The organism is Frondihabitans sp. 4ASC-45 (assembly GCF_049472575.1).
Taxonomy (GTDB): domain Bacteria; phylum Actinomycetota; class Actinomycetes; order Actinomycetales; family Microbacteriaceae; genus Frondihabitans.
Window position 1 is genome coordinate 736,341 of sequence record NZ_JBCEBN010000001.1, and the last position, 41,068, is coordinate 777,408.

Annotated in this window: 37 protein-coding genes (1 of these 37 running past the window's edge); 15 read left to right on the plus strand and 22 right to left on the minus strand. The window is 69.0% G+C overall.

All coding sequences use genetic code 11. The features are described 5' to 3' along the window. Window positions 1–746, minus strand: partial view of a helix-turn-helix domain-containing protein gene (locus VH571_RS03455; RefSeq protein ID WP_423263332.1) — the 5' portion only. Its footprint begins 97 nt before the window's first position; 746 of the gene's 843 nt are visible here — the first part of the coding sequence; the start codon lies at window positions 744–746; its stop codon lies off the left edge, out of view. 105 nt (window positions 747–851) lie between these two features. On the opposite strand from VH571_RS03455, the gene VH571_RS03460 reads away from it, so the two are divergent. The 3 genes from VH571_RS03460 to VH571_RS03470 all read left to right on the plus strand — a co-directional run bounded on the left by VH571_RS03460 (window position 852) and on the right by VH571_RS03470 (window position 2,757). Further along, window positions 852–1,799: a quinone oxidoreductase family protein gene (locus VH571_RS03460; RefSeq protein WP_423263333.1), complete on the plus strand. Its 948-nt coding sequence runs from the start codon at window positions 852–854 to the stop codon at window positions 1,797–1,799. A gap of 40 nt (window positions 1,800–1,839) precedes the next feature. After that, window positions 1,840–2,178, plus strand: coding sequence for a MoaF-related domain-containing protein (locus VH571_RS03465; protein WP_423263334.1), 339 nt, complete (start codon window positions 1,840–1,842; stop codon window positions 2,176–2,178). A gap of 381 nt (window positions 2,179–2,559) precedes the next feature. After that, window positions 2,560–2,757 (plus strand): hypothetical protein, encoded by a 198-nt coding sequence (locus VH571_RS03470; protein WP_423263335.1) that lies wholly within the window; start codon window positions 2,560–2,562, stop codon window positions 2,755–2,757. 9 nt (window positions 2,758–2,766) lie between these two features. On the opposite strand, the gene VH571_RS03475 is transcribed toward VH571_RS03470, so the two are convergent. Beyond that, complete coding sequence (locus VH571_RS03475) at window positions 2,767–3,435, minus strand: GOLPH3/VPS74 family protein (RefSeq protein WP_423263336.1); 669 nt, start codon at window positions 3,433–3,435, stop codon at window positions 2,767–2,769. On the opposite strand from VH571_RS03475, the gene VH571_RS03480 reads away from it, so the two are divergent. Continuing rightward, the gene (locus VH571_RS03480; RefSeq protein ID WP_423263337.1) at window positions 3,421–4,629 is read left to right on the plus strand and encodes an FAD-dependent oxidoreductase; all 1,209 of its coding nucleotides are present in this window, start codon (window positions 3,421–3,423) and stop codon (window positions 4,627–4,629) included. The two genes, VH571_RS03475 and VH571_RS03480, sit on opposite strands and share 15 nt — an antisense overlap. Before the next feature lie 185 nt (window positions 4,630–4,814). On the opposite strand, the gene VH571_RS03485 is transcribed toward VH571_RS03480, so the two are convergent. From VH571_RS03485 to recQ, 8 genes are all read right to left on the minus strand, one after another. Then, a complete protein-coding gene (locus tag VH571_RS03485) occupies window positions 4,815–5,588 on the minus strand; it encodes a pyrimidine reductase family protein (protein ID WP_423263339.1) in 774 nt (257 codons plus the stop codon). Next, the gene (gene folP, locus VH571_RS03490) at window positions 5,585–6,478 is read right to left on the minus strand and encodes a dihydropteroate synthase (RefSeq protein WP_423263379.1); all 894 of its coding nucleotides are present in this window, start codon (window positions 6,476–6,478) and stop codon (window positions 5,585–5,587) included. Before folP ends, VH571_RS03485 begins: the two co-directional genes overlap by 4 nt. A gap of 11 nt (window positions 6,479–6,489) precedes the next feature. After that, window positions 6,490–7,074 carry a GTP cyclohydrolase I gene (folE, locus tag VH571_RS03495; protein ID WP_423263341.1) on the minus strand — a complete coding sequence of 195 codons (585 nt, stop codon included), beginning with the start codon at window positions 7,072–7,074 and terminating at the stop codon, window positions 6,490–6,492. A 149-nt stretch (window positions 7,075–7,223) separates the two neighbouring features. Further along, entirely contained in the window at window positions 7,224–8,492 is a 1,269-nt protein-coding gene (locus tag VH571_RS03500) for a D-arabinono-1,4-lactone oxidase (protein ID WP_423263342.1), read from the minus strand. A 399-nt stretch (window positions 8,493–8,891) separates the two neighbouring features. Next, complete coding sequence (locus VH571_RS03505) at window positions 8,892–9,752, minus strand: NAD(P)-dependent oxidoreductase (protein ID WP_423263343.1); 861 nt, start codon at window positions 9,750–9,752, stop codon at window positions 8,892–8,894. A gap of 60 nt (window positions 9,753–9,812) precedes the next feature. Then, on the minus strand, window positions 9,813–10,244 hold the full coding sequence (locus VH571_RS03510) for a hypothetical protein (protein ID WP_423263344.1): 432 nt from the start codon (window positions 10,242–10,244) through the stop codon (window positions 9,813–9,815). A gap of 90 nt (window positions 10,245–10,334) precedes the next feature. Continuing rightward, window positions 10,335–10,838: a GNAT family N-acetyltransferase gene (locus tag VH571_RS03515; RefSeq protein WP_423263345.1), complete on the minus strand. Its 504-nt coding sequence runs from the start codon at window positions 10,836–10,838 to the stop codon at window positions 10,335–10,337. A gap of 188 nt (window positions 10,839–11,026) precedes the next feature. After that, window positions 11,027–13,144 (minus strand): DNA helicase RecQ, encoded by a 2,118-nt coding sequence (recQ, locus tag VH571_RS03520; protein WP_423263347.1) that lies wholly within the window; start codon window positions 13,142–13,144, stop codon window positions 11,027–11,029. Window positions 13,145–13,256: 112 nt separating this feature from the next. Here recQ and VH571_RS03525 point away from each other — a divergent pair, with 112 nt between their 5' ends. Further along, entirely contained in the window at window positions 13,257–13,772 is a 516-nt protein-coding gene (locus VH571_RS03525) for a hypothetical protein (protein ID WP_423263348.1), read from the plus strand. 8 nt (window positions 13,773–13,780) lie between these two features. On the opposite strand, the gene VH571_RS03530 is transcribed toward VH571_RS03525, so the two are convergent. The 5 genes from VH571_RS03530 to VH571_RS03550 form a co-directional block, all read right to left on the minus strand. Continuing rightward, window positions 13,781–14,716 carry a lysostaphin resistance A-like protein gene (locus tag VH571_RS03530; protein WP_423263349.1) on the minus strand — a complete coding sequence of 312 codons (936 nt, stop codon included), beginning with the start codon at window positions 14,714–14,716 and terminating at the stop codon, window positions 13,781–13,783. A gap of 36 nt (window positions 14,717–14,752) precedes the next feature. After that, a complete protein-coding gene (locus VH571_RS03535) occupies window positions 14,753–15,178 on the minus strand; it encodes a GNAT family acetyltransferase (protein ID WP_055960990.1) in 426 nt (141 codons plus the stop codon). A gap of 80 nt (window positions 15,179–15,258) precedes the next feature. Then, window positions 15,259–18,306: an AAA family ATPase gene (locus tag VH571_RS03540; RefSeq protein WP_423263350.1), complete on the minus strand. Its 3,048-nt coding sequence runs from the start codon at window positions 18,304–18,306 to the stop codon at window positions 15,259–15,261. Next, window positions 18,306–19,487 (minus strand): exonuclease SbcCD subunit D, encoded by a 1,182-nt coding sequence (locus VH571_RS03545; protein ID WP_423263351.1) that lies wholly within the window; start codon window positions 19,485–19,487, stop codon window positions 18,306–18,308. Before VH571_RS03545 ends, VH571_RS03540 begins: the two co-directional genes overlap by 1 nt. A gap of 333 nt (window positions 19,488–19,820) precedes the next feature. Continuing rightward, window positions 19,821–20,291 carry a DIP1984 family protein gene (locus VH571_RS03550; protein WP_055961000.1) on the minus strand — a complete coding sequence of 157 codons (471 nt, stop codon included), beginning with the start codon at window positions 20,289–20,291 and terminating at the stop codon, window positions 19,821–19,823. Window positions 20,292–20,345: 54 nt separating this feature from the next. Here VH571_RS03550 and VH571_RS03555 point away from each other — a divergent pair, with 54 nt between their 5' ends. Continuing rightward, a complete protein-coding gene (locus tag VH571_RS03555; protein ID WP_423263352.1) occupies window positions 20,346–20,852 on the plus strand; it encodes a mycothiol transferase in 507 nt (168 codons plus the stop codon). Window positions 20,853–20,971: 119 nt separating this feature from the next. On the opposite strand, the gene VH571_RS03560 is transcribed toward VH571_RS03555, so the two are convergent. Both VH571_RS03560 and VH571_RS03565 read right to left on the minus strand, forming a co-directional pair. Beyond that, the gene (locus tag VH571_RS03560) at window positions 20,972–23,344 is read right to left on the minus strand and encodes a DEAD/DEAH box helicase (protein WP_423263353.1); all 2,373 of its coding nucleotides are present in this window, start codon (window positions 23,342–23,344) and stop codon (window positions 20,972–20,974) included. Window positions 23,345–23,604: 260 nt separating this feature from the next. Continuing rightward, on the minus strand, window positions 23,605–26,751 hold the full coding sequence (locus VH571_RS03565; RefSeq protein WP_423263354.1) for an efflux RND transporter permease subunit: 3,147 nt from the start codon (window positions 26,749–26,751) through the stop codon (window positions 23,605–23,607). Window positions 26,752–26,938: 187 nt separating this feature from the next. Here VH571_RS03565 and VH571_RS03570 point away from each other — a divergent pair, with 187 nt between their 5' ends. Next, window positions 26,939–29,146 carry an APC family permease gene (locus VH571_RS03570; RefSeq protein ID WP_370275155.1) on the plus strand — a complete coding sequence of 736 codons (2,208 nt, stop codon included), beginning with the start codon at window positions 26,939–26,941 and terminating at the stop codon, window positions 29,144–29,146. Window positions 29,147–29,256: 110 nt separating this feature from the next. Here VH571_RS03570 and VH571_RS03575 read toward each other — a convergent pair whose 3' ends face one another. Then, the gene (locus tag VH571_RS03575; RefSeq protein ID WP_423263355.1) at window positions 29,257–30,393 is read right to left on the minus strand and encodes an NAD(P)-binding domain-containing protein; all 1,137 of its coding nucleotides are present in this window, start codon (window positions 30,391–30,393) and stop codon (window positions 29,257–29,259) included. Window positions 30,394–30,577: 184 nt separating this feature from the next. Here VH571_RS03575 and VH571_RS03580 point away from each other — a divergent pair, with 184 nt between their 5' ends. Continuing rightward, window positions 30,578–30,814: a DUF3073 domain-containing protein gene (locus VH571_RS03580; protein ID WP_055961010.1), complete on the plus strand. Its 237-nt coding sequence runs from the start codon at window positions 30,578–30,580 to the stop codon at window positions 30,812–30,814. Window positions 30,815–30,894: 80 nt separating this feature from the next. On the opposite strand, the gene VH571_RS03585 is transcribed toward VH571_RS03580, so the two are convergent. Both VH571_RS03585 and purM read right to left on the minus strand, forming a co-directional pair. After that, window positions 30,895–31,089 carry a hypothetical protein gene (locus VH571_RS03585; protein ID WP_423263356.1) on the minus strand — a complete coding sequence of 65 codons (195 nt, stop codon included), beginning with the start codon at window positions 31,087–31,089 and terminating at the stop codon, window positions 30,895–30,897. A 262-nt stretch (window positions 31,090–31,351) separates the two neighbouring features. Beyond that, window positions 31,352–32,497 (minus strand): phosphoribosylformylglycinamidine cyclo-ligase, encoded by a 1,146-nt coding sequence (gene purM / locus VH571_RS03590; protein WP_423263357.1) that lies wholly within the window; start codon window positions 32,495–32,497, stop codon window positions 31,352–31,354. A gap of 71 nt (window positions 32,498–32,568) precedes the next feature. On the opposite strand from purM, the gene purF reads away from it, so the two are divergent. The 3 genes from purF (at window position 32,569) to VH571_RS03605 (ending at window position 36,505) form a co-directional block, all read left to right on the plus strand. Further along, the gene (gene purF / locus VH571_RS03595) at window positions 32,569–34,032 is read left to right on the plus strand and encodes an amidophosphoribosyltransferase (RefSeq protein ID WP_423263380.1); all 1,464 of its coding nucleotides are present in this window, start codon (window positions 32,569–32,571) and stop codon (window positions 34,030–34,032) included. A 116-nt stretch (window positions 34,033–34,148) separates the two neighbouring features. Beyond that, a complete protein-coding gene (locus tag VH571_RS03600) occupies window positions 34,149–34,952 on the plus strand; it encodes an ABC transporter ATP-binding protein (protein ID WP_423263381.1) in 804 nt (267 codons plus the stop codon). Beyond that, entirely contained in the window at window positions 34,934–36,505 is a 1,572-nt protein-coding gene (locus VH571_RS03605; RefSeq protein ID WP_423263358.1) for a transporter, read from the plus strand. Before VH571_RS03600 ends, VH571_RS03605 begins: the two co-directional genes overlap by 19 nt. 41 nt (window positions 36,506–36,546) lie before the next feature. On the opposite strand, the gene VH571_RS03610 is transcribed toward VH571_RS03605, so the two are convergent. After that, window positions 36,547–36,912: a hypothetical protein gene (locus VH571_RS03610; RefSeq protein WP_423263359.1), complete on the minus strand. Its 366-nt coding sequence runs from the start codon at window positions 36,910–36,912 to the stop codon at window positions 36,547–36,549. Between the two features lie 76 nt (window positions 36,913–36,988). Further along, window positions 36,989–37,366 (minus strand): sterol carrier family protein, encoded by a 378-nt coding sequence (locus VH571_RS03615; RefSeq protein ID WP_423263360.1) that lies wholly within the window; start codon window positions 37,364–37,366, stop codon window positions 36,989–36,991. 19 nt (window positions 37,367–37,385) lie between these two features. Between VH571_RS03615 and purD the strand changes: the two genes are divergently transcribed. From purD to VH571_RS03635, 4 genes are all read left to right on the plus strand, one after another. Beyond that, window positions 37,386–38,687: a phosphoribosylamine--glycine ligase gene (purD, locus tag VH571_RS03620; protein ID WP_423263361.1), complete on the plus strand. Its 1,302-nt coding sequence runs from the start codon at window positions 37,386–37,388 to the stop codon at window positions 38,685–38,687. Then, complete coding sequence (locus VH571_RS03625) at window positions 38,684–39,592, plus strand: phosphoribosylaminoimidazolesuccinocarboxamide synthase (RefSeq protein ID WP_423263362.1); 909 nt, start codon at window positions 38,684–38,686, stop codon at window positions 39,590–39,592. Before purD ends, VH571_RS03625 begins: the two co-directional genes overlap by 4 nt. Window positions 39,593–39,680: 88 nt before the next feature. Further along, complete coding sequence (locus VH571_RS03630; protein WP_233572966.1) at window positions 39,681–40,175, plus strand: GNAT family N-acetyltransferase; 495 nt, start codon at window positions 39,681–39,683, stop codon at window positions 40,173–40,175. Between the two features lie 153 nt (window positions 40,176–40,328). Next, a complete protein-coding gene (locus VH571_RS03635) occupies window positions 40,329–40,931 on the plus strand; it encodes a GNAT family N-acetyltransferase (RefSeq protein ID WP_423263363.1) in 603 nt (200 codons plus the stop codon). Window positions 40,932–41,068: the final 137 nt, after the last annotated feature.

Sequence of the window (41,068 nt, forward strand, 5' to 3'; positions counted from 1 at the left end):
ATGGCCGACGCCAGGATTTCCCAGTCCAAAGACAGTTCGCCGACGAGCGGGTGATGAAGGACTTTGGTGCCTGTGCCGCGGCCCGCGACCTCGTGGGCACCCCACTTCGTGGCGAACTCGGGGAACTCGTCCGACAGTTGCCGGACAAGCTGTGCGAGCTCTGGGTCATCGGGGTACCTGGCACTGTCGCGGCGAAGCTGCGCTATCGCCAGTTCGACCACCCCTGGCCAATCGGCATACAGTTTTCGCATTGCAGGGTCGGAAAAGAGCAGCCGGATGAATGATCGCTCATCCTCCGGAATGGCCGCAAAATCAGTGATGAGTGCGGCTCCGAGGCGGTTCCACCCGATGATGTCCGTCCGGCGTCCGAGCACGAACGCCGGCGTTGTCGCCAAATCGTCCAGCGCACGCTGCAGCGGGGCCTGAACCTGCTGTCGGCGAGGGTGCAGCGGCAATGCCTCGACTTTTCCCGCGAGTTCAAACACGTACGCCCGATGCTCTTCGTTCAGGCTCATCACCCGGGCCAGGTCAGCGAGCACTGGCGCGGAGACCGCCATCCGTCCCTGCTCGATGCGGGCGTAGTACTCGACGCTGATCGCCGCGGCATCGGCGACTTCCTTACGGCGAAGCCCAGGGACACGGCGGCTGCCGCCCGGCGCCGCAACGCCGAAGTCTGCCGGGTCAAGTTCCGCTCGCCGGGCCCGGAGGAAATCCCCCAGTTCCCGACTTCGCACATCAGCCACCACAACCCCATCCTTCCACCGGAAGGGGGCAGAAATTCCTGCCCTCCAGCAATCAGAGCGCCGATGGCAGAGTCGTGAGAGTCCCACCACGACGAAAGAGGAAACATCATGAAGGTCATTGGTCTCAGCGAGTTCGGAGCTGCAACCGTCCTCCGCCCCTTGAACATCCCCGAACAGCACGCGGGGCCGGGTGAAGTCCGAGTCCGGGTCCATGCGGCCGCGGTCAATCCTGTCGATGCGATCATCCGCTCCGGCGGGTTCGCCGGCAACGATCAGACCGTCACCGAGCCCGTCGTCCCCGGAACAGACATCGCCGGTGTCATCGACGAAATCGGTTCCGACCAGCCGACCGGCTTCGACCTCAGCATCGGCGATGCGGTCACCGGGTTCGTTGTCCCTGAGGGAAGCCACGGCGGCTACTCCGAACAAATCGTGCTCCCCACCTTGTCAGTGACCCGCATGCCCGCTAACGGCAGCTACCCGGAAGGTGCCGCGTTCCTTTCCAACGCTCTGACCGCAGAGATGACGCTGGAGCACCTCGATCTCGAACCCGGGCAGACCCTCGCGGTGACCGGCGCCGCAGGAGCCGTCGGCGGCTACCTGGTCGAGCTCGCCTCTCGACGCGGCATCACCGTTATCGCTGACGCTCGAGCCGACGAAGCCGACCGGGTCCGGGCTCTTGGGGCTACGACAGTCCTCGACCGAGACAGCGACTTCGTCCAGGGAGTCCTCGACGCCACGAACGGAACGGGCGCGGACGCTTTGGCCGACCCCGCCATCCTGACCGGCCGTGTCGTCGGCGCCGTCCGCGACGGCGGACAGATCGCCTTCTACCTCCCCACCGATGTCGACCCCGGACGCAATATCCGCGTCTTCGGGTCTTACGTCATGCGTTCCAACCTCCGCCACGACGCTATCGAGTCCCTAGCCCGCAAAGTCGAGGCTGACCAGCTGACTACGACCGTCGCCGGCACGTTCCCGGCCGACGATGCGGCCGCAGCGCACCAGCGCCTCGAGGACGGCGGCTTCCGCGGCCGCCTCATCCTCACTTTCTAATCGCGCCGCCCATCACCACAACTTTGTAAAGGACATACGCATGGACCTCACCGCCACCCACCCCGCCGTCGGTCAAACCTGGCTCGCTGACCTCGGACCGGACACACCCCTCGGCCACTTCACGGTGGAGATCACTTTCGATACCGAGACCCAGGTCACGTTCCACGTCACCGGCGGAGCCATCGCCGGCCGCACCGAGACGATGCCGTACACCACAACCAAGGTCCGTGACGGACTGTACGTCGTCCGCTGGACCGAACCCGACGCCGGCGACCACGTCACCCACATCGAGGATTACGACAACGGCACCTGCATGGCCAGCTCGGTCGTCGGAGGCAACTTTCTGCAACTCGCCGGTACGTGGACTCGCGTCCGCTGACCTCGAGAGACAGGTCGACCTCTTTTCCCTCGAGAGTTCATGAACGGCATCGCCTGCACCCTCGTACCGCCAGGCCGTATGAGGACCGTCTCGGAGAACTCAAGCTTTCTTCGTTGGACATCCACCCCCGGCGCGAGGCTGGGCCCCCGGGCCACGGCCGCGGCCTGCGCATCGAATGGCGTCGGCAGCGGACGCGTCCGTCACCGTCGACGAGATCGTCGCGACGATCGAGGCCCAGCTCGAAGTGATCCTCCCCCACTGAGCACAACGCGGCGTCGTGAAGGAGAAGCGGTCAGCCGCCGAGGTTCGCGGAGGTCAGGGTCAGCCATCCCGCGAATAACTGCCTGGGGCTCGCCGCCGGAGCCGGCGTAGGTTCGCGGTATGAGCAATAGCGAACAGACCGCACCGATGATGGACGGCAGCAACGAGGCCACGAACAAAGACAAGCTGTCGGGCCTCATCGAGCAGGTCGAGCACGATCACGGCTCCGAGGGGGCCGCAGCGATGTCCGATCAGCTCCGCGACCGGATGGACGAGACCAAGGTGGAGCCGGAGGGGCCAGGCGACCTCGAGGAGTAACTCCGCCCCCTAGCTGCCGCCGTCGCCGCCTGCTCCTCCGCCTCCGCCTCCGCCTCCGCCTCCGATCATGCCCGTATCCGACGACGACCGCTTCTCGGCAATCGACGCTCGGACTGCGCGGGCGACGTCGACGTCTCGAAACGGCTTGAGGCGATGGCGGTCGACCGGTCCGACGACCTGCCTCAGGAGTCCGGCGGCGTCGCAGAGGCCGACCAGGGCCGACCCGCGATCGGGAACCGGTCCCTTTGCGACGAGTGCGTTGTGGATCGACTCCACCGCTTCTCCCCGAGCTCGCGTGTTCACGACCGGGTAGCGCGTCGTCGGAAACAGGCCCAGGATCCGATGGGTGCGAGCCTCGACGTCACCGTGCGTCACCAGCGTGCCCAGGACGTCCTCGCGGACGCCCGACCTCTCCAGACGTGCCACCCACCGGCGAACGGACCGCGGCTTGGGGTCGCTCGCCATGGAGGCGAGCGCCCGATCGAGGACGAAGTCGCCGAGCGGTGAACGGTCGACGACGACGAGCTTGCCCCGCTCGTCGCGAACGATCCTTCGCTCGATCAGCAGGTCTGCCAGGAGGGCCCCTGCGAGTGCCGCGCGGGCTGCCACGGCGTCGACGCGCGACTTCCCGGTCTCCGGCTCACGGATGAGCAGTTCCAATTCTTGTGCAATCCCCACGTTCCTATCCTGCCCTGCGGCACGCTCCGCACCTACGGTAGAAGGACGTCGAAGAAGGAGCGGACCATCGAACACGTCGACACCCTCGTCATCGGTGGCGGAGCCATGGGCTCCGCAACGGCCTGGGCTCTCGCTCGAGCAGGGCGCGAGGTCGTGCTGGCCGAGCGCTTCACGCCGGGCCACGCGAACGGCGCCTCGCACGGCGAGTTCCGCAACTTCAACGTCGCCTACACCGAGCCCGACTACGTCGCGATGCTCGTCGAAGCACGACGTCTCTGGGGCGAGCTCGAAGACGAGTCGGGCGAGAAGCTGCTCGACCTCGTCGGGCTCGTCAACCACGGTGAGGGCCCCGATGCGCGCTTCGACGCCGCGCACGCGCAGCTCGAGGGCGCCGGCATCGCCTCGGAGTTTCTCGCACCCGAAGCCGCGCACGACCGCTGGCCGGGCATGCGGTTCGACACCCGCGTGCTGTTCTCCCCCGAGTCCGGTCGGGTCCGGGCCGACGATTCTGTCGTCGCCCTGCAGCGCGCCGCGCAGGGGCATGGCGCCGACATCCGTCATGAGACCCGCGCCGTCGCCATCCGACTCCTCGCCGACGATCTTGCCGAGGTGGAGCTGGAGAGGGACGGGGTCGTAGAGACGATCCGAGCACGGTCGGTCGTGGTGACCGCGGGAGCGTGGACGGAAAAGCTGCTCGGTGAGCTCATCCCGTTACCCCGGCTGATCGTGACGCAGGAGCAGCCCGCTCACTTCGCGGTCTCGGATCCTGCGCTCGTCAGCACCTGGCCGTCGTTCAACCACCTGCGCGATCGGGCGCACGACGACTACTGGTACAGCGATGTCTACGGCATGCTGACCCCGTCCGAGGGCGTCAAGGTCGGCTGGCATGGCACCGGGCTCGAAATCGACCCGGACGCGCGCACCTTCGATTCGGAGCCGGTGCAGCTCGCGGCCCTGCGCCGCTACGCCGCCGAGTGGTTGCCGGGCGTCGACCCCGACGCGTTCGTCGAGATCAGCTGCACGTACACGTCGACCGATACCACCGACTTCGTGCTCGACCGGGTCGGGCCGGTCACGATCGGCGCGGGCTTCTCGGGCCACGGGTTCAAGTTCACGCCGACGGTGGGCCGGATCCTCGCCGATATTGCGATGGGCCGTTCGCGACCCGCCGCCCGCTTTTCGCTCGGCTCGTAGCGCGCCGGAGCGGGTTCCTACACCGGTGTGCCCGCTTCAAACCCGTCGGATCGGCTCACACCCGCCCGGGCGGCCTAAACCCTCGGCCGCGGCGTGCCGTTTCTGCCGGCGATGCGGGTCTGTGCGGATCACCGGGGTCTGTGCCAATCGTGCGGGTCAGTGCCGCGCCGGAGGGTCAGCACGCCTCAGCGCGCCCGCGTGTACTGCGTCAGCAGCATCCCCGACGCGTGCAGCACGTGGTCGAGTCGCATGGCGCGCAGGTCGATCGGCGCCGCATCGCCCGGCTGCACGGCAATCCGCGGCCCGGAGCCACCCTCGAGCGACGGACTGATCGTCAGGCACAGCGCGTCGAGCACGTCGGCCTCGATCAGGGCTCCCAGCAGCGAGGGGCCACCCTCGCAGTGCATCTGCGTGAGGCCCCGCGCGACGAGCGACTCGACGATCAGCCCGGGCTCCACCGTCGCGGAGCCGCAGTCGATCACGTCGGCGACCTCCGACAGCGCTCGGCGCCGACCCGCGTCGGCCCATGCGGCCGTCAGCACGAGCGGCCGCACGGGGCTCTGGGTGAAGAATTCTGATTCAGGATCCGGCGACAGTCGCCCGGTCACCACGGCCACCGCCGGGTGCGGTGCGAGCCCGTTCGCCACCCGCCAGGCACTGGCCGCCGCGGGTACGAGAGGCCCGGCGTAGCCCTCGGCTGCGACAGTGCCGGCCGCCACGACGATGACGTCGCAGAGCTGTCGCATCAGGTCGAAGACAGTGCGGTCGGCGGGGCCGCCGAGACTGCCGCTCAGCCCCTCCGCAGTCGCCGAGCCGTCGATGCTCGCGACGAAGTTCGCGCGGAGGCGCGGCACGGCGCGATCGGCCGGTGCCAGCAGGGCAAGAAGAGCGTCGTCGTCGAGGGCGGCCACCGCCGTCGGAAAGATCTGGCCGATCGGCTCGTCGCCCGCCCCGCTCATAGGTTGTGCACCGGGTTGACGGGCTCGCGCCAGCCGAGAATCGCCTCGACCATGCGGAGGGCGTCGATCGATTCGCGCACGGCATGCATGCGCACGACTCGAGCGCCGAACAGGGCACACGCCGTCGCCGCCGCGAGCGAGCCGGCGAGGCGTTCGGGTTTGTCGCGACCGAGGCTCTCACCGATGAAGTCTTTGTTCGAGACGGCGGCGAGCACCGGCAGGGCGAGAGTCGTGAACTCGGCGAAACGACGTGTGATCTCGAGCGTCTGCGCCGTGTTTTTGTTGAGGTCGTGGCCGGGATCGACGATGAGCCGACTCTCGGGAATGCCCCGGGAGAGGGCGAGGTCGACTCGGGAGCGCAACCGGTCGAGCACCTCTCGGGTGACGTCGGCATACTGCGGCCGCGGATACGGCTGGCGAGGTGCCGCGAGCGAGTGGGTGAGCACGAGCGTCGCGTCGCTGTCGGCGACGACGTCGGCGAGGCGCGGGTCGGCGAGCCCCGTCGTGTCGTTGATAACGCCCGCACCGGCCGCGATAGCCGACTCAGCGACATCGGCGCGGAAGGTGTCGACCGAGATGACGACATCGGACTGCTCGGCGAGCGCGGCAACCACCGGCACGACCCGGTTCGCCTCCTCCGCGGCCGGCAGCTCGGGGCCGGGCGCGAACGGCACTCCCCCGATATCAACCCAGTCGGCGCCGTCGGCGGAGGCGCGAACTGCCGCGGCCACGGCACTGTCGAGCGCGAAAGTCGCCCCCTGGTCGAAGAACGAGTCGGGCGTGCGGTTGACGATGGCCATGACGGCGATCTGCCGGTCGAAGTCGAACGTGCGTCGGCCGATCCGGCGCACCGGGGTCGTGAGGGCCGGAAGCACGAAGCCGCTCGGCATCACCGTCTCGCTCACGCGGTCGGCCCACCGATCAACGCGATGGCTTCGGCCCGCCGCGCGGGGTCAGACAGGGTGCCCCGACTCGCAACCGTCACCGTAGAGCTGTGGGTCTGGCGAGCACCCCGGGTCGTCACGCAGCCATGCACGGCGTCGAGCACGACCAGCACGCCCGCCGGAGCGACCGCGTCGTCGAGGGCCCGCGCGATGTCTTCGCCCAGGCGCTCCTGCAGGAGCGGCCGCGATGCGAGAGCGTCGACGAGGCCGGGGATGCGACCGAGGCCGACGATTTGCGACCCGGGAACGTAGGCGACGTGAGCGACGCCGACAAACGGCAGGAGGTGGTGCTCGCAGACCGAGCGGAACTCGATGTCGCGGACGATGACGAGTTCGCCGAGTTCGCCCGATTCGGCCGGAACAAGGCTGGTGCCCATGAGGGCGGAGACATCCACGTCGAGCCCCGAGAAGAACTCCTCATAGGCGTCGGCGACTCGTCGGGGCGTGTCGACGAGGCCCGGCCGAGCCGGGTCGTCGCCGATGGCGGCCAGGATCTCGGCCACCGCGGCCTCGATTCTCGGGCGGTCGAAACGTGTCGTCATAGCCGTGCTGTACCCCTTGCCGTACCCCGTCGAACCGGGATCCTCGCGACGAAGATTACCCCCGACCACCGACAGATCGGCTCGAAGCCCCACCCCAGAAGCGCCGGGCGGTCTCGTCGCGAGCTCAGCCCGTACTCCTGGCTCCGCCGCTACCGCCCGAGCACGAGCCGGTCGAGGTAGCCGCCGCCGAACTTGCCCGAAGGATCCCACTGCGTCACCAGCTCACGGAACTCACCGATCCGCGGGTACCGCGCCTCGATCGCGGCTGCATCGAGCGTCGACACCTTGCCCCAGTGCGGCCGCGCGGTGAACGGTTCGAGCACGCTCTCGATCTGGGGCAGCAGTGCTGCGACCTCGTCGACGTGACGAGCCCAGGTGAAGTGGATGCAGAGCGAGTCGCGCCCCTGGGTCTCGCTCAGCCAGAGGTCGTCGGCCGCCACGGCACGGAGCTCGGTCACGAGCAGGTGCGGCTGAATCCGGTCGGCAAGGGTGCGGACCGCGGCGACGGCCGCCGCCCCGTCGGCCAGCGCGACGAAGTACTCCGACTGAATTTCTTCGCCGTTCGAGGGCGTGCGGTCGATGCGGAAGTGCGGCAGACGTTCATGCCAGGGGCCGACCGAGCCGTCCATCGGCGTGGTGTTGTCGTCGTCGCTGACCAGCCCCACCTGGCGGGGATCACGCCGGGCACCGCCGATCTCGTCGGGAACCTCAACGTCCTCCTGCCCCTCGGGAATTCGGGTCTTGACCCACATCGCCGAGATGTCGTCGCCGTACTCGGTGAACAGGCTGACGCTGTAGCCGAGGCCCATCAGTTTCGCGAGCCCGTCGCCCTCGATGGCCGACCAGGGGAGGTTGCGGTAGATGTCCTGGCGAGCACGGAACGACGGCTCGACGTCGAGCGTCACCCGCGACACGATGCCGAGTGCGCCGAGGTGGATCACGCTGCCGTCGAAGTCGGCGTCGCCGCGACGGATCGTCCGGAGAGATCCGTCGGCGGTGACGAACTCGAGGGCGCGGACAGAGGTCGCCAGCGACCCGTTGCGCGAGCCCGAGCCGTGCGTGCCCGTGGCGGTGGCTCCGCCCACCGAGATGTGCGGGAGCGACCCCATGTTGTGCAAGGCCAGGCCGGCAGCCTCGAGTTCGGTGGCGACGGCAGCGTACCGCGCACCCGCGCTGACCGTCGCTGACAGGCGGTCGTCAGCGATCACGAGCTCGGTCGGGATGTCGACGGGCGACACGAGCACACCGGGCCCGTCGGCGATCGCGTTGAAGGAGTGCCGGGTGCCGAGCGCCCGGATGCGCGGCGTCTCTCTCACCATCGACTGGAGCTCGTCGACGGACTGGGGCTGGAGGATGCGCGAGGCGCCGTACACGTGAGTGCCGGCCCAGTTCTGCTCGCGTTCGGCGGTGAACGTCATGCGTCGAGACTAATCCCCGTGAGCGCTCACTTCGAGTGCGGCCTGTCGTGATTCGCTCCGGCCGGCTTACCGAGTGCCGCCAAATGCATCCCTAGCGAGCGCACTTCCGGCATTCGGCGGCACTCGCCAGCTACCCCGGCGTTCGCGCGACGGTGAGTGCCGCCAATTGTGCGCCAGACGAGCACCGTTCTGGCATTCGGCGGCACTCGGCAACTCCTTGCCCCGGCGCTTGGTGCCCCGGCGCTCGACGGCTACCCCAACGTGCACGCGACGCCGAGTGCCGCCGAATGCACTTCCGGCATTCGGCGGCACTCGGCGGCTCGGGTCGCCCGCCAGCCAGCCAGCCGCCCGCCAGCGGCCAGCCGCCCGCCAGCCAGCCCACCAGCCACCAGCCGCCCGTCAGCGAGACGCCGCGAAGCCCTCGTAGACGGCCGCGATGTCGTCGCCACCGTGCCCCGACTCGGAGGCCTTCGCGTAGACGGCGCTCAGAGCGGTCAGCAGGCCGACGTCGACCCCCGCTCCCGAAGCGGCCTCGGTGATGAGCCCCACGTCTTTGCGGAGGCCGTCGAGTGCGAACTGCGCCGGATAATCGTGCGCCAGCATGGTCGCGCCCTTGGTGTGCGCGTACGGGGTGTCGCTCGCACCGCCGTCGATCGCCTGCAAGAAGAGGTCGCCGTCGAGCCCGAGCGCCTCCGCCAGTGCGATCGACTGAGCGGTCGCAGCGGTGATGCTGGCGATCCACGCGTTCGCCGCGAGCTTGAGTGCCGAACCGTCGCCGACGGACTGGCCAGCCACGACGGTCTTCGAGCCCATCGCCTCGAGCACGGGCGACGCCTTCTCGATGAGCCCGGCATCGCCCGCCGCGAGCATGACGAGGGCACCCTTCTCGGCGGGGACTTTGGTGCCGAGCATCATCGCCTCGATGAGCGACACGCCCTTCGCCTCGGCGGCCCGGGTGACGCGGCGTGTTCCGTCGATGCCGATCGTGCTGGCCTGCACCCACACTGCGCCGTCGCGAACCGCGGACGACGCCTCGTCGAAGACCGTGAGCACGGAATCGGCGTCGAAGAGGATCGAGAGAATCACGTCGGCGTCACTGACCGCCTCGCGGGGCGTGCCCGCAACCGAGGCTCCGGCCGCCTGAAGATCGGAGGCCTTGTCGGGCGATCTGTTCCACACCGTCACGTCGAAGCCTTCGCGGAGGAGCGTGGCCGCTACCCCCTGGCCCATGATTCCCAGACCGAGAACGGTCACCTTCATCGCTTGCCTCTCTGCGGGGCCACCTGCCCCAACACGGCGCCGTCGGCGCCGCGATCGACGCTACGCCTGAGAGCTGTCCGCCGACTTCGATCGACTCGACCGAACGAACATCCAGCCGAGTGCGACACCGACACCCGTGCACGCGACAAGAATGGCGATCGCAGCCGGACCGAAACCGTAGGCGAGGCCGTTCTCGGCCGACCAGGCGGCAAAGCCCATGCCCGGCACGTCGAGACTGTCGGCGTCGACGCCTCGCAGCAGCGTCTCGAGGAGCACGAGGAGAAGCACGTCGATGCCCGCGAGGAGCCCGGCCAGACCGGCGCCCAGCAGAGCGACGACGGTACGGCCCCGGCCCCGAGGTCGCGGCGCGAAAGCCACCGGGGAACGATCGGTCGGGTGCGACCCGCCGGAAGGCCCGTCAGACGAGCGTCGGAGCCCGATGACATCGTCGAGGAGAGAAGCGGAGAGCGTTGCCGGAGCGAGCGAATTCACAGGGCCACCTTCGGATCGGAGAGGAAGACATGCGAAATGTTACCTTTCTTCCGATCGGCTGGCCAGGGGAATACGCCCCCTGTGGAGAACTCAGTCGACGAGCGACTTCGTGAACCGGAGGTAGCTGATCGCCTCGTAGTCACCCTCGACGTCGAAGAGAGGGACGTAGCCGAGGTGCAGGTAGAGCCCGACGGCCTCGGGCTGGCGAGCTCCGGTGGTGAGATTCACACGGCGGTAGCCTCGGATCCTCGCCTCGCCCTCGAGCTCTGCCATGACCCGCCCGGCGAGACCGCGTCGCCGATGGTCGGGGTGCGTCCACACCCGCTTCATCTCGGCCGTCTCGTCGTCGAGGCGCATGAAGGCCCCACCCGCAACCGCCGTCCCCGCCTGCTCGAGGATCAGGAACGCCCCGCCGCGAGCCGTCGCGAACAGCTCGGCGGGGTACCGAGTCAGCTCGACCGACGAGGGGATGCCGTCGTTCAGCCCGTAGCGCTCGTCGTAGTCGCGGGCGAGGTCGTCGACGAGAGGCTGGGCGAGAGCTGCGTCGGGCGAAGTCCAGGTGGAGACGGGGTGGTTGACGCTGTCGAGGGCCATGTCGAGACGGTATTCGGAGCCCCCGCAAGGGTCAATTCTCATGACGCTGCGGGTCGTGCGCTGCGAGCCGGCGGCCAACGACCTGACGCGAATCGGCCGAAGCGACCCGGCGCGCCGCGTCAGAATGGCCGAATCGCGTCACTTCGAGGAACCCCGGCCAGCGACCAGCCCCAGAATCAGCCCGAGAATCAGCGCCAGTCGTCGGGCGGCACCGACTCGTCGTACGGGTCGTCGGGCGGCGCGTCAGGCCACCCGCCATCGTCGGCGCCAGGCTCATAGGCGCCCGGCTCATCGACACCCACGCCAGGCCCCGGGTCGAAGCTCGAGACGGCGCGCGAGCTCGAGACAGCGCGCGAGGGCGCGGCGGCAAATCGACTGGCCGAGGATCCGGCACGCCCGCCCCTCGACCCACCCGAAGCAGGCGCGACGGCGCTCCCCACGGGCCCACCGCCGCCCGACTCGGCGACGACGGCGAGCAGCTGTTCGCCGTAGCTCTCGAGCTTCTTCTGGCCGACGCCCGAGATGGTCGCGAGCTGATCGAGGCTCGATGGCCTCATCGAGGCGACACCGCGGAGCGTCACGTCTCCGAAGACGACGTAGGCGGGAACCCCCGCATCCTTCGCCGTTGCCGAGCGCCAGGCTCGGAGCTTCTCGAATAGGGGCTGGGCCTCGGCCGGCAGGTCGGCGACGGAGGCGCCCGGCCCGGATCGCCGCGAGCGCGCCGCTCGCGACGGACGCTCCGGCTCTTTGCGGAGAAGCACGGGCCGCTCGCCCGCGAGCACGGCTGCCGACTCGTCGGTGATGAGGAGGGTGCCGTAGCCGTCGGTCGAGGAGGCGAGCAGGCCTTTGGCGAGCAGCTGGCGAACGACGCCGCGCCATTCCGCATCAGAGAGCTCGGTGCCGATTCCGAAGGTGGCGAGCTTGTCGTGGCCCTGCTGCGCCATGCGCGGGGTGCTCTTGCCCAGCAGGATGTCGATCAGATGCCCGGCGCCGAACTGCTGGTTACGTTCGCGCTTGAGCCGGACGATGGTCGAGAGGAGCTTCTGCGCGGCGACTGTGCCGTCGAGCGACGTCGGCGGCGTGAGGCAGGTGTCGCAGTTTCCGCAGGCCGTCGACGACTGCCCGAAGTAGGCGAGAAGCTGCACGCGTCGGCACTCCACGGTCTCGCAGAGCGCGAGCATCGCGTCGAGGTGGACGGTCAGCTGCCGACGATGCGCGGCGTCGCCCTCCGACTGGTCGATCATTCGTCGCTGCTGCATGACGTCTTGCAGCCCGTACGCGAGCCACGCGGTCGCCGGCAGGCCGTCACGCCCGGCTCGACCGGTCTCCTGGTAGTAGCCCTCGACCGATTTGGGGAGGTCGAGGTGGGCGACGAATCGGACGTCGGGCTTGTCGATACCCATGCCGAAGGCGACCGTCGCGACCATGACGATTCCGTCTTCGCGGAGGAAGCGCGATTGGTTTCGCTGCCGCGTCGCGGCGTCGAGACCGGCGTGATAAGGGAGGGCGGGGATGCCATTCGCTACGAGCGACTCGGCCGTCTTCTCGACGGAGTTGCGCGACAGGCAGTAGACGATGCCGGCGTCGCCGGGGTGCTCCGTCTGGATCAGCCGGAGAATCTGCTTCAGCGGCTGGTCTTTCGCTTCGATGCGGTACTGGATGTTCGGTCGGTCGAAGTCGGCGACGAAGTGGCGCGCGGAGTCGAGGTCGAGCCGGGTCGAGATCTCGCGGTGCGTGGTCTCCGTCGCCGTCGCCGTGAGGGCGATTCGGGGCACTGCGGGCCAGCGCTCGTGGAGCACGGAGAGTTCGAGGTAGTCGGGGCGGAAGTCGTGCCCCCACTGCGCCACACAGTGCGCCTCGTCGATGGCGAAGAGCGAGATCTGACCCTCGTCGAGCAGCCGCTTGGTCGATTCGAGCCGAAGCCGCTCGGGCGCGAGATAGAGCATGTCGAGGTCGCCGCTTCGAAAGGCGTTCTCGACGCGTTGGCGCTCAGCGCCGTCTTGCGTGCTGTTCAGGAAGGCGGCGCGAACACCGACCGCCTCGAGGGCGTCGACCTGATCTTGCATGAGCGCGATGAGCGGAGACACAACAATGCCGACGCCGTCGCGGACGAGTGCGGGCACCTGGTAACACAGCGATTTACCGCCACCGGTGGGCATCAGCACCAGGGCGTCGCCGCCCCCGACCACCTGGTCGATGATCTCGGCCTGGCTGCCGCGGAACGACTCGTAGCCGAAGACCTCCTGCAACACGTCGAGTGGCAGTGGGGCACCCGGCCGCGGGGCCGCGTCTGTCGTCGTAGTCACCCGGCGAGTCTACGAGCCGGGCCCGACACCCCGGCTCCCTTATCCACAGGCTCTGGTCCGATAAAACCCAATATGTTACATTGGCAATCCCGAACTCATTTAGGAGACCCCCATGAAGCGCTTCCTCGCCGCCACCGCCCTCACCGCCGCAGCCGTGGCCGCCCTCACGGGCTGCACGTCCTCCGCCACCACCAGCGAGCCTCTCGCACTCCACGCCGACGACTGCACCTCGTTCGAATCCGCGCTCGGTTCGAGCATCGACGGCATGAAGCTCGAGTCGCACTCGAAGATCGACGGCAAGGGCGGCCAGTGCGTCTGGTCGAGCAAGAAGGGCAGCGTCATCGCGGTCGACGTCGACGACAAAGAGACCAAGTCGAGCGGTGACGCGAAGTCCGACTCGGCAGCCGACAAGGTCGCTAAAGACAAGAGCCGCGTCGTCATCGACAACGACGCCGTCGCGAAGCTCTCAGGCTCCGTCCTCACCACGTCGAAGGGCTCCGAGAAGAGCGACAACCGCGAGTTCACCGCCACGACCGACCTCGGCTCCACCGTCAACCTCATCACCGCCGAGAAGAAGATGACGAACGACGAGGCCTCGAAGATCTTCACCGGCCTCTTCGCCGGCTGACATCCTCATCAGACAGCAGCATCCCCCACCGGAACGGACTCGGGCGCCACGCGCTCGGGTCCGTTTCGGCGTGCGACGAGAGTGACCAGGCCCACATAGGCGGCGGAGGCGACGAGCGTCACGGCGAAGGCACCCGGCGACCCGTCAGCCTGCTGCGTGCTCACGACCGGAGCCGCCAGGAGAAAGACCACCACGTTGTTGACCACATGGGCGACAATGCCCGCCTCGAGCCCGCCCGTCCGCCAGGTGAGGTAGGCGAAGGCCACCCCGAGGGTCGCGACGTCGAGCTTGCCCCAGACGTTGTAGCTGTGCGCGAAGGCGAAGGCCACCGTCGGCACGACGATGGCGACGACGGGCCAGCGCACCCACGATCCGAGCGCCTGCATCCCGAAGCCGCGAAAGGCGAACTCCTCGCCGGCCGCCTGGAACGGGACCAGGAGCAGGATCAGCACGATCGACACGAACAGCGCCAGCGGCGGGGTGGTCGTCTGGGTCGCGGCCGTGTCGGATCCTTGGCCCTGCCATGACGCGGGCACCACGAAACCGAGACCGACCTGCAGGGCCATGTAGACGACCGCCGGAACGATGCAGCGCGCCATCCAGCGCCAGCGAAGGCGCGCGACCACGCTCGACAGCTGGCCGATGGGGCCGAGGCCGAGGATCCGCACGCCCACGATCATCGAGGGCAGAAGCAGCGCGAGCGAGCCGAGTGTGAACAGCATCACGAGCGGATTCGAGGCGTCTTGCTGGTTGCGCCGAATGTCGCCGACGAGATCGAGCCGGGCCTGAGCGCCGCCTATCGCGTCGACTGTCAGCAGGAGGAGCTCCTGCCAGACGATGCTCAGCGCGTAGTAGATGCCGACGCCGACGACGAGAGCCACGAGCGGCTTCCACCAGCGGTAGCGGGGACGGGCGCGGAACAGCCGGTGATACGCGTAGGGCACCTGGCGAGGGTAGCGCGACGACCCCGGGCGAACGTGTCAGTCGGCGACGTCGGAGATCAGGCGCTTGCCGAAGCCGAGCGCGCCGTCGGGCGAGTAGCCGTGGTGCTCGTAGAAGCCGATCACGGCGTCGTTGCCCTGGCGCACCTGCACGTTGATCTTGGGGCAGCCCAGGTCGGTCAGCAGGCGCTCGACGTCGGCCATGATCTGTGCCCCGAGCCCGGTTCCGCGCGCCGAGTCGGCCACGGCGACGTAGTAGACCCAGCCGCGATGTCCGTCGTATCCGGCCATGGCCGTCGCGACGATCGCGTCGCCCTCGACGCCCACGCGGAACAGCTCGGGCTGCACGCGCTGCTTGCGCTCGATGTCTTTGCGGGGGTCGTTCCACGGGCGGGTCAGCCCGGCCTCCTCCCAGAGGGCGACGACGGGCTCGGTGTCAGCGGGGCGGAACGCACGAATCTGCATCGCTCCATTCTGGAGGCGAACCGAAGGATCCGGCACGCGTCGCTCTGGCCCCCGCCCCTCGGCCACCACTCCCCGCTCGCTCACCCCACCATCGAGGTCAGCGTCGACGAGCCGTCGGGCCGGCGCCGCACCTCGATCCGGTCGGCGATGCGCTGCTTGAGCTCGTCGACATGGCTGACGATGCCGACGACGCGACCGCCGGCCGACAGCGCCCCGAGTTCGGCCATGACTGCGTCGAGGGTCTCGGGGTCGAGCGTGCCGAAGCCCTCGTCGACGAAGAGCGTGCCGAGTTCGATACCGCCCGCCTCGGCCTGCACCACGTCGGCGAGCCCGAGCGCCAGGCTGAGCGAGGCGTAGAAGGTCTCGCCGCCGCTGAAGCTCTTCGGGTCGCGCGTCGTGCCGGTGGCGTTGTCGCGGATCGTCAGCGCGAGCCCGGCGCGGCGTGCCCTTGACGAGGCCTCGCGTTCGGCGGCCTCGAGCTGGTACCGGCCGCTCGACATGAGCCCCAGCCGGCTGTTCGCTGCGGCGACCACGTCGTCGAAGCGCCGGAGGAGCACGTAGGTGCCGAGGGTGACGCCGTGGAGGTTCTCTGCACCGCTGGCGCTGGCGACATCGGCCATACGCACGATGGCGCGCGACTCCTCGGCGACCGCGTCGGCCGCGCGGAGGGCCTGTTGGAGGCGGCCGAGGGCCCTCTCGGAGCTCGCGGCACGGTCTTCGAGGCGGGAAGCACGATCGGCGGCGGCGGCGTGGGCGGCCGATGCCACCGCCAGCGCCCCCTCTGCCGCCTCGATGTCGGCGACCTCGTCTCCGTCGAGGGCCGCGACGCGGGGTGACGCGAGTCCGTCTGCGACGACGGCCGACTCGTTATCGAAGTCTCGGATCTCGGCCAGAAGCACAGCCCGATCGCCCGGCGCGAGGAGCGCCGCCGACGCCTCTGCGACGCTCGCGAAGGTCGATGACGCGAGGGCGAGCTCGACATCTGCACGGCGGCCTTCGACCTCGACGGCAGCGGCAGCCTCCGCCTCTCGCGCACGCACGATCGTCACCAGCACCCGCTCGTCGGCGTGCAGCTCGTCGCTGAGGGCGACGCACGATGCCGCACGGCCCGCCAGAATCTCGGCGACGCGCGAGCGGTCGGCGACGAGCCGCTCCGCCTCGGTCTCAAGTCGGGCTTCCTCTGCCGCCAGGTCGAGCCGCTCGGCTGCTAGTGCGGCCTCCTGCGCCGCCGTCTCGGCGTCGAATCGGAGCAGGCGCTCGTCTGCCCGAGACCGCTCCGAGACCGCAGCCCGGGCCGCGCCGATCTTCGCCTCGACCTCGGTCAGGTGCACTCGCAGTTCGTCGCCGTCGTGCTCACCCACGGCCCGGGCGGCGTCGCCGAGTCGCGCATCGAGGGCGGACGCCGCATCTCGAGCCGTCTGCAGGGCGGCTTCCGCAACCTCACGAGCCCGGGTCGCGTCGTCGAGCTCTCGATCGGTGGGATGGCCGTCGAGAAGCACGGCGGGGGCCGGGTGCTCGGTTGCCCCACAGACGCTGCAGGGTTCGCCGTCGATCAGTTCGAGAGCCAACTCGCCGGCCACACCGCTGATGCGCCGTCGGCGGAGGTCGGCCTCGGTATCGACCGCCTCGCGGGCCCGAGCGGCGGCGGCTGACACGCTCTCCCGTGCGATCTGCGACACATCGGCCAGTTCGGCATGGTGCCGCACCGCCTCCAGGGCGGCGTGGAGATCGTCGAGTCGTCGGGTCTCGAGGTCGAGGGTGCCCGCGAGCTCGGCCGCAACGGCGATCTCGGCCGTCAGCCCCTCCCGTTCTGCGGCCCGGGCGGTGACCCCGGTCTCGCCGGCTGCGATCGCCGATCGACGATCCGCCAGCCGGCCCCGGGTGCGCAGTTGCGCGTCGTCGCGCGCGGGCAGACCCACCTCGAGGTCGACGATGGCGGCCAGTGTCGCTCGCTCGTGGGCGAGTCGCTCGCGGCGATCTCGAAGATCGTCGAGCTCCGCCTCGAACAGGCTGTCGTCGATACTGCCCCGCAGTACGGCGAGCTCGTCGCGCGCGCGTTCCCGTTTCGCCTCGGAGAGGCTGAGCGCTCGTGCGGGCCCCTCGACCAGAGCAGCACGGTCGGCCAGCTCGGTTCGGTTGCGAGCCTCGGCCACGACAGCGACCCGCCCGGCGAGGGCTTCGCGGCGGGCCATCAGACCACGCCTCGCCTCGATCGCCTCGGCCAGCCTCATGACCTCCGCCGACTTCGCGCTGGCATCGTCGAGTGCCGCGCGGGCGACGTCGCGGCGCTCACCCGCTGAGCCCGACTCAGCGCTCAGCCTGGCGACCACCTCGGCCGCGTTCTCCACCTCGATCGACATCGTCTCGACGGGGCTTCCCGTGCCGTCGTCACCACCGAGACCGGCGTCCTCCTCGACACGAGGGCTATCGCCTGGAGCCTGCTCGTCGGCGACGTCGACCGTGCTGCGGAGACCCGCCAGCGCCTCGTCGACGGCGCGCTGCGACGACTCGACGGCGGCGTTGGCCGCGCGCCGGGCATCGACGAGGGTCGCGGTCGTGCGGTCGTAGATCTCGGTGCCGAACAACGACTGCAGCACGAGCCGACGCTCTTCGCCGCTGGCGGCGAGGAAGCGAGCGAACTCGCCCTGCGGAAGCACGATCGTCTGCAGGAACTGCTCTTTCGTGACCCCCAGGATCCGAGGAATCTCCCCTCCGACCTCCTGTGCCCGCGTCGACAGCGTCTCGCCGTCGACGGCACCCGGCGTCGCGAGCCGCTGCAGGACCACCGCCATGTTGACGGGTGTCGTGCCGACGCCGCGGCTCTTCGGGCGGTTCCATTTGGGGCTGCGCCGGATGAGGTGGATGCCGGCGCCGGTCTCGAAGACGAGCTCGACGAACGGTTCGACCGACGGGCCGGCGTGGTGACTGCGGAGTCGATCGTCGCTCGACGAGGCACCCGCGAGGCCACCGTAGAGCGCGAACACGATCGCGTCGATGATCGTCGATTTGCCGGAGCCGGTCGGGCCCTCGAGCAGGAAGACCCCGGACGACCGGAGTGCGGCGAAGTCGATCGTGAATTCGTCGGCGTAGGGGCCGATGGCGCGGAGCGTTAGGCGATGCAGCTCCATCAGGCGCTCAGCTCGGCTCGACCGGCGGCCTCGTAGGCCGCACGCAGCACAGCGATCTCGGCGTCGCTCGCCTCCGCCCCGGTGGCGAACGCGACGAACTCGCGAGCGACCTCGACGGGATCGGCGTCGACCGGCACCGCCCGCCGTTCGGCCGAACGGACCGCGCCCCGCGGCACGTGCTGGATCGACAGCGCATGCGGGAACCGCTCACGCACGAGCGCATGCAGGCCCGCCGGATGCACGGGATCGGTGACGAAGACGCGCAGCCAGTCGTCGGCCAGGGAGTCGTGCCGCCCGTCGAGCAGCTCGGCGAGATCGCCGGTGATCTCGGAGAGGCGTCTCGGCACCGGCGTCGGAATGAGCTCGACGTCGACCTGGCCGTCGGCCGCCAGCCGCACCAGGGCCGACGACTTGACCTGGTGCTTCTCGCCGAACGAGAACGCGAGCGGCGAACCGCTGTAGCGGATGACCGGGCCCGCGGCAGGCGCGGTGATGCCCTGGGCGCCGTGCAGGTGACCGAGGGCCACGTAGTCGAGGCCGTGGAACAGCTCGGCCGGAACCGAGTCGACCCCGCCGACGCGGATGTCGCGCTCGCTGTCGCTCGGGGCGCCACCCACGACGAACGCGTGGGCGAGCACGACGGCGCGGGTGCCCGGCCTGGTGGCGAGGTCGGCCCGCACGCGATCGAGGGCCGCGCCCATCACGGCCGCGTGGGATCTCGCGAGTCTCGCCGTGGGATCCTCGGCCCGTTGCTCGTCTGGCACGAGAACCGCGCGCACGCTGTCGGGATCGAGGTAGGGCAGGCCGTAGAACGCGACCGGGCCGCTCGCGTCGTCGAGCACGACTGGCTCGGCGAGGTCGTCGACCGTCGCGCGGATCTGGACGTGGTCGCGAAGCAGGCCGGACGCGAACCCCAGGCGAACAGCCGAGTCGTGGTTGCCCGGCGTCACGATCACGGTGGCGAACTCGCCGAGACGCGCCAGCGCAGACGACAGCAGCTGAACTGCCGGCACCGACGGCACGGCACGGTCGTAGATGTCACCCGCCACCAGCACGACGTCGATCGACCGCTCGCGCACCAGCTCCACCAGATGGTCGACATAGACCCGCTGGTGGTCGAGGAGGTCGACGCCGTGGAGCGTGCGCCCCAGATGCCAGTCGCTGGTGTGCAAAATCAGCAAGCGCTCGCCTTTCGTCGGTGGGCCTCGCCAGCGTAGCGAGGGCCGCCGACATCGACACCGCACGCCGTCATCGGCGCAGGCCTCTCCGAACACGGCGGTGAGGCCCCGATCCCGCCCTCGGCGAACCCCCGGCCAGCACGCGGTGATGAGGTGTGACTGCTGCGAGGTCACCTGTGATGGGTGCTGGGCTGAGGTGTGAGCGCCTTGCGGCCGCCCGCGGCCCCTCGCGGATGCAGTGGGACGAATTGACCGTCATCCCGTCGGCTCCGTGCTCGCTCCGGCGGATGCCTACCGACTCACCGCTCGTGCTGTCGCTGTTCTCAGCGCTGTATCTCAGTCGGCCAGGTCGGCCTCCCAGTTCGCCTGCTGGATGATCACGTCGAGCTGGCGCAGACGGCGAGCGACGTCGTCGGCCTGCTGGCGGACGGCCGCGGTCGGAAGCGCCGAGAGCTGGCGGAGTTCGCTCCGAAGCTGCCGATAGCCCGCGAACTCTCCCATGCCGGCCGAGGCGTCGGCCGCCTGAACGAGGATCGAATGCCGACTGCGGAGGGCGTCTCGGTGGGCCAGCGCCTCGGTCATGGTGCGTCCGTCGTCGAGCATCGTCGTCGAGTTGGTCAGGTTCACCGCGACGACCAGCTGCTCGAGGGCCTCCTGAAGGGAGATGACCTCGGCGAGAAGCGCCTCGGCGTTCTCCCCCGGCTCTTCGCCCTCCTGGTAGCGGGCATTGGCGATCACGCGGGAGCGCAACTGCTCGATGCGCTTCTGCAGATCACCTCGGTTGATCAGGGCTTCGGCCAGCTTCATGTCTGAATCTTGGCACGCCGCACGCCGGCTGGCCCCTGGTCGTAGCGTGGAGTCATGACTCCGTCCGACCTTCTCACCGAATCGTTCTCCAGGATCCCCGCCCTCGTCGATCGCGCCACCGACGGTCTCGATCCCCAGCAGCTCGCTGCCCGGCCCGCGCCCGGCACGAACACGATCGCCTGGCTCGCGTGGCACACGGCCCGCGGGCAGGATGCCCAGATCGCCGCCCTCGCCGGGTCGGAGGAGGTCTGGACGGCCGACGGCTGGTACGGCCGGTTCGAGCTGCCGTTCGGCCCTGACGAGATGGGCTACGGCATGAGCGCCGGCGATGTGACGCGAGTCGTGGCCACCGCCGACCTCCTGAGCGGGTACCTCGAGGCGGTCACGGCGGCGACCGTCGCCTACCTCGGCACCGTCTCGGGCGACGATCTCGACGACGTGGTCGACGAGGCGTGGGATCCGCCGGTCACGCGCGGCGCTCGCCTTGTGAGCATCGTGAACGACTGCCTGCAGCATGCCGGGCAGGCGAACTATGCCCGTGGGATCCTCGACCGTCTCTAGCGACGCGCTTAAGGCTGCACCCGCAGGAACGGCGTAAACACCTGCCCTAGGGCTGGTGTTTACGCCGTCTGTGCGGGTTTAGGCCGGGAGGCCCCGCCGGAGGAGCCGACCCAGAGGATTCAGACCCCCGCGAGCTGGTCGATCAGGCGATCGCCGGGGCGAGCCTCGACCATTTCGGCCGTGATCTCAGCGCGGTCGAGCAGCTCCTCCATGCGGCGACGGCGGGCACGCGTGATCAGCGTCACGACGGTGCCCTCCTTGCCCGCGCGACCGGTGCGTCCGGAGCGGTGCATGTAGGTCTTGTACTCGTCGGGGGCGTCGGCCTGGATGACCAGCTCGATGTCGTCGACGTGGATGCCGCGAGCTGCGACGTCGGTGGCGACGAGCACGTTGACACGGCCCGAGGTGAGCAGCTGCAGGTTGCGGGTACGGCGCGACTGGTTCAAGTCGCCGTGGAGGCTGGTCGACGCGATTCCGGCGTCTTCGAGCTGGTCGGCGAGCTGCTCGGCGAAAGCGCGCGTGCGGGCGAAGACGAGGGTCTTGCCCTTGCCCTGCGCGAGCTGCTCGATGATCGCACCCTTGTCGCGCTGGTCGATCAGCAGCACGCGGTGGTCGATGGTGGCGGACGCCTGGTCTTCGCCGGCGACCTCGTGGACGGCCGGGTCGGTCAGGAACTCGTCGACCAGCTTGGCGACACCCTTGTCGAGGGTGGCGCTGAAGAGGAGCTTCTGCGCACGGGCACCGTGACGGGTGACCGCCGCGGTCTCGCGAAGGATGCGCTGAACCGGCTCGAGGAACCCGAGGTCGCACATGTGGTCGGCCTCGTCGAGCACCGTGACGGTGACCTCGCTGAGGTCGAGGCGACCCTGCTCGATGAGGTCTTCGATCCGCCCGGGGGTGCCGATGACGATGTCGACGCCGCGCTGCAGGGAGTGCACCTGACGCTGCTGCGGCACGCCGCCGTAGATCTGGGTGGTGAAGAGTCCGACGGAGCGCGCGATGGGCTGCACGGTGTCGTCGATCTGCATGGCGAGCTCGCGGGTCGGGGCGAGGATCAGCGCGCGGGGCTTGCGGCCCATCTTGCGATCCTTGGCTCCGCCGTGCTCGAGCAGCTTCTCGGCGAGAGGTGCACCGAAGGCGATGGTCTTGCCGGATCCGGTGCGGCCACGCCCGAGGACGTCCTTGCCCGCGATCACGTCGGGGATCGTCGCCGCCTGGATCGGGAACGGCGAGGGAGCACCCATCGCGATCAGCTGGCGGGTGAGGTTGTCGCCGAGGCCCAGGTCGCCCCAGGTCTTGCCCGCGACGTCACCGGCGGTGACGACCTCGGCCTGAAGCTTCTCGAGCTTGACGTCGTCTTCGGGAGTGAAGTGCGAGTCGCGCTTCGGGTAGTAGTCGCTCGAGCGGCTCGGGCGGTCGTCGCCGTCGAGGGAGCGAGCGGGCCGCTCGGTCCGGTCGAAGGAGCGAGCCGGACGCTCGGTGCGGTCGCTGCGGTCGAACGAGCGCGGAGCGCGGTCGTCACGAGCCGGACGGCTGTCGCGATCGAACGAACGAGCGGGACGGTCGTTCCGGTCGAACGAACGCGGGGCGCGGTCGTCACGAGCCGGACGGTCGTCACGGGCCGGACGGCTGTCACGGGCCGGACGGCTGTCACGATCGAACGAACGAGCAGGACGGCTGTCGCGATCGAACGAACGCGCAGGACGGTCGTTGCGGTCGAACGAACGCGGCGCACGGTCATCACGGGCCGGACGGTCGCCACGGTCGTTCGAGCGGGGCGCACGGTCGTCGCGAGCAGGGCGGCCCTGGCCGTAGTCGTCGCGCTTCTTGAAGGGGGCGCGATCTTCGCGGCCCGGGCGGCCACCCTCGGGGCGGTCGTAGCTACGGGCGGGGCGGTCGCCACGGTCGAACGAACGCGGGGCGCGGTCGTCACGGGCGGGGCGGTCGCTGCGGTCGTACGAGCGACCACCGCGGTCGTCGCGGGGGGCGCGGTCATCGCGAGCCGGGCGGCCGCCACCGAAGCGGTCGTCACGCGACGGACGGTCGTCACGGGCCGGTCGGTCGTCGCGCGAGGGGCGTCCGCCACCGAAGCGGTCGTTGCGGTCGAAGCGGTCGCCGCCACGCGCACCATTGCGGGCGTCGCGGTCGTCACGGGCTCCGCCGCCGAAACGGGGGTTGGAGCCGCCGGTCTTGCGGGGCTCCCAGTTGGGGCGTCCGGCCGAAGCGTCGCGACCGGCACCACGAGAGTCGCGAGCCGAGCCACCACGGGCACCGGCGTCACGAGCGGAACCGCCACGGGCACCGCCGTCACGGGCACCAGCGTCACGACCGCCGGAGCGGCCCTCGGCGCGAGCAGCGCGCTCGGGGGCATCCCAGCGCTTCTTCGCGGGCCCACCCTCGGCCTCGGCCCGGAAGCCGCGGTGCTTGGGGCTCTTCGAGCCGGGACGCTCGCCCTTGGGGCGTGACGATGCAGATTTGTCGTAAGGAGACATGGTTCTTCCTGGGTTCTACGTAATGACGCGAAGAATTCACCCGGGCAGTCATTGGCCAGGGACCGTTCACATACATGTGATTGTTCGCAACGCGATTCGCTGCGATTCCGGCCCCTGAGACATACAAACCCAACCGCCAGTGCTGTTAGAGCAGCACAGTGCGGTGTCTCGAGCCGACCCACACACACTACGCGAGTGGTGACGAAGATGCGAGGGCAGGATCCGCGACCGCCGCCCGAGTCGGATCCTCGTCTCTGTCGCTATGCCGCCGCGCGCTCCCGGCGGTCCACTCGTCGCTCCAGCCACGAATAGATCAGCGAGTAGAGCACCGGCAACACGATGAGGGTCAGAACGGTCGACGAGACGAGCCCACCGATGACGATCAGCGCGAGCGGCTGCGAGATGAACGATCCGTGCCCGGTGAGCCCGATCGCGAGCGGGGTGAGGGCGAAGATCGTGGCGAGGGCGGTCATCAGGATCGGGCGGAGACGCCGCGACGTTCCCTCCACGAGAGCCTCGTGCACCCGGAGCCCCCGACGGCGGTACTGGTTGACGAGGTCGATGAGCACGATGGCGTTCGTCACCACGATTCCGACGAGCATCAGGAATCCGATCACCGACGGAACGCCGAGGGGCACCTTCGCGATCAGCTGCAGCAGGATCGCCCCGGTGGCGGCAAAGGGGATCGACACCAGCAGGAGCACGGGCTGCAGCAGGCTCTTGAACGCGGCCACCATGACGATGTAGACGATCAGGATCGCGATGAGGATCGCGATGCCGAGGTCGGTGAAGGCGGTGCCCTGTTGAGCGGTCACGCCGCCGATCGCGGCGGTGGCCCCCTTCGGCAGGTCGACTCCGGCGAGCGCATCGGTCACCTGCGAGTTGGCGGCCGACAGGTTGTCGGACGACGGCGTGATCGTGATCGTCGCGCTGCGAACGGCGTTCTCGGTCGTGATCGACGTCGGCCCCTCGGTCTGCGAGACCGTGGCGATCGTCGAGAGGGGAACGGTGCCGGTCGACGTCGGTATCTCGACGTCTTTGAGCGAGGCAAGCGTCTTCGGCGGGTCGGTCGGAATCGTGTAGATGTCGACCGTGGAGGCGTTGATCTCGAGAGAGCCGACCTGGAACGGCTGCACGGCCTGCGAGACGATGCCTCCGACATCGAGCTCGGAGAGCCCGTACGAGGCTGCCTTGGCGCGGTTCACCTCGACGCCGATGAGTGGCTGGGCGGCCGAGAGGTTGGTCGACGCTCCCGCGGTGGCGGGCAGTCCCTTCATCGCCTTCAGCACGCGGTCGGACGCCGTCGCGAGCGTCGAAGCGTCGTTCGAGGTGACGTTCACCTCGATGTCGCTCGAGGAGCCGAGGCCGCTCGAGGCCTCCACCGAGATGTCTCCGGCGTCGCTCAGTGCGTCGAGCCGGTCGCGGACGGTCGCCGTCAGGGCATCCTGGTCGGCGTTCTCGTCGGTGGTGATCTGGTACGTGACCGTGCTGCCGCCGGTTCCGCCGAAGAAGGCGGCGAGCGAGTTTCCGCTGGAGCCGATCGTGAGCTGCACCGTCTCGACCCCATCGGTCGCGTCGAGGGCCTTCTCGACCTTCTCGGCCTGGTCGGACTGCACGGCGAGGCTCGACGCGGCCGGAAGCACCTGCGTGACCGTGAGGGTGTTCTGACCCGAGGATCCGAGGAAGTTCGTGGTCAGGAGAGTCGCGGCTCCACCCGACCCGGCCAAGATGACGAGGGCGGCCACCACGGTGATCCACGGGTGACGGAGGGTCGCCAGCAGGATCGGCCGATACACGCGGTGAAGGCGGTCTGCCGGCTCCGGGTCGATGCGGGTCGCGCCGGGCGCTCTGGGCGCGGTCGACGGAGTCGTTGCCGGTACCGCGGCAGCCTCGGCCCCGACCTCGTGCTTGTGCACCTTCGGCGCGCGCATGAACCAGTACCCGAGCACGGGGACGATCGTCAGCGACACGAAGAGCGAGGCGGCGAGCGCGATCACGACGGTCAGCGCGAAGGGCCGGAAGAGCTCGCCCGTGACGTCCTGGACGAAGGCGAGCGGAAGGAACACGACGACGGTCGTGATCGTGGAGGCCGTGACGGCACCGGCGACCTCGCGAACAGCCTCGGTGATGGCCGTGATCCGGTCGACTCCTGGCACCAGGTGCCGCTTGATGTTCTCGGTGACGACGATGGAGTCGTCCACCACGCGCCCGATGGCGATCGTGAGGGCGCCGAGCGTGAGGATGTTGAGCGTGTAGTTCGATGCGAGCAGCCCAATGAACGTGATCAAGACGCTGGTGGGGATGCTGATGGCGGTGACGAGCGTCGACCGGACCGACAGCAGGAAGACGAGGATCACGACGACCGCGAAGAGGAGGCCGAGAAGCCCCTCGGTCGAGAGGCTCTCGATCGATTGCGTGATGAACGGGGCCTGGTCGAAGACCACCTCGATCTTGACGCCGTCCGACAGGTTCGACTCGAGCGACGAGATCTGATCGCGGATCGTGCTCGAGACGCTGACCGTGTTCGCCTCGAGGGTCTTCGTCACCGCGATCGTCAGGGCGTCCTTGCCGTTGACGCGAGAGATCGACGTCACCGGGGCGCTGGTCAGCTTCACGGTGGCCACGTCGGCGATGTCGGTCGCTTCGACCTGACCGGTGAGAGCGTTCTTCGCCCCGACCAGCGGCAGCTTCTTCACCTGAGCGACCGAGGTGAGGCGCGCGCCCGACTGGATCGAGAGGGTCTTGCCGTTCTGGGTGATCTGGCCACCGGGCAGAAGAGTGCCGTTGTCGTCCAGGGCGTCCTTGATGGCCGCCGTCGAGAGCCCGACCGCCTGGAGCTTCTCCTGATCCGGCTCGATGGTGACGCGCTGCCCGGCATCGCCGTAGACCGAGGCCTGCCGCACACCGTCGAGCTTCTGCAAGGCCGGGACCGTGATGTTGGTCAGATCGTCCACGAGCTTCTGCTTGTCGGCGGGCCCGCCGGTCACGGCGAGCTGCACGACCGGGAGGTCGTCGAGGCTGCCCGAGACCACCTGCGTGTCGACGCTGTCGGGAAGCGAGACGGTGTCGATCGCCTGCTGGATCTTCTCCTCGGTGGCTGGCAGGTCGGTGCCGTAGTCGAACTCGGCCGAGATGTTGCTCTCGGAGGTCTGCGACGTCGCCGTGGTCGACTTCAGGCCGGGGATCACCTGGATCGCCTTCTCGATCGGAGCCGAGACGCTGTCGTTCACGACCTGCGGAGAGGCTCCAGGGTACGAAGAGACGATCGCGACCTGGGGGAACTGGATGTCGGGAATCAACTCCTGCTTGAGCGAAGTCAGCGCGTAGCCGCCGAAGATCGCCACCACGATGGTGATGAGAGCGATCAGCGCGCGGTTGCGCAGGCTGAAGACAGAAAGAAGATGCACGAAGGCTCCACCCGATGACCCGAGAAAACAGACAGTTTTCTTATGCAACACCCGCCGCACTGGGGGGCGGCTGTGCCTCGCTCGGACTCAAGACAGTGAGCCGACTGGGAGGGGCCCGAGAAGTGGGGGAATAGAGCGTGTCGCGCTGGTGTTGACAGCCGATTGCACGCGATTAGGCTTGCGGCTCGTGAGTAACGACGTTCGGTCTCCCAAGCGCTGGCTGATCGGCGAGCCCCTCTCCTCCGAGAAGCTCGAGGGGCAGCTCCTTCCCAAGCACCTCGCGCTCCCCATCTTCGCGAGCGACCCGCTGAGTTCCGTGGCCTACGCGCCGCAGGAGCTCCTGATGATCCTGCTGATCGGCGGGCTGGGGTTCCTCACTCTCGCGCCGGGCGTCGCGGCGGCGGTCGTGATCCTTCTGATCGTCGTCGTCCTCTCGTACCGGCAGCTCATCAAGGCGTATCCGTCGGGCGGCGGCGACTACGAGGTCGCCCGCAAGAACCTGGGCGAGAAGCCCGGCCTCATCGTCGCGTCGGCCCTGCTCGTCGACTACGTCATGACCGTGGCCGTCTCGGTCGCGTCGGGCGTCGACAACATCATCTCGGCGCTGCCCGAGCTGAACGGCATCCGCGTCGAGATGGCGATCTTCTTCGTGATCCTGCTCGCCGCCGTGAACCTGCGCGGTGTCCGCGAATCCGGCAAAGCCTTCGCGGTGCCGACCTACCTCTTCATCACCAGCGTCTTCGTGATGATCATCGTTGCCCTCGTGCGCACGGCGATGGGCGACGCACCGGTCGCCGAGAGCGCTGGCTACACCGTGCAGGGCGACAACGTGGCCCACGCGGCGTTCGTCCTTCTCCTCCTCCGCGCTTTCGCCTCCGGCTGCTCGGCTCTTACCGGCGTCGAGGCGATCGCCAACGGCGTGCCCGCCTTCCGGCTCCCCAAGGTCAAGAACGCGCAGAAGACCCTCGTGCTCATGGGTGGCATCGCGATCGTGCTGTTCGCCGGTCTCGTCTCAGTGGCACTCATCTCGAAGGTGCACTACGCCGAGCGCGCCTGTGACCTGATCGGCATGGCGAACTGCGCGACGACTCCGCAGCCGAGCCTGATCTCGCAGGTGGCGAGCGCAGTCTTCGGCCCGGGCAGCATCGCCTTCTACGTGATCCAGGCCGTCACGGCAGCCGTGCTGCTTCTCGCCGCGAACACGGCCTTTAACGGCTTCCCGCTCCTCGGCTCCATCCTCGCGCGCGACACGTACGCCCCCAAGGCGCTCAACAGCCGCGGCGACCGACTCATCTACTCGAACGGCGTCATCGTGCTCGCGGTCATCGCGAGTGTGATCCTGCTCATCTTCCGGGCGAACGTCACCCAGCTGATCCAGCTGTACATCATCGGCGTCTTCGTGTCGTTCACACTCGGCCAGACCGGCATGGTGCGCCACTGGCTGCGACTCCTGCGCGACCCCGCGACCGTCGACCGGGGTCAGATCAAGCGCTCGCTGACGATCAACCTGATCGGCGCGATCATGACGTTCACGGTGCTCGTGGTCGTCACCATCACGAAGTTCACACACGGCGCCTGGATCGTCTTCGTCGTGATGCCGATCCTGTTCACCCTCATGCTCGGCGTCAACCGCTACTACCGCGACGTCGATGTCGAGGTGGAGGTCGACGAGACCACGACCTTCGGCGCATCGGGCGACCACGCGATCGTGCTCGTCGGCAAGATGCAGAAGCCCGTGCTCAAGGCGATCGACTACGCCATTGCGGCTCGGCACGACACCCTGGAGGCCATCCACGTCGCCGTCGACCACGAGTCGACCGACCGCCTGCAGAAGCAGTGGGACGACATGAACATCGACGTCCCGCTCATCATCATCCCGTCGCCCTACCGCGACGTAGCCGTGCCCGTGATCAAGTACATCAAGGCGCACCGCGAAGAATTCGGCGCCGAGGTCGTCACCGTCTACACCCCGATCTACATCGTCGGGCACTGGTGGGAGTCGCTGCTCCACAACCACAGAAGCCGAAGGATCCGCCAGAAGCTCATGCTCGCCCACGGCGTCACGGTGGCGCTCGTGCCGTGGCTCCTCGACTCGTCCGAGTTGCTCTACGGCCGTCGCTCGCGGGTCTTCCCGGGCCAGGACCGCTCCGGAGAACCGCGCCGCCCGGTGAAACCCGTGCCGCGGAGCATGCACGCCGATGCGGCCTCGGCGAGGATCGCGCAGGCGGAGGCCGACAAGGCCATGGCCGCCGCGAACGCCGCTGCACCCAAGCACGACCAGCACGGCGGCACCACCACGAAGTCGCGCCGCAAGGCCGCTGCCGCCCGGTCGACGGCCCGCAACAGCGCGTCGGCGCCCTCGAAGAAGTCGCAGGACGACCCGCCGCGTCGCTAGCCCTCGCCTCCGGTCCCGAATTTGAAGGAGAAAAGCGCCGATCCGCGAAAGTGAGGCCGATCGGCGCGGCGTGTCGGCCGGGATCTCCTTCAAATTCGGAAGCGCCCGGGCTAGCGCGAGCGAGACAGAGCCAGCAGCACCTGTCGCGCGATGACCCGCCCGGCCCGGTTGGCCCCGATCGTCGAGGCCTGCGGCCCGTAGCCCGCGAAGAACACCCGCCGATCCACCGTCGAGACACCCCGCTCGACGGCCACGCCGCCCTCGGCACTCCGCAGGCCGAGGGGTGCGAGATGCCGCAGCTCGGGCCGGAACCCGGTCGCCCAGATGATCGCGTCGGCCGGGGCGAAGGATCCGTCGCCCCACCGCACCCCGTCTTTCTCGATCGAGGCGAACATCGGCCGATCGACCAGCACCCCACGGTCGATGCCCGCGCGATTGCGACGCGTCATGGGCACCCCCGTGCCGCTCACGATGCTCGGGAGTGCGAGCCCCCGCTTCGCCGCCTCGTCTTGCTCGCCGACCGCCGCGAGCCCCATCTCGACGCCGAGCTCCTGCTGGTCGAACCACTCGACCGGTCGCCTCGTCGCCCAGGTCGTCGTCGCGCCCGCCCTCTCGAGCTCCAGGAGAAATCCGATGGCGCTCGTTCCCCCGCCCACGACCACGACGTCTTGCCCGGCGAACTCATCGGCGGAGACGTACTCGGCGGTGGTCAGCTGCCGACCGGCGAAGTCGTCGCGACCGGGGTAGTACGGGCGGAAGGGCGAGCCCCACGTCCCCGTGGCGTTGACCACGATCTCGGTGGTGAGGGTCTCGGTCTCGGCGGGAGAGCTGGATCCTGACGTATGCGCCAACTCGACGACCAGGTCGCCGTCGCTCGACTCGTCGACCCGGCGGACTTCGACCGGGCGGCGCACCCGGAGGTCGTAGTACCGCTCGTAGCGGTCGTAGTAGTCGGAGACGATGTCGCGCGCCGGCACGCTCCGGTCGGCGGTGTCGAAACTGAGGCCGAGATCGGCGAGGCCGGGGAGGTCGTTGACCTTGTGGGCGGTGCCGAGACGGAGTGCTCTCCAGCGGAACTGCCAGGCTCCCCCGGTGCTGGGGCCGCGGTCGACGACGACGAAGTCGGAGCCCGGTACGAGACCGAACCGGCGGAGGTAGTAGGCGACCGAAAGTCCGGCCTGACCGGCACCGATGATGACGACCCTGGTTCGCGGAGCGGCAGAGGGGGCTCCTGATGCGACAACCATGCATCCATTCTGGCCGTAGCTCGACTCGGGGTCGTGCCGTGCGGGCACATGCTAAGGTTGCGGTTAGTTTTGCACCATTTACCTGTCGGTAGTTCCCGGGCTCGGTGGTGATTCCAGTCGAAGCGCGCTTCGATTCGAGTCGCATCTGCAGTCAACCGGAACCAGAATCACGAGGGGGTCTCGCATGGGGCGTGGCCGTCAAAAAGCCAAGCACACCAAGGTTGCCCGCGAGCTGAAGTACTTCAGCCCGGACACCAACTACGGTGCGCTCGAAAAAGAGCTCTCCAGCCCGCACGGCGACGACAATTACGTCGACAAGTGGGCCGACGAGGTAGAAGAAGACGACACCGACGATCAGTACGTCGATAAGTACGCCGACGATTTCGTCGAGCACGACGAGCCGCAGCACAAGTCGGCCTGAGCGCTCGCTCGGCGAACCTCGCAGCGAAATGCCGCTTCCTTCGGGAGGCGGCATTCGTCATTCGAGATGCGGGCGACGGTTCAGTGGAATGCGGCCGTCACCGCGGGCATGAGGGCCAGGGCAATAACGAGGAGTCCGCCAGCCGCCGTGAATGCCGCGGTGCGACGCCCACCGGTGATCGCGGTGAATGTCTGCGCCGGGGCCTCGTCGGGCACTTCGACGGTGCGGACGACGACCTCGTGATCGATGACGGTGACTGTGCGGGTGAAAGACATCGGGTGGTCCTCTGGGGTGATGTGGCGTCATTGCCGTGCCGCTCATCGTTGAGCAACCATCACAGAGTACGTCGAAATCGCCCGTTTGTCCCGCGAAATGCGGACTCCGCTGTTCCCGACCTGTGCCCCGCCGGTCCCCGTTTAGGCGGCTGCGCTCGTCGGGCCAGCGAGATAGCCTGAACTTCAGGATCCGGCGGAGCCGCCCGACGATCCGGCCATCTGGCGCGCCCCGAGCCGCGAGGCTCGGCAACCGCCGCTCGGCTCAGCCCGCGTAGGCCCCGACGAGCCGCACGGCCCCGCCGTCGACGCCCTTGGCGCCCTGCTCGAAGCCGCTGAGGTCGCGGATGCCGACCGACACGGCGCCGACCTGCCAGGTGCGGATTCCGCTCGCTTCGAGGTGGGCTGTCATCGCGGCTGCGGAGTCGCGCGCGACGACGGCGATCATGCCGATGCCGAGGTTCCAGGTGCCCTCGCTCGACTCGAGGGTCGACCCGGCGATGTCGCTCAGCACGCGGAAGACCGGGGCCGGCGACCAGGAACCGCGGTCGACCTCGGTCCAGGATCCGACCGGCAGCACTCGAGCGAGGTTGGCGGCGATCCCGCCTCCGGTCACGTGGCTCAGCGCATGAACGCTCCCTTGGAGCGACGGCTCGTCGAGCACGGCCAGCAGGGGCGACGTGTAGAGGCGTGTGGGCTCGAGGAGCACCTCGCCGATGACACCGCCGAGGTCGGCGTTCGAGTCGCTGTAGCCGAGGTCGGCCGAGCGCAGGATGTGGCGCACGAGCGAGAAGCCGTTGGAGTGGAGGCCGGACGACTCCAGCGCGAGCACCACGTCGCCCTCCTCGACGAGGTGCGGCCCGAGCTGAGAGCCCGACTCGACCGCGCCCACCGCAGCCCCCGCGACGTCGTAGTCGTCGGGTCCGAGCAGGCCGGGGTGCTCAGCGGTCTCGCCGCCGACGAGGGCCGTGCCGGTCGCCGAGCACCCGCGGGCGATACCGGCGACGATGTCGGCGATGCGTGAGGGGACAACCTTGCCGCAGGCGATGTAGTCGGTCATGAAAAGGGGCTTGGCGCCGACGACCACGATGTCGTCGACGACCATGCCGACGAGGTCTTGGCCGATGGTGTCGTGCTTGTCGAGCGCCTGCGCGATGGCGACCTTCGTGCCGACCCCGTCGGTGCTCGTGGCGAGCAGCGGGCGGTCGAAGCTCTTGAGGAACGAGACGTCGAAGAGGCCCGCGAAACCGCCGACCCCGCCCATCACGTTGGTGGTGTGCGTGGCCGAGACGGCCGACTTCATCAACTCGACGGCGAGGTCACCGGCGGCGGTGTCGACTCCGGCCTCGGCATATGAACTCGAGGCGGACGCAGCGGAGCTCGAGACGTTCGAGGCGGCGGAGTTGGTCAATTCTCGTTCCAATCGCAGGCATGACAGACTGTCTGGGTAAGCCCAACTCTACGGTCTGGAGCCAGCTGCGCATGTGCGGCATCGTCGGTCTCGTCGCGCACGAGCCAGCAAACCAACTCGTCTACGACGCCCTCCTCCTGCTTCAGCACCGGGGGCAAGACTCGACCGGAATCGCTACCGCAGAAGGCAGCATCTTCCACGTCTCGAAAACCCGCGGCCAGGTTCGCGAGGGCTTCCGCACCCGCGACATGCGGGGTCTCCTCGGCAACATGGGCATCGGCCATGTGCGCTACGCGACCAAGGGCGCCGCGTCGAACGAGCAGGAGGCGCAGCCGTTCTACGTGAATGCGCCCTACGGCATCACGCTCATTCACAACGGCAACCTCACCAACACGCGTGAGCTGACGAGCGAGCTGTTCCACATCGACCGTCGCCACCTCAACACGAACAGCGACACCGAGCTCCTGGTGAACGTGCTCGCGCACGAGCTGCAAGAGCAGGTCAACGGCCACGAGCTCGACCCCGAGCAGGTCTTCGCCGCCGTGACGCGCGTGCACGACCGCGTCGAGGGCTCGTACGCCGCCATCGCGATGATCGCCGGCCACGGCCTCCTCGCCTTCCGCGACCCGTTCGGCATCCGCCCACTCATCCTCGGCAAGCGCCAGGCTCTGAACGGCAGCGGCCGCATGGAGTGGATCGTCGCCTCCGAGAGCCTCGTGCTCGAGTCGGCGGGCTACGAGCTCGTCCGCGACGTCGCTCCCGGCGAAGCCGTCTTCGTGACGCTCGACGGCGAGATGGTCTCGAAGCAGTGCCACCCGCACCCCCGCCTCGTGCCCTGCTCGTTCGAGTACGTCTACCTGGCCCGCCCCGACTCGGTGATGAACGGCATCTCGGTCTACGACGCCCGCCTCCGCCTCGGCGACAAGCTGGCCGACACCGTCGCGAAATACGCCCCGACGGGCAACATCGACGTGGTCATGCCGATCCCCGACTCGTCGCGCCCCGCGGCCTCACAGGTCGCGCAGAAGCTCGGCATCGAATACCGCGAGGGTTTCTACAAGAACCGCTACATCGGCCGCACCTTCATCATGCCGGGGCAGGCGGAGCGCAAGCGCTCGGTCCGTCAGAAGCTCAATGCGATGGGCTCCGAGTTCAAGGGCAAGAACATCCTGATCGTCGACGACTCGATCGTGCGCGGCACCACCTCGCGCGAGATCGTCGAGATGGCCCGCGCCGCTGGCGCCAACGAGGTCACGTTCACCTCGGCTGCGCCTCCCGTGCGATTCCCCCACGTCTACGGCATCAACATGCCGACCCGGCAGGAGCTGATCGCGCACGATCGCAAGATCCCCGAGATCGCCAAGGTGCTCGGCGCCGACCATCTCATCTACCAGGAGGTCGAAGACATGCGCGCCGCGATCACCGAGGGGTCGAACGTCACCGACCTCGAGATGAGCTGCTTCACGGGCGACTACGTCACCGGCTCGGTCACCCCTGAATACCTGGCGTGGGTCGAGGCGAACCAGCTCAGCTGAGCCCGGCGCACACAGCCCCCGCTCGGGCGGCACCCCCTCTTTCACCCCGTGGTGAGACCGGGCGGGTGCGTAGGCTGATCCGCACCATGTTTGATGCTCCTCCACCCGACCCCGCGATGCGTTTGCTCGACTCGGTCGCGCCGAGTCGGCCGAGCAGCGATAAGGGCACCCCGGCGCTCGGCATTCGCGGCCTGGCCAAGCGGTTCGGCGAGAAGGTCGCGGTGCAGGGTCTCGATCTCGAGGTTCCCGCCGGATCCTTCTTCGGCCTCGTCGGCCCGAACGGCGCCGGAAAGACCACGACGCTCTCGATGGCGACGGGCCTGCTCCGGCCCGATGCGGGAGAGATCAGGATCCTGGGCACCGATGTATGGGCCGATCCCACTGCGGCCAAGCGCCTCGTCGGGGTGCTCAGCGACGGGATCGCCCTCTTCGACCGTCTCAGCGGCGAGCAGCTCATCACCTACCACGGCCTTCTCAACGGCATGGACCGCGAGACCGTGAAGACCCGCACCCGCGACCTGCTCGACCTGCTCGACATGAACGAGGCGGCTGGCAAGCTCGTCGTCGACTACTCGGCCGGCATGACGAAGAAGATCGCGCTCGCGACGGCTCTGGTGCACGCCCCGCGACTGCTGGTGCTCGACGAGCCGTTCGAGTCGGTCGATCCGGTCTCGGCGGCCAACATCCGCGACATCCTGCACGGGTACGTCGAGTCGGGCGGCACGGTGATCGTGTCGAGCCACGCGATGGACATGGTGCAGCGCATGTGCGACCACGTGGCCATCATCGCCTCCGGGCGAGTGCTGACCTCGGGCACCGTCGACGAAGTCCGCGGCGGGCGAGACCTCGAAGACGTCTTCGTCGATCTCGTCGGCGGTCGCCACCACACGAGGGGGCCGGAGTGGTTGCGCACCTCCTGAGCCTTCGGCTGCTGGTGCTGCGCAACACCCTGGCGCGGAGCCCCTGGCAGCTCGTCGCCGTCATCGCCGGAGGCATCTACGGCGTCGGGATTCTGGCTGTGGTGTTCGCCGGCCTCACCTTTCTCGGATCGGCCCCGGTCGGCCTGATCAAGACGATCGTGGTGCTCGCCGGGTCGGCGACCCTTCTCGGCTGGGCGATCGTGCCGTTGCTTGCGTCGGGGATCGACCAGACACTGAGCGTCGCGCGCCTCAAGATCTTCCCGCTCGCTCCCACCCGCCTGGTCGCCGCCCTGGCCGTCTGCGGTCTGCTCGGCATCCCCGGCGCGGTGACGCTCCTGGCGGGCCTCTTTACAGCCGCCACCTGGTGGCGCCAGCCGGGGATCGCCCTCGTCGCCCTCCTGGTGGCGACGCTCGCCGTGCTGACCTGCGTCTGCGCGTCACGGATGATCGAGTCGCTCAACGCGGGCCTCTCCGCCCACCGGCGGTACCGCGAGATCTCGGGGATCCTGCTGCTCATTCCGCTGCTCCTGCTCGGCCCGGCCATCACCGTGCTCGCCCAGGGGCTCCGGGGCGCTGCAGCGACGCTGCCCGTCTTGGCGGAGGGCCTGAGCTGGAGCCCGCTCGGTGCCGCCTGGTCGGTCCCCTCCGACATCGCCCTCGGCCACCCCGGCGCCGCCGCGCTGAAGCTGCTCATCGCGCTCGCCACCCTCGCGATCGTCGTCGTCGTCTGGCGCCGCAGCCTCGCGACGGCCCTCGTCTCGACCCAGCAGCCGGCCTCGAAGAGCGCGGCCGCAGGCGACATCGGTCTCTTCTCCCGCCTCCCGGCCACCCCCACCGGGGCCGTCGCGGCCCGAGCCCTGACCTACTGGATCCGCGACCCCCGCTACAGCCGGCAGTTGATCCTGATCCCGATCTTCCCGATCCTGCTCTTCGTCAACAGCCGCACGCTCGATCTGCCGGGCCTCGTGACCGCCTCGGGTCCGGTCGTCGCGGTGCTCGTCTCGCTGTCGATCTTCACCGACCTGTCGTACGACTCCACCGCCTTCGCGGGTCACCTGTCGGCCGGGTTGCCCGGCCGCGCCGATCGCGCCGGGCGCGTGATCGCCGTCGCCTCGTTCGCAGTGCCCATCGTCGTCGCGATCACGGTCGGATCAGTGGCGGTTGCGGGATCCTGGTCTTCTCTGCCGGCCCTGCTCGGCCTGTCGCTCGGGATGCTCCTCACCGGGCTGGGGCTCTCGAGCGTGTCGTCGGCGCGGATCGTGCTGCCGGTTCCCGCGCCGGGCGACAGCCCCTTCGCCGCGAAGACCGGGGCCGGGTTCACCACCTCGGTGACCACGTTCGCGACCTGGGGCGTTCTGCTGCTGCTCTCGCTGCCCGAGATCGTGCTGGCGGTGGTCGCGGGAGCCACGGGCAGCGCCCTGCTCGGTGCGATCACCCTGGTCGTCGGGCTGGGGCTCGGCGCGACCCTGCTCGTCAACGGAGTGCGAATCGGCGGCCGCGAGCTGGATCGGCGCGGGCCCGACCTGCTGGCCCGCCTCCGCGTCCAGCGCTGACGATCAGCCCGCTCGGGGCTGAGGAGGTGCTGCCCGACTGACTATTCGAGTTCGCCGTCGACCGGCTGATCAGCGTCGTCGGGCTCGGGCGTCTCGACGACCGTCCGCTCCCCTTCGACCGAACGACCGCGGCGCGACAGGATCGCGTCGAGGATGACAGCGACGATCGCTCCGACCAGAGCGCCGATCGCGATGCCGTAGAGCACGAAGTAGCCGAAGACCTGCGCGAACGGCGTCTGGTCGTCACCGGGTGCAGCCACAACCGCGATCAACGTGACGACGACACCCACGACGATTCCGCCGAAGATGAAGACCGGGTATTTCGGTGCTCGGCGCACTCGCACCTCGTCGCGGGTCGCGCTGACCTGCGGCTCAGGCTGCGGAAGATCGTCGGGTGCCGTACTCACGGCTCCATTCTCTCAGGAACAGGCGCGCTTCCCGACCCGGCGAGCTTCGCTTCGAGAGAGCCGAGGATCCCACGGCTCACTGGGCTGACCCACCCCACGCGATGGGAAGGTATCCGACGAGGTCGGCCCGGCTGCCGGACGCCGACACGAGCGCGCGGTCGACTGCGTCCTCCCATCGGAGTCGCCCGTCGGCGAGCGCCAGAAAGGTCTGCGCGTCGGTCTCGACGACGTTCGGCGGGGTGCCGCGCGTGTGGCTCAGCCCCTCGCGAAACTGCACGGCCCCGAACGGAGGAACCCGCACCTCGACCGTCGCTCCCGGCTCGCGGTCGCCGAGCAGCTGCAGGAGATAGCGGACCGCCGTGGCGGTCGTCGGCCTCGCGGCTTTAGCACCCTCGTCGAGTGCCGTGCGGACGGCCGCCCGCCCTGTGGAGGGATCGATTCTCGCTTTGGCCATACTCGATAAGGTATCCCCCGTGCGAATCCTCGTCCTCGGCTCCGGTGCTCGTGAGCACGCCATCGTCACCGCTCTTCTCCGTGAGGGGGCGGGTCGAGACGGCAGCGCCGCTTCGGCGACACCACCGCACCACATCGTCGCCGCGCCCGGCAACGCCGGTCTGGCCCACGACGTCGAGACCGTCCAGCTCGACGCGACCAACGGCAAGGTTGTCACCGAGTACGCCCTCGAAAACGACATCGAGCTGGTCGTCATCGGCCCGGAGGCCCCCCTGGTCGCCGGTGTCGCCGACGAGTTGCGTGCCCACAGCATTCCCGTGTTCGGCCCCGGCAAGAGAGCTGCCGCGCTCGAGGGCAGCAAGACCTTCGCGAAGCGGATCATGGACGAAGCGCGAGTTCCGACCGGTCGGGCCGTTCGCACCGGCAACCTGGCCGAAGCGACCGTGGCGATCGATGAGTTCGGTGCCCCCTACGTCGTCAAGGCCGACGGCCTCGCCGCCGGCAAGGGCGTGCTGGTCACCGCCGAGCGCGACGCGGCCCTCGAGCACGCCACCTACTGGCTGCAGCACGGCTCGGTGCTCGTCGAAGAGTTCCTCGACGGGCAAGAGGTCTCGCTCTTCCTGATCTCCGACGGCCACACCGTGCTCCCTCTGAGCCCCGCCCAAGACTTCAAGCGCCTCCTCGACGGCGACGCCGGGCCCAACACCGGCGGCATGGGCGCGTACTCGCCGTTGCCCTGGCTCGCCGACCGCTTCGGCAGCGAGGCTGACTTCGTCGCCGAGGTGATCGAGACGATTGCGCTCCCCACGGTGCGGCAGCTCGCCAAAGACGGCACGCCGTTCATCGGCCTGCTCTACGCCGGGCTGATCCTCACCGAGCAGGGCATCCGCGTCATCGAGTTCAATGCCCGGTTCGGCGACCCCGAGACGCAGGTCGTCCTCCCCCGGCTCACATCACCGCTCAGCGACCTGCTCCTCGCCGCGGCAACCGGCTCGCTCTCGCAGCATGCTGCACCGACCTTCTCGACCGACGTCGCCGTCACGGTCGTCCTCGCCAGCGAGGGCTACCCCGAGTCTCCGCAGACCGGTCGCGCCCTCACCGGCCTCGACGAAGCGCTCGCCGTGCCGGGCGTCAGCATCGCCCACGCCGCGACGGCCCGCCTCGACGACACCCTCGTCGCGACCGGTGGCCGGGTGCTCAGCGTCGTCGGCGCCGGCGCCGACTTCACCGAGGCCCGCGCCCGCGCCTACGAGGCCCTCGGCCGAATCGGCCTCGAGGGCGGCCAGTACCGCCGCGACATCGCCGCGGAGGTCGCCGAGTGACCACCGTCGCGCCGACCCCCGCCTCGGGCGATCTGCCCGGCTGGCGTCACTTCTACTCGGGCAAGGTGCGCGACCTCTACGTGCCGGTGGGCGCGACCGACCTCGGCGACGCCCCGGCCGTGCTCGTCGTCGCGAGCGATCGCGTGAGCGCCTTCGACCACCTGCTCGAGCCCGGAATCCCCGACAAGGGTGCCCTGCTCACGCGCCTCAGCCGGTGGTGGTTCGAGCGGTTGCCCGTCGCCAACCACCTCCTGTCGAGCGGCAGCGGCGCGGATCCTGCGGTTCCGGCCGTTCCGGCCTCGGTGGCCGACCGGTCGATGTTGGTGAAGTCGCTCGACATGTTCCCGATCGAGTGCGTCGTGCGCGGCTACCTCGTGGGAAGCGGGTGGCTCGAATACCAGGAGTCCGGCACCGTCTGCGGTGTCCCGTTGCCCGCCGGCCTGGCATCGGGCGACCGCCTGCCCGAGCCGATCTACACGCCGGCGTTCAAAGCCGAGCTCGGCGACCACGACGAGAACATCACGTTCGAGCGCACCGTCGAACTGGTCGGCGAGGCGACCGCGACGGCCCTGCGCGACCTTTCGCTGTCGATCTTCGGGGCGGCGTCCGAGATCGCCGAAGAGCGCGGCGTGATCCTCGCCGACACCAAGTTCGAGTTCGGTGCCGACCGCGTCACCGGCGAGATCACTCTCGCCGACGAGGTGCTCACCAGCGACTCCAGCCGCTACTGGGATCGCCACACCTACGACGGCGGCAACCGCACCGACAGCTTCGACAAGCAGATCGTGCGCAACTGGCTGCTCGACAACTGGAACAAAGAAGGCACCCCGCCGACGCTGCCGACGGAGGTCGTCGAGCAGACGGCCGGTCGCTACCGCGAGCTGCTCGAACGCCTCACCTCCTGATCAGCTATTCGGCCGTGACCGAGCGGCAATCCATGAATCTGGATGCACCTGATTAACGATCGGAGCCAAGAAGATGCAGAATGTTCCGGTGACGAACGCAACTGCGACGGAGATCCAGATTCAGGATCGCCCGTGGACCGACCCCGAAGGCGCACACCTCCGCTGCGAGCAGCGGGCTGAGATCGCCATCCGCTACGGCACCGACGATTCCGAGCCGGGCGTCAAGCCCACGGCCGACGACATCGCCGAGTTCGTCGTCGCGACGATCGACGGCAAGCCGGTCGCCTGCGGAGGTCTTCGCGAGCTCCACGACGAAGACGGCGTGGCCCCGGCCGGCGATGCCGAGATCAAGCGCATGTTCGTCCGCTCGAACAGTCGCGGCGGCGGGGCAGCCGTCACCGTGCTTCAGGCCCTCGAATCGCGCGCCGTGGCTCGCGGCTGGAGCCGCCTGGTGCTCGAGACGGGCAGCGCGCAGCCCGACGCGATCCGCTTCTACGAGCGTGAGGGCTACACGCGCATCCCCAACTTCGGCCACTACGTCGGGCACCGCGACTCGATCTGCTTCGGCAAGACGCTCTCGTAGCAGCACCAGGATCCGCCGCCCGACGTCTCACGGATACCCGGCCCTGCCGCGGCACGTCGCCGAGTCCGCACGGCGTCGGTTAGAGGTCTGTGCCGGCACGAGGTCTGCACCAGCTCTAGGTCGGTGCGCGCGATCGGTGAGTACGGTGAGCCCATGACCTACCAGGCTGACGCCGACTCCCCCGCCGACGACGGCCCCACCCACCCCGTCTTCACGACCGTGGCCGAGGGCGACCTCACCCTCGACGACCACGAGGCGATCACCGCCACCCTTGCGCGGGCCTTCCCGTCATACGACCACTGGTACCAGGGCGCCCGGAGCTGGGCCGGAATGCAGCCCGAACTGCGAGTCATCGCCCGTGCTGGCGACGTCGTCGTCGCCCACGCCGGCATCCGACGCCAATTCGTGACCGTCGGCGAGGTCGACCAGCTCGTCGGTGCCGTCGGGATGGTGGCCGTCTCGCCGATCCTGCAGGGGACCGGCCTCGGCACCGGCCTGCTCTCGTACGTCGACGACGCACTCAGCGGGCTCGGCGTTCCCTTCGGCCTGCTCGAGACCGGCGAAGCAGTGCAAGGTTTCTACCGCCGCCACGGATGGGAACCCCTCGACGGAGTGACCGGCCATTACAACGCCCTCACCGCCGACGGAGCATCCACCCTGGTCAGCCAGGACGAAGGCTGGCTGATCCGCCCCCGCGGCGCCGACCGCGAGGCCTGGCCCGACGGCGACATTCGCTGGAACGGCCAAATGGTCTGAATCTATTTGGCGCGACGCGGGTCGCGGGCGCGGACCTCCGACAATTTCATCTAGCGCGGCGCGGGTCGCGGGCGCGGACCTCCGACAAGCTCCGGCCATCCGCGCCTGCCCGCGTCCGGCCGGTCGGCACTGCAACC

Coding starts and splice junctions, on each gene's coding strand:
- VH571_RS03485 (WP_423263339.1), bottom strand. CDS start 5,588: ATGAGCGGGGCGGGCGACGAGCCGATCGGCCAGATCTTTCCGACGGCG.
- VH571_RS03555 (WP_423263352.1), top strand. CDS start 20,346: ATGACTCCGTCCGACCTTCTCACCGAATCGTTCTCCAGGATCCCCGCC.
- VH571_RS03560 (WP_423263353.1), bottom strand. CDS start 23,344: ATGTCTCCTTACGACAAATCTGCATCGTCACGCCCCAAGGGCGAGCGT.
- purF (WP_423263380.1), top strand. CDS start 32,569: ATGTGCGGCATCGTCGGTCTCGTCGCGCACGAGCCAGCAAACCAACTC.
- VH571_RS03465 (WP_423263334.1), top strand. CDS start 1,840: ATGGACCTCACCGCCACCCACCCCGCCGTCGGTCAAACCTGGCTCGCT.
- VH571_RS03515 (WP_423263345.1), bottom strand. CDS start 10,838: ATGGCCCTCGACAGCGTCAACCACCCCGTCTCCACCTGGACTTCGCCC.
- VH571_RS03600 (WP_423263381.1), top strand. CDS start 34,149: ATGCGTTTGCTCGACTCGGTCGCGCCGAGTCGGCCGAGCAGCGATAAG.
- VH571_RS03635 (WP_423263363.1), top strand. CDS start 40,329: ATGACCTACCAGGCTGACGCCGACTCCCCCGCCGACGACGGCCCCACC.
- folE (WP_423263341.1), bottom strand. CDS start 7,074: ATGACGACACGTTTCGACCGCCCGAGAATCGAGGCCGCGGTGGCCGAG.
- VH571_RS03550 (WP_055961000.1), bottom strand. CDS start 20,291: ATGAAGCTGGCCGAAGCCCTGATCAACCGAGGTGATCTGCAGAAGCGC.
- folP (WP_423263379.1), bottom strand. CDS start 6,478: ATGCCGAGCGGCTTCGTGCTTCCGGCCCTCACGACCCCGGTGCGCCGG.
- VH571_RS03535 (WP_055960990.1), bottom strand. CDS start 15,178: ATGCAGATTCGTGCGTTCCGCCCCGCTGACACCGAGCCCGTCGTCGCC.
- VH571_RS03505 (WP_423263343.1), bottom strand. CDS start 9,752: ATGAAGGTGACCGTTCTCGGTCTGGGAATCATGGGCCAGGGGGTAGCG.
- VH571_RS03470 (WP_423263335.1), top strand. CDS start 2,560: ATGAGCAATAGCGAACAGACCGCACCGATGATGGACGGCAGCAACGAG.
- VH571_RS03460 (WP_423263333.1), top strand. CDS start 852: ATGAAGGTCATTGGTCTCAGCGAGTTCGGAGCTGCAACCGTCCTCCGC.
- VH571_RS03540 (WP_423263350.1), bottom strand. CDS start 18,306: ATGGAGCTGCATCGCCTAACGCTCCGCGCCATCGGCCCCTACGCCGAC.
- VH571_RS03575 (WP_423263355.1), bottom strand. CDS start 30,393: ATGGTTGTCGCATCAGGAGCCCCCTCTGCCGCTCCGCGAACCAGGGTC.
- VH571_RS03615 (WP_423263360.1), bottom strand. CDS start 37,366: ATGGCCAAAGCGAGAATCGATCCCTCCACAGGGCGGGCGGCCGTCCGC.
- VH571_RS03500 (WP_423263342.1), bottom strand. CDS start 8,492: ATGACGTTCACCGCCGAACGCGAGCAGAACTGGGCCGGCACTCACGTG.
- VH571_RS03525 (WP_423263348.1), top strand. CDS start 13,257: ATGAAGCGCTTCCTCGCCGCCACCGCCCTCACCGCCGCAGCCGTGGCC.
- VH571_RS03580 (WP_055961010.1), top strand. CDS start 30,578: ATGGGGCGTGGCCGTCAAAAAGCCAAGCACACCAAGGTTGCCCGCGAG.
- VH571_RS03585 (WP_423263356.1), bottom strand. CDS start 31,089: ATGTCTTTCACCCGCACAGTCACCGTCATCGATCACGAGGTCGTCGTC.